A 55131-nucleotide genomic window follows, 5' to 3' on the forward strand; every position below is an offset into this window, starting at 1 on the left:
TCGTCGCCTACGACGCCCACGGCGGCATGTTCGCCGCGCGTCTGTGGTGGCTGCTGCGCTGGGTCGGCCATCCCGCTGTGGCGGTGCTCGACGGCGGCCTGGCCGCGTGGCAGTCGCAGGCGCTGCCGATGACGGCCGACGTGCCGGCGCGGCGGCGCGGCGCCATCACCGAGCGCGCGCCGCTGGTGCAGACCGTGTCGGCCGGCGACGTGCTGGCCAACATCGGCAGCGGCGAGCGCACGGTGATCGACGCGCGCGCGCCGGACCGCTTCCGCGGCGAAAACGAGACGATCGACCCGGTCGGCGGCCACATCCCGGGCGCCAGGAACCGATTTTTCAAGGACAACCTGCAGGCCGACGGCCGCTTCAAGGATGCCGCGCAGCTGAAGGCCGATTTTGCGCCGCTGGTGGCCGATCCGGCCAGGGCCGTGATGCAGTGCGGCTCCGGCGTGACAGCGTGCCACAACCTGCTCGCGCTGGAAGTGGCCGGCATGCCTGGTGCGGCGCTGTATCCCGGCTCGTGGAGCGAGTGGGTCGCCGACCCGTCGCGGCCAGTCTCGGTCGGCGCCTGAACTAGGGGTTGACCAAGGGGTCTGACCCGTTTTCGGGGTCAGACCCCGGTGTCGCAGGCGCCCGATTTAACACCGGGGTCAGACCAACACGGTCAATGGCCGGCGGTGAGGAACAGCACGATGACGACGCCCAGCCCGATCATCAGCACCTGCGGCACCGACTCCTTCACCGTGGCGCGGCGCTGCATCTGCGGCATCAGGTCGCTCACGGCGATGTAGATGAAGCCGGAGGCGGCAAACACCAGCACGTACGGAATCAGCCCGCTGGCGCGGTCGAGCGTGTAGTAGCCGAGCAGGCCGCCGGCGACCGCCATCAGGCTGCACAGCAAATTGAATACGTACGCCCGCTTGCGCGTAAAACCGGCGTTGAGCAGCACGATGAAGTCGCCGATCTCCTGCGGGATTTCGTGCGCGATGATGGCCAGGCCGGTGACGATGCCGAGCTCCGGATTGGCCAGGAAGGCGGCCGCGATCAGGATGCCGTCGGTGAAGTTGTGCATGCCGTCGCCGATCAGGATCATCCAGCCGGAGCGCCCCGCTTCGTGCTTGTCGTGGCCGTGCGCGTGGTGGTGGCCGTCGCCTTCGTGATGGTGCGAGTGGCGCAAAATCGCCAGCTTTTCGAGCATGAAAAAACACAGCAGCCCGGCCAGCAAGGTGGCAAACAGGCTGCGCGGGTCGGCCTTCGACTCGAACGCTTCAGGCAAGGCATGCAGGAACGAGGTCGACAGCATGATGCCGACCGACAGGCTGACCATGCGCTCGACCATCTTCGAGAGCAGCGTGAACGAAAACACCGCCGCGGCGGTGATGCTGAAAACGCCGGCAATCGTGGTGGCCAGCAGGATGGAAATGAGAATCGGGTCGATTTTGATGCCTCTTGATCGGGTCTTGCAATTGCCGCAAGACCGGCATTGTACCGCCCAGCCCGCCGCAGCACACTCTGTGCGCGCAAAAACCGCTCCCCGAATGCAGCGCGGCGATGAAACTATATCGCTATATTTTCATCGCCGCGTCGGTGTCTCGCTACCGTTTCTCGTTACGGCACCAGCGCGAAGTTGACGTTCGACTGGTTGGCCGTGACGATATCGACCGCGGCGATCGACTTGACGGCGTAGCCGGTGGCCGATGCATCGACCTTGTACTTGCCGGTGCCCGGAACGCTGGTCAGGTTCTGCGCAAACACCAGCGGCAAGGCGGCGCTGTAGGCGGCGTACTGCGGCGCGGCGATCGGCAGCTTGGCCAGCGTGTAGGCGCCGGTCGCCAGGTCGGCGCCCTGATACTTGATGGTCACGGTCGGCCCGGCGGCAAACGTCTGCTTGGCCGCAACATACGCCGCCTCGGTGCTGCTGGCCGGGGTCAGCGTGACGGTGCCGCTGATCGAACCGGAGGTGCTGGTGGCCAGCGCGATCGGCGCTGCGGACGTCGACAACGCGGTGGTGCTGGTGGTGCTGGCCACCGGCACGGCGCCAATCACGGAAGCGGCGCGGTCGTCGGCGGTGATGACGACGTCGTAATTGCCGGGAACCAGGCGCGAGAGGAAGAATTCGCCGGTCGCGCTTGGCGCGGTGGAGCTGACGATGACGCCGTTCTGCTGCGCCGACACCATCACGCGGCCAGCCAGCAGCGCCGTGCTGACGAAGCCGGAGATGCCGTTGGCCGCGGCCGGCACGACCTTGACGACGGGCTTGAGCGCGTACTTGCCGTTGCCCTTGGTGAGCACCGATTTGCAGGCGTCGAAGTCGAGCACCAGGTCGACCTTCTGGCCGGCGGCGATGTCGAATTCGTTGACCAGCTTGATGCCGCTTTGCGTGCCGCTTGGCGTCTCCAGCGTCTGTTCGGTGGTGCTGCCGGTCGGGATCACGGAGTTCGCCAGTCCGGTGCCGGTATTGGCGTCGAGCACCAGGCGCAGCTGGGTGTATTTGCCAGGCGCGAGCGAGGTCTGGCCGAGGGACTCGAGCACGCCGTTGGTCAGGTTCAGCAAATTGATTTTTTTGGCGGGGCTCAGCGTGATGTCGGTCCAGCCGGCATCGGTGTCGCCGGCGCTCGAACTCTGGTGCACGCGCACCTTGTTGACGGTAACGTTGACCGCATCGAAGCCGCAGGCCGGCGCATCGGTCATCGATACGGCCAGCGTGCCCATCGTCGAGGTCGGGGTCGGCGCCGGCGAGCCGCCGCCGCCGCCGCCGCAGGCAACGAGAGTGGCCGCGGCGATCGCGGTGGTGGCCAGCAGGCCGGTGCGGATGACGTTTTTGCGCATGAAGTTGCCTCTTTATTAGTTGTACGAATCGAGAACTGCTCTCAGCCGAACTGCACTGTATTGACAGCTTACTATCCATACGGCAACTTTTGCGTGCGTTAGCGCACGTTGAAACCTCCGCTTACACTTTTTACAACGTGGTCTTGTCACCTCAACAAGTTAACGTTGCGCCTATCCAACGACAACATTAATGCGCCTCGTCCCAGTTGTTGCCGACGCCAACTTCCGCCAGCAGCGGCACTTTCAGCTCGGCCACGCTGGCCATCAGTTCAGGCAGCTTGACCTTCACCAGCGCGAGCTCCGCCTGCGGCACTTCCAGCACCAGCTCGTCGTGCACCTGCATGATCATGCGCGTGGCCAGGCCATCGCGCTCGATCCACTCCTGCACGGCGATCATCGCCAGCTTGATCAGGTCGGCCGCGGTGCCCTGCATCGGCGCGTTGATCGCGGCGCGCTCGGCGCCCTGGCGGCGCGGGCCGTTCGGCGAGTTGATCTCGGGCAGCCACAGGCGCCGGCCGAACACGGTCTCGACGTAGCCGCGCGCCTTGGCCTGCAGTCGCGTGTCGTCCATGTACGCCTTGACGCCCGAAAAGCGCGCGAAGTACTTGTCGATGTAGCTTTGCGCGGCGGCGCGCTCGACGCCCAGGTTGGTGGCCAGGCCGAACGCGCTCATGCCGTAGATCAGGCCGAAGTTGATGACCTTGGCGTAGCGGCGCTGCTCGCTGTCGACGTCGGCCGGCGCCAGGCCGAAAATCTCGGCGGCGGTGGCGCTGTGGATGTCGACACCTTCGGCAAACGCGCGCAGCATCGCCTCGTCTTCCGAGATGTGCGCCATGATGCGCAGCTCGATCTGCGAATAGTCGGCCGACACGATGACGTTGCCCGGCGCGGCGATGAACGCTTCGCGGATGCGGCGGCCCTCGGCGGTGCGGATCGGAATGTTCTGCAGGTTCGGGTCGTTCGACGACAGGCGCCCCGTCACCGCCACCGCCTGCGCGTAGTTGGTGTGCACGCGGCCAGTGTCGCGGTTGACCATCTTCGGCAGCTTGTCGGTGTAGGTCGACTTGAGCTTGGAGATGCCGCGGTATTCGAGCAGCACCTTCGGCAGCGGGAAGTCTTCGGCCAGCTTTTGCAGGACCTCTTCGTCGGTCGACGGCGCGCCGCTCGGCGTCTTCTTGATGACCGGCAGCTGCAGCTTGCCGAAAAAGATCTCGCCGATCTGCTTGGGCGAACCGAGGTTGAACGGGCCGCCGGCCAGCTCGTGCGCTTTCGCTTCAAGTTCCATGATGCGCGCGCCCAGTTCGCCCGACTGCACATCGAGCAGCGCGCCGTCGATCAGCACGCCGTTGCGCTCGATCTTCTGCAGCACGACGGAAGTGGGCAGCTCGATGTCGCGGTAGATGAATTCGAGCTTGGGGTCGCTGTCGACGTGGCCCTTCATCGCCTGGTACAGGCGCAAGGTGATGTCGGCGTCTTCGCCGGCGTACTCGGTCGCGCGGGCCAGTTCGACCTGGTCGAAGCAGATCTGGCCGGCGCCCTTGCCGCACACGTCGGCCATCGGGATGGTCGTGTAGCCGAGGTGGCGCAGCGCCATGTTGTCGGTGTCGTGCGCCTTGTGCGACTCGAACACGTACGACTGCAGCAAGGTGTCGTCAACGATGCCGCGCAGGCTGACGCCGTGGTTGGCGAACACGTGGGTGTCGTACTTGAGGTTCTGGCCCACTTTCGGCTTGTCCGGATTTTCCAGCCACGCCTTCAGCTTGCCGATGACCAGCTCGCGCGGCAGCTGCTCGGCCACGCCGGCGTAGCGGTGCGCCAGCGGAATGTAGGCGCCGTTCCCCGCTTCGACGGCCAGCGCAATGCCGACCAGCTGCGCCGTCATCGGCTCGGTCGACGTCGTTTCGGTGTCGATCGACGTCAGTTCGGCGCTGTCGACCAGCGCCAGCCAGCGTTCCAGGGCGTCCTCGGTGGTGATGGTTTCGTATTCGCCGCGGATCAGCGGAACCAGCTGCGGCTCGCCGAACAGGTCGCCTTCGGGCGAATTGAGGGCCGGGCCTTGCGGACGGCCGGCGTTCGGGTTGCCGACGATCTCGCGCAGCAAGGTCTTGAAGCCGTAGCGCTGGAAGAAATCTTTCAGGCCGTCCATGTTCTCCGGCTGGCCAACCAGGGTCTCGGTGATCGACGCCATGTGCTCGGACAGGTCGCAGTCGCACTTGACGGTGATCAGCGCGCGCCCTTGCGGCAGCCATTCGAGCGCGGCGCGCAGGTTGTCGCCGACGGCGCCGGTGATCTTGGCGTTGTTCTCCATCACGCCTTCGAGGCTGTCGTGCGCGGCCAGCCACTTCAGGGCCGTTTTCGGCCCGCACTTCATCACGCCGGGGATGTTGTCGACCGAGTCGCCGATCAGCGCCAGGTAATCGATGATGCGGTTCGGCGCCACGCCGAACTTGGCCAGCACGCCGGCTTCGTCGAGCGTCTCGTTGGTCATCGTGTTGATCAAGGTGACCTTGTCGTTGACCAGCTGCGCCAGGTCCTTGTCGCCGGTCGACACGATTGTCTTCATGCCGAGCGCGGACGCCTGCACCGACAAGGTGCCGATGACGTCGTCGGCCTCGACGCCGTCAACCATCAGGATCGGCCAGCCCATGTGCTTGACGGCTTCGTGGATCGGCTCGATCTGCAGGCGCAGGTCGTCGGGCATCGACGCGCGCGTCGCCTTGTACTCGGGGTACATGTCGTCGCGGAACGTCTTGCCCTTGGCGTCGAACACGCAGGCGATGTAGGCGGCCGGATAGTCGGCGCGCAGGCGGCGCAGCATGTTGACCATGCCGTGCATGGCGCCGGTAGGATGGCCGTCCGGGCTGCGCAGATCCGGCAAGGCGTGGAACGCGCGGTACAGGTAACTGGAACCGTCGACTAACAACAGGGTATTTTGCATGGCGCTAACTGAAAGTGAGGCCGGACCGGGCCGGCGAAGTGTCTAGCATTATCGCAGAATCCGGTATGGAAAAAACGCAACCATGCGCAACGCGGTATGCTCTCCATATGGGGACGAATTCGCCACGTTTCACTGGCAACGGTGTCGATTTGTTACAATGACATATAACGAATCACAAGGTGGACCATCATGTCGCGCACTTCTTTTGTTTGGAAAACCCTGCTGCTTGGCACGCTTGCGCAAGCGGGCATTGCACAGGCGCAGCAGACTGCCAACACGCCGCCGCCGAAGATGGAACGGATCGAAGAAGGCAGCGACACGCCGGTGACGATCACGCCGAAAAGCGGCAACCGCACGAACATCAACGAAAAGCGCGAGGGCGGGCGCATCACCGAAGTGGAAGTGACCTCCGGCAAGAGCACCTACACGATGAAGGGCAGTCTTCCCGGCGCCGTGACGCAGACAGGCGACGCCACCGGCAGCACCTTGCGCCCGCCACAGTGGAAGGTGCTGGAGTTCGACCTGTCGCGCAAGAAACAAAAGGACGCCCAGGAGGCTGAAGCCGCGGCTACCGGCACGGCGGTGGCGCCGCCGCCGCCGCCAAAACCCGGCAAGTAAGCCGCTCCGCAGGCACGGCCCGCCCGGCGGCGCCGTGCCCCGATTTCCCCTTTCATTACCCTTCGCTCGCACATGGCAGTTTTCACCGCGGTCAGTCTGGATGACCTCACCCACTGGATCGAGCAATTTCCCCTAGGCAAAGCAATCGCGCTCAAGGGCATCGCCTCCGGCATTGAGAACAGCAATTTTTTCATCACGACCGAGCGCGGCGAATTCGTCCTGACGATCTTCGAGAACCTGACGTTCGAGCAACTGCCGTTTTACCTGCAACTGATGCGCCACCTTGCCGAGCGCGGCGTGCTGGTGCCGGCGCCGGTGGCCAACGCGCACGGCGAACTGGTGGTGCCGCTGCACGGCAAGCCGGCCGCCATCGTCAGCAAACTCGACGGCACGTCGCAGATGCGACCGCAGCCGGAGCACTGCGCCGCCGTCGGCGCAATGGTGGCGCGGATGCACCTGGCCGCGCGCGACTTCCCGCTGTCGCAGCCGAACCTGCGCGGCCTCGACTGGTGGACCGAGACCACGCCGAAGGTGCTGCCGTTTCTCTCGAGCGACAACGCCGCCCTGCTGCGCGCCGAGATCGCCTTCCAGCAGGCGTTTGCCGGCGGCGACGCCTATGCCCGCCTGGAGCGCGGCCCAGTGCATGCCGACCTGTTCCGCAACAACGTCATGTTCGACGGCGACCGGCTGACCGGGTTCTTTGATTTCTACTTTGCCGGCTGCGACACCTGGCTGTTCGACCTGGCCGTCACCGTCAACGACTGGTGCATCGCGTCCGAGACGGGCGTGCTCGATGCAGCGCGCGTGCGCGCCATGCTCGACGCCTACCATGCGGTGCGCCCATTTACCGCCGATGAAGCGGTCTCCTGGCACGCGATGCTGCGCGCCGCCGCGCTGCGCTTCTGGCTGTCGCGCCTGTATGATTTTTACCTGCCGCGCGAGGCTGAAATGCTGACCCCGCACGACCCGGCGCATTTCGAACGAATCCTGCACGAGCGCATCGCCACCCCGGCACCGGGGTTGTTCGCATGAGCGCGCTTCCGGCAAAGACCGGCTGGGCCTGGCTCAAGCAGGCGATGAGCTTGTTCCGCAAGCAGCCTGCGGCGCTGACGACAGTTATGTTCGGCAACGTCCTGCTCAGCATTTTGCTTGGCAACATCCCGCTGCTGGGGCAGGTCGCCGCGGTCGTGCTGGTCCCGTCGTTCAGCATGGCGCTGATGCAGGCCTGCCTGATGATCGACCACAACGAGCGCGTCACGCCGTCGGTGCTGCTGACCGGCTTTCGCAAGCCGGCCGTCATCAACCTGTGCAAGGTCGGCCTGGCTTACCTGGCCGTCACCGCCGTATTGACGCTGATGGCCTACCTGATGATCGGCGAGTCGTTCTGGAAGCAGGCCGCCACGCCGGCCGCCAACCCGGTGGTCGATCCGTCCGACCTGATGGGCGTGCTGCTGGTTGCCCTGCTGCAGGTAGCGACCGTGATTGCGCTGTGCTTCGCCGCGCCGCTGGTGTTCTGGCAGCAGATGACGCCGGCCAAGGCGATCTTCTTCAGCTTCTTTGCCGTACTGCGCTCACTGCGGGTGTTCGTCGTGATGCTGATGGCCTGGTTTGGCATGTTCATGGCAGCCACCGTCGTGCTGCTGATGGTGCTTGGAAACGGTTCGATGGGCCGGGTCGTGCTGACCTGGGTCGCCTTCCTGTTCATCCTGCTGTTGCAGTGCGCTATGTACGCCGGCTATCGCCAGGTATTCGGCGTGCCGGAGTTGAAGGGCAAGCCGGGTCCGGCGCTATAGGCTGCGTGGGATGTTAAACTGCGCGTCACATACCACGCATCCAGATTGATACCATGAACACCACCACCAAGCCGGCCGCGCCAAAAAAGCGCGCCGAGCCAAGCGCCGAGCGCGCCGCCAATCCTTTCCTCGACGCCGAGTTGTACACGCGCACGCGCGAGTATTCGCCGCGCGAAGCAATCTTTTCCAAAGAGATGAAGGCCATCAACGAGCGCGGCGCGGGCAAGCGCAACCGCGATCCGCTGCAGGCGCCCTCGCTGCAGCCGCTGCTGGGCATGGTCAAGAAGGGGTTGTCGCTGAAGGACATGTTCGGCAAGATCATTGCCGGCACGGACAAGGGGCTGTGGGAGGGCTGGATGTCGACGTTCGGTTTCGAGATTCGCTCGGTCAACTACGCGCCGACCGGCAAGCGCAATGCGGTGCTGGCGCTGGACATCGGCATTGCGTCGAAGGCCAACGCGCTGTTTGCAAAGGAAGGCATCCCGAACTGGCGCAGCCTGGTGGTGGAAGATTGCGCCGAGCTGAAGATTCGCCACGCGACCGAGAAGACGCCATTCGACGCCTGCGCAGTTTTCTACCTGGACAAGTAACTCGACAGCCTGAAGACCGTCGGGTTCGCCAATGGCGAGCATGACGGTTTTGCAGTTACGGGGTAAATGAAGCTGGAAGGATTGCGATGATTTCGAAAAAACCCGACTCCGCCCGCCTCGACAAGGTCGTCGCCGACGCGCGACGCGCCGCCGATACCCGCGAGCTAGGCTACCGGGAGCGCTCGCTCAAGATGTACCCGTGGATCTGCGGCCGCTGCATGCGCGAGTTCACGCACGCCAACGTCTCGCAGCTGACCGTGCATCACCGCGACCACAATCACAACAACAACCCGCCCGACGGCAGCAACTGGGAGCTGTTGTGCCTGTACTGCCACGATAACGAGCACTCGCGCTATCTGGAAGCGGACCGCGGCGCCGGCCTGCACGCGCCCCAGATGCAGGCGGCAACGCACAATCCGTTCGCCGCACTGGCCGGCCTGATGAAGAAGAAAGACTAGCGCGCCAGGCGTTCCAGCTTGGCCACCGACAAGTCGAGCACCTTCATGCCGGCTCGGCCGAAATTGATCTGGGCGCGCGCATTGCCGCCGCCGCCTTCGATATTGACGATCACGCCTTCGCCGAACTTGGCGTGCTCGACCGATTCGCCGATGCGCCAGCCGGGACCCGTCTGCTTCTGCGTGATCTGCTGGGCGATCTTGTTGTCCGAGCCCGAGCTGTTGAACTTGGCATCATCCCACGCGTTCTTCTTGTTGCCGAACCACTGCGCCTGCACCCGCGGCGACATCCACTTCAATGCCGCCTCCGGCAACTCGTCGAAGAAGCGCGACTTCATGTTGTAGCGCGTCTGGCCGTGCAGCATGCGCTGCTGCGTGAAGCTCATGTACAGGCGCTTCTTGGCGCGCGTGATCGCCACGTACATCAGGCGCCGCTCTTCGTCGACGCCGTCGAGCTCGCGCGAACTGCTTTCGTGCGGGAACAAGCCTTCTTCCAGCCCGGTAATGAACACGGCGTCGAATTCGAGGCCCTTGGCCGAGTGCACCGTCATCAGTTGCAGCGCATCCTGGCCGGCCTGCGCCTGGGCGTCGCCCGCTTCCAGCGACGCGTGCGACAGGAATGCCGACAGCGGCGACATCACGGTCGGCAGCGGCGCGTCGGCGTCGAAGATCTCGATGCCGTCCTGGTTCAGGATCGCTTCGCCGGCCTGGGCCTCGGCGCGCGGGCCCATGTGCGCCGGCGCGCCCTGGCCGAAGCCTTCTTCCTGCACGAAATGGGTCGCCGCGCTGACCATCTGCTCAAGGTTCTCGATGCGGTCGGCGCCTTCTTTTTCGTTGCCATAGTGGGTCAGCAGGCCGCTGGCCTCGAGCACCACGCGCACCATTTCAGGCAAGGCGAGCTGCTGCGTCTCGAAGCGCGCGCCTTCGACCAGCCTGACGAACGAGCCGAGCGAGCTGCCCGACTTGCCCGTCACGTAAGGCACCGCGGCGTACAGCGAGATGCCGTACTGCTCGGCGGCCGCCTGCAAGGTTTCGATCGAGCGCATGCCGATGCCGCGCGTCGGGAAATTGACCACGCGCAGGAAGGCCGAATCGTTGTGCGGGTTGTCCATCAGCTGCAGGTAGGCGATCGCGTGCTTGACCTCGGCGCGCTGGAAATAGCGCTGTCCGCCGTACACGGTGTACGGCAAGGCGGCGGCAAACAGCGCGTGCTCGATGACGCGCGACTGCGCGTTGGAGCGGTACAGGATGGCAATCTCGCTGCGCGAGGCGCCATCGGCGATCAGGTTCTTGATCTCTTCAATGAGCCACTGCGCTTCTTCGAGGTCGGACGACGCTTCGTAGATGCGCACCGGCTCGCCGTGGCCGGCGTCGGTGCGAAGGTTCTTGCCGAGGCGCTTGCTGTTGTTGGCGATCAGCTGGTTGGCGCTGTCGAGGATGTGGCCGTGCGAGCGGTAATTCTGCTCCAGCTTGATCAGGTTCTCGACGCGGAACTCGCGCTCGAAGGCGCTCATGTTGCCGACGTTGGCGCCGCGAAAGGCGTAGATGCTCTGGTCGTCGTCGCCGACGGCAAACAAGGCGCCGCCGACTTGCTCACCATGGCCGGCCAGCAGCTTCAGCAGGTTGTATTGCAGGTCGTTGGTGTCCTGGAACTCGTCGACGAGGATGTGCTTGAAGCGCGCCTGGTAGTGTTCGCGCAGCGGCTGGTTACGCTGCAGCAGTTCGAACGAGCGCAGCAGCAGCTCGGCGAAATCGACGACGCCTTCGCGCTGGCATTGCTGGTCGTACAGTTCATAGAGCTCGACCATCCTGCGCTCGATCGGATCGTAAGCGTCGACCTTGTTGGCGCGCAGGCCCTGGTCCTTCGCGTTGTTGATGAAGTACTGCAGGTTTTTGGCCGGGTACTTTGCATCGTCGACGTTGTTCGCCTTGAGCAGGCGCTTGATCATCGACAACTGGTCTTGCGAGTCGAGAATCTGGAACGCCTGCGGCAGCGCGGCGTCGCGGTAGTGCGTGCGCAGGAAGCGGTTGCACAGGCCGTGGAAGGTGCCGATCCACATGCCGCGCGTACTGACGGGCAGCATTGCCGACAGCCGGGTCAGCATTTCCTTCGCCGCCTTGTTGGTAAACGTCACCGCCATGATCCCGGCCGGCGACACCTGTCCGGTCTGGATCAGCCAGGCGATGCGGGTGGTCAGCACGCGCGTCTTGCCGGAGCCGGCTCCGGCGAGAATCAGGGCGCTTTGCTGGGGCAGCGTGACGGCGGCGAGTTGTTCGGGATTGAGGTTGTGGAGGAGATTCTGCATCTCGTCATTATACCCGCAGGGGTACGCGGCCGGCCGTCCGGAAAGGCAGCGACAAGCGGAACTCATTGGCGAATTTCAGCGTCCAACGCGGGGTACCTTCCCGGATCTGAGGAGAACGTAAAATGTTGAATCGAGTCGTTGCAGTGACCGCGCTGGCGGTCGGCGGGATGATGCTGTCCAAGCAGCTCAAGAAAAACCGCAAGTCCCAAGGCACCTCATCGATCGAAGAATCGTGCGAGATCAACGTGCCGGTCAGGACCGCTTACAACCAGTGGACCCAGTTCGAGGAGTTTCCGCAGTTCATGGAAAACGTGCTCGAAGTGCGTCAGCTGGATGATCGGCACCTGCACTGGCGCGCCACGGTGGCCGGGGAAGAGAAGCAATGGGACGCCGAGATTACCGAGCAGGTGCCGGACAAGCGCATCGCCTGGCGCAGTGTGACGGGCGCGCGCAACGGTGGCGTCGTCAGCTTTCACAAGCTGTCCGACAACGCTTGCAGGATCATGCTACAGATCGAGTATGAGCCTGAAGGCACGATGGAAAAACTCGGTGATGCGATGGGCGCGGTGCGGATGCAGGCACGCACCAGCCTGCAGCGCTTCAAGGAATTGCTCGACCAGCGAGGCAGCGAAACTGGCGCCTGGCGCGGGCAGATTGGCCAGCACTGAGGCCGAACGAGGCCACGCCAGGGGAGCTGCCGCCTGGTGTGCGGCGGCGTTACTCTGGCGCCCTTGCGCACTTCGTCATCACCATGGCGGGTTCGCACCCCAGTTTCTGGCTTCCACCAATCTTGCCGATACGGCCGGGGTCGATCCGACAACCGTCAGCCGAAACGTTCAGAATCTCGAGCGCCGAGATTTGGTTCAGGCTGAAGGCGGACGTGGCCGCGGTGGAAAGCGGCTGACTCTAACGACATCCGGGCGTCGAGTCATGGTCGATGCGTTTCCGGTTTGGAATTGGGCCAAGGCGGAACTCGCCCGTCGCATGGGCGATGAAAACCTGGGTTCGGCGACGCAGGCAATGGCAGAGCTGGCGAGGGCCGCAGGATCCCCATGTGCATGATGACGTTGGTGGGCCGACGATCGGGATCATGTGAGGAATACTCAAAAAATGACGACCGAACGGATCGACTCGCCGCTCTTCATCAGGTCGAAGCCCTCGTTGATGCGCTCCAGCGGCAGGCGATGCGTGATCAGGTCGTCGATGTTGATCTTGCCGTCCATGTACCAGTCGACGATTTTAGGCACGTCGGTGCGACCGCGCGCCCCGCCGAACGCCGAACCCTTCCACACGCGTCCGGTCACCAGCTGGAACGGCCGCGTCGAAATCTCCGCCCCGCCCGGCGCCACGCCGATGATGATCGACTGACCCCAGCCTTTGTGGCAGCATTCGAGCGACTGGCGCATCGTGGTGGTGTTGCCGATGCACTCGAAGCTGTAGTCAGCGCCGCCATCGGTGAGGCCGATGATGTCGTCGACGACGTTTTCCGACGTGGTCGGATTGACGAAATGGGTCATGCCGAACTTGCGCGCCATCTCTTCGCGCGCCGGATTGATGTCGACGCCGATGATCTTGTCGGCGCCGACCATGCGTGCTGCCTGGATGACGTTCAGGCCGATGCCGCCGAGGCCGAATACGACGACGTTGGCGCCGGCTTCCACGTTGGCCGTAAACAGTACCGCGCCGACGCCGGTGGTGACGCCGCAGCCGATGTAGCAGATCTTGTCGAACGGCGCGTCCGAGCGCACCTTGGCCAGCGCAATTTCCGGCACCACGATGTAGTTCGAGAAAGTCGACGTGCCCATGTAGTGATGGATCGGCTTGCCGCCGATCGAGAAGCGGCTGGTGCCGTCTGGCATCAGGCCGCGGCCCTGGGTCGAGCGGATCGCCTGGCACAGGTTGGTCTTGCGCGACAGGCAGAATTTGCACTGGCGGCATTCCGGCGTGTAGAGGGGAATGACATGGTCGTCGCGGCGCAGGCTGGTCACGCCAGGGCCGACATCGACGACGACGCCGGCGCCCTCATGGCCGAGGATGGCCGGGAAGATGCCTTCCGGATCGGCGCCGGACAAGGTGAAATAGTCGGTGTGGCAAATGCCGGTCGCCTTGATCTCGACTAGCACCTCGCCCGCCTTCGGACCTTCCAGTTCGACTTCTTCGATCGTCAGCGGCTGGCCCGCTTTCCATGCAATCGCTGCCCTGGTTTTCATGCTGCTCCCGTGTCTGTGTAAAGTGCCTTCATGATAACAGCCACGGGCGCGATCCGTGTCAGGCCGGCTGCGGGCGGCGCTCCCAGAATTCATGAACCTGTCCGGCCAGGCGCAGCGGTACCAGCGGCTTCGGAATCACGCCGATAGCGCCGACGTCGAGGTAGCGTTCGATGTCGTCCGGTGCAGTCAGGCTGGTGACGAACAGCGCCGGCGTGTCGGCCAGGTGCGGCATGCCGCGCAGCAAGCTCAGCGTAGCGAGGCCGTCAAGGTCGGGCATCATGACGTCGAGCAGGATCAGGTCGGGGTAAAAGTTTTCAGCGGCGACCAGTGCTTCGCGGCCAGAACAACACTCGCGCACAACGAATTTGCCGATCACTTCAAGCACCAGCTTGGCGGTGGTGCGCACGTGCAGGTCGTCCTCGACGTACAGGATGGTTCTCAGGTCGGTGTCGATCATCTCAAGCTCCTGCGCAAGTTGGGGTGGCGATGCCAAGCAGCGTCGCGATCGCGGTCCACAGTTGGCGCGGTGGCCCATGGCTTGGCCAGGTACACGCCGGATCGCTCGCGCCAGGCCGGCTGGCGCGCCGAATACACGAGCAGCGGAACGGCGCCAAGCGCCGGCAGCAAATCGGCCGCGTTGCCGTCGGGCAGGTCGGGGTCGATGACGACCGCCGAAAAGATATGCTGGTTCAGCTGGCGCGCACCGGCGAGCGTCTGCACGTGGGTCACGCGCGCTTCCGGCGTCAGCAGCGCGGCCACGTGCTGCGCGGAGCCACTGTCGCGGTCGATATGCAAGATGTGCGGCACCGCTAAGCCGGCGCGCTCGATTGGCGCGGCAACGGCCGCTGCGCCGGCGACAGGCATGTAAGTGTCGCCCAGCGGCGCTGCCGCGATGTCGCGCCCGGGATAGCGGTTTAAAAATATTCCAGTCGCTTTCATGCCGACCTCCTTCAGGGTACCAATACGATTGACATCCGGAGGCGAACGCGTGCGCGTGGTGCGACGAATAAGACAGTCCGGAAATGGGATCGGCGGAGCGGGGCCGGCAAATTAAGTCGGCCGCAGGGGGGAGGCGGCGCTGGAAAGCGTGTAACGAGCAGCGATGTCCGGCAGGGTTACATGTCGGGGAAATTCAAGGAATTCCCTAGCGGCAAGTATAACCCAGAATGCGTCGCACGATTGCGGTGCACCATTTATATTTGATGGCCAGGACGGCAATATCGCTGCCCGGGCGAGCGCCCTACTTCGGCGCCTTGACGCGGCTGGCAAAGCCGGCGTTCAGGCTGTTGAGCACTTCTTCGGCCGCCAGCAACTGGTCGGCTACCTCGTTGATCTTGCGCCGGCTCGAGCGCGCATGGTCGCGCAGCACCTCGAAGGCGGTGTTGCGGTCGGTGTGGAAGCGGCCCATCAGCAGGCCGACCGCCAGGCTCGTTTCGCGCCCCGCCGCCAGCGCCGCGTTCAGGTTCACTTCGGTGCGGCGCAGCTGGCGGATCTCGTCGGCGCGCGCCAGGCTTGCTTCGAACGCCGGCATCAGGCGCGCGGCGTCGACCGGCTTGACGACGAAGCCGACCGCGCCGTAGGTGGCGGCCTGGCGGGCGACGTCGCCATCGACATTGGCCGACAGGAACATGAACGGCACCGACGTGTTCTCTTGCAAGTGGCGCGCCAGTTCCATGCCGGACATGCCAGGCATGGTGATGTCGAGCATCGCCATGTCGGGTTCGCGCGCTTCGATACGGCGGATGGCTTCGGCGGCGGAATTGGCGCACACCGTTTCATAGCCGGCATGGCCAAGGATGGTGGCAAGGAACTCGAGCAGCAGGGTGTCGTCATCGACGAGCAGGATCAAGCGTTTGGCGTGGGTGGCTGTGGTCATTTTTTAGGATACAGTCAAAGTCCGGACGGAAAAATAATTATACGGTGTGCGCGGCGGACCGGGCATTTATCCGTTGCCGGGCAGTTCGTCGCTCACGGCATGCCGTTGGCGCAGAACCTGGCGAAGCCGGCACGCGCGCTCAGGCGCTGGTAGTACGCGGCCAGCGCCGCGTATGCCGGACGCTCCAGCGGCGTCATCAGCCAGCGATTGATCGACACGCCCAGCACGATGTCGGCCACGGTAAAATTATCGCCGGCCACGAAGGCGCCGGTTGCGCCGACGCGCTGGTCGAGTATGCCGAGCAGCCGGTTCCAGCTGGCGCAGCTGGCCGCCACCTGGCGCTCATCGGCGTGGGCGGCGCTGCGCCGCACCAACGCCATGAAGGCGTAGCGCCAGGCAGTGTTGAGTTCGGTTGCCTGCCAGTCCATCCATTGCTCGACCAGTGCGCGCCGGCGTGGCGCCGCCGGCAGCAATAGGCCGTCACCATACTCTGCGCACAGATAGCGGCAAATCGTGTTCGATTCCCACAGCACGGTGGCGTCATCGACGAGCACCGGCACCATCGCATTCGGGTTGAGCGCAATAAACTGGGGCGCATCGGTGGCAAGCTGGCCGTCGCCCCACGCTTCCAACTGGTACGGCAAGTTCAGTTCGGCGCAAGTCCACAGCACCTTGCGGACGTTGATCGAGGTCGGTTTTCCAAGAATTTTTAGCATGCAATATTGTGCCGCAAAATTTTGCCGGGGTCACCCAGCAAAAAGAGCCGGGGCCGGCGGCGCAACGTCAGCCCCTGTCATCTATAATGTTTGTTTTCTCCAAATGCCCAGCCCACACCATGGAATTAGCCAAGTCTTTCGAGCCAGCCGATATTGAACAGTTCTGGCGCAACGAGTGGGAACAGCGCGGCTACTTCGCCGCCACCACCGACGCCGACAAACCGTCGTTCAGCATTCAGCTGCCGCCACCGAACGTGACCGGCACCCTGCACATGGGGCACGCTTTTAACCAGACCATCATGGATGGCCTGACCCGCTACTACCGCATGCGCGGCCACAACACAGCGTGGATTCCAGGTACCGACCACGCCGGCATCGCCACCCAGATCGTTGTCGAACGCCAGCTCGATGCGCAGAACATTTCGCGCCACGACCTCGGCCGCGAGAAGTTCGTCGAGAAGGTGTGGGAGTGGAAAGAGAAGTCGGGCAACATCATCACCGGCCAGATGCGCCGCATGGGCACGTCGCCCGACTGGGCGCGCGAATACTTCACGATGGACGAGCCGCGCTCGAAAGTGGTCACCGAAGTGTTTGTCCGTTTGTTCGAGCAAGGCTTGATCTACCGCGGCAAGCGCCTGGTCAACTGGGATCCGGTGCTCGGCACGGCCGTGTCCGACCTCGAAGTGGCGCAGGAAGAAGAAGATGGCTTCATGTGGTACATCCGCTATCCGTTCGCGGACGACAGCGGCCACGTCACCGTCGCCACCACCCGTCCAGAAACGCTGCTCGGCGACGTCGCCGTCGCGGTCGATCCGACCGATGAGCGCTACACCGCGCACGTCGGCAAGATGTTGAATTTACCGCTGACCGGCCGCCAGATTCCGCTTATCGCCGACGAGTATGCCGACAAGGAATTCGGCACCGGTTGCGTGAAAATCACGCCGGCGCACGACTTCAACGACTATGCCGTCGGCCAGCGCAACAAGTTGCCGATGATTTGCGTGCTCACACTCGACGCCAAGATCAGCGATGAGGCGCCGGAAGCCTACCGCGGCATGGACCGCTTCGCCGCGCGCAAGCAGATCGTCGCCGACCTCGACGCGCTCGGCCTGCTGCAGGAAGTCAAGCCGCACAAGCTGCAAGTGCCGCGCGGCGACCGTACCGGCGTCGTCATCGAGCCGATGCTGACCGACCAGTGGTTCGTGGCAATGAGCAAACCTGCGCCGGAAGGCACCCTCTTCCCCGGCAAGTCGATCGCCGAAGTGGCGCTCGAGAAAGTGGCCAACGGCGAAATCAAGTTCGTGCCGGAAAACTGGAGCACCACCTACAACCAGTGGCTCGGTAACATCCAGGATTGGTGCGTGTCGCGCCAGTTATGGTGGGGCCACCGCATCCCGGCGTGGTATGACGACGCCGGCAACATCATCGTTGCCCGCAGCGAGGAAGAAGCCCAGCAAAAAGCCAAGGCGGCCGGTGTCACCGGCGCCCTGCGCCGCGACAACGACGTGCTCGATACCTGGTTCTCGTCGGCGCTCGTGCCGTTCTCGACCATGGGCTGGCCGGAAGAAACGCCGGACATGAAGATGTTTTTGCCGTCGTCGGTGCTGGTGACCGGCTTCGACATCATCTTCTTCTGGGTCGCGCGGATGGTGATGATGACCACCCACTTCACCGGCAAGGTGCCGTTCGAGACCGTGTACGTGCACGGCCTGGTGCGCGATTCGTCCGGCCAGAAGATGTCCAAGTCGAAAGGCAACACGCTCGACCCGATCGACCTGATCGACGGCATCGGCATCGAGGAACTCGTTGCCAAGCGCACCACCGGCCTGATGAACCCGAAAGACGCCGCCAAGATCGAAAAGGCAACGCGCAAGGAATTCCCGGAAGGCATCGCTGCCTACGGCACCGACGCCGTGCGCTTCACGATGGCCAGCTACGCTTCGCTGGGACGCAACATCAACTTCGACCTGGGCCGCGCCGAAGGCTACCGCAACTTCTGCAACAAGATGTGGAACGCGACCCGTTTCGTGCTGATGAATACGGAAGACAAGGATTGCAGCGCCAGCGACGCCGACCTGTCGCAGGCCGACCGCTGGATCCTTTCCATGCTGCAGCGCGCCGAGCAGGACGTCGCCAAGGGCTTCGACGACTACCGCTTCGACAACATCGCCGCGACGATCTACAAGTTCGTCTGGGACGAGTATTGCGACTGGTACCTCGAAGTGGCGAAAGTCCAGGTCCAGCACGGCACCGAAGGCCAGCAGCGCGCCACCCGCAATACCTTGCTGCGCGTACTCGAAGTGATCCTGCGCCTGGCCCATCCGATCATTCCGTTCGTCACCGAAGCGTTGTGGCAGACCGTCGCGCCGCTGGCCGGCAAGAAGGTCGATCCTGCCGGCGACTCCGTCATGCGCCAGCCGTATCCGCAGGCGAACCTGGCGCTCATCGACGAATCGGCCGAGGCGTGGATGGTGCAACTCAAGGCGCTGACCGACGCCACCCGCAACTTGCGCGGCGAAATGCAGATCTCGCCGTCGGTGCGGGTGCCGCTGATCGTCGAAGCGGCCGATGCCGCCGGCAAGGCGCAGCTGCACAGCTTCGCGCGGTATGTGCAGGCGCTCGGCAAGCTATCGGAAGTGCAGATCGTCGATGCGCTGCCGGAGTCGCCGGCCGCGGTATCGATCGTCGGCACCACCAAGCTCATGCTCAAGGTCGAGATCGACGTTGCCGCCGAGCGCGAGCGGCTGTCGAAAGAAATCGTCCGCATCGAAGGCGAAATCGCCAAGGTCAACGGCAAGCTGGGCAACGACAGTTTCGTCGCCCGCGCGCCGGCCGCCGTGGTGGCGCAGGAAAATGAGCGTTTGCTCAATTTTTCTGCAACTATCGACAAGTTACGTGAACAGTTTGCTAAACTTCCTGCTGCCTAATCAACAACAACGGAGACAAAAAATGATGCGCAAACTGATACAAGCTGGCCTGATCGCCGCGGTGCTCGCGGTTCCATCGGCGTGGGCGCAAGACGCCTCGCCGGTGGGAATGTGGAAAAGCATCGACGACGAAACCGGCAAGCCGAAGGCGATGATCCGCATCACCGATAACCAGGGACAGCTGGAAGGCCGCATTGAAAAACTGTTCCGCCCGGCCGACCAGGAGCAAAATCCGAAGTGCGACAAGTGCGACGGCGCGCGCAAGGATCAGCCGATGGTCGGCATGATGATCTTGTCGGGCTTGAAGAAAGACGGCGACGCGTACAGCGGCGGCGAGATCCTCGACCCGGCCAACGGCAAGGTGTACCGCAGCAAGGCGACGCTGAAAGATGGCGGCAAGAAGCTGGAAGTGCGCGGCTATGTCGGCGCGCCAATGTTTGGCCGTTCGCAGACCTGGGTGCGCGAGCCGTAACAGCAGGCCCGATACACTGTCCTGTCTCGAAGCGGGGACCTACGCTGAGCAAGCTCGGCATAGGTCCCCGCTGTCGCGAGGATGACGGTTTTTTAATACGAGCCAGGTTGCGTTGCTATCGGCCGGTGAGCGCCTTGGCCAGGTGCCGGTCCAGCCGATTCGCAAAGTTTTGCCGCTCCGCGTTCGCATAAGGCGCCGGCCCACCGGTATCGACCCCGCCGCTGCGCAACTGTTCCATGAACGCCCGCATCGACAAATGCTGGCAAATGTTGTCTACCGTGTAGAACTCACCGCGCGGATTGAGCGCGTATCCGCCCTTTTCCAGCACCAGGCTGGCCAGCGGAATGTCGGCCGTCACCACCAGGTCGCCGGGTGCCAGCAGGCGCACGATTTCGAGGTCGGCCACATCGGCGCCGGCGCTCACCTGCAGCGCGCGGATCCAGCGCGAGCCCGGCACCCGCATCAGCTGGTTCGCTACCAGCGTCACAGTCAGTTGCCGGCGCTCCGCCACGCGGAATAAAATCTCTTTGCACACCAGCGGGCATGCATCGGCATCGACCCAGATTTGCATCGCGTTGCCGCCATCAGATCGATACGCATTTGGCATGATAGTGTTGTCAAAATGTCGTAACGGCAATTGCCTTTCGGAAAATGTCCGGCTGTGTTATCGTTAGAAAATTCCGCTGGCATTTGCGCAACTATTTGTTATCTAAAGCAAGGTCAAACCTTGGAGCCGTCATGATATTACTTCGATGTGTGTCGTTCCTGATCGGGACAGTCATCCTGATGGGTGCGCCGTTCATCCTGCTGCCGGACGCCCCGCAGCGCGGCAGCGACGTCCTCAACGTCATTGGTGGATGCATCATCATCGCCGTGCTCTCTTCGGGTTTCTTCCTGGTCGGCGTCGCCGGCAACCGCATGAAACGGTCGCGCCGAGCCCGCATGCTCGCCGCCGTATTGCTCGGCTTTCCGATCCTCGGCAGCATCGGCGTGCTGATGCTCGACAAGACGCCGGTGGAAGTGTGGATGATCGGTCCGTTACTGTTCTGCTCTATCTTGCTGTTTATCGGCTTCGTCTATCCCGGCCGGCGCGGTCCGCAGCACCGGCGCCTGCGCCCGCGTGATCCGTCCGCCACCATCGTCGAAGCGTAACGGCGCGTCTTACCGGTCCGGCAAGGCGTCCCACAAGTCGCCCGTCGGGCTGGTGCGCGGCGCCGCCACCCCGAAGTGCCGGTACGCCAGCGGTGTGGCGATCCTGCCGCGCGGCGTCCTCTGCAAATATCCCTGCTGGATCAGAAATGGCTCGAGCACATCTTCAATGGTGTCGCTTTCCTCGCCGATCGCCGCGGCCAGGTTGCCGATGCCGACCGGCCCGCCGCCGAACTTGAACAGCACCGCTTCGAGCAACTTGCGGTCCATCACATCGAAGCCGACCGAATCGACGTCCAGCATTACCAGCGCGGCGTCCGCCATCGCCTTGGTGATTTCGCCGTTGCCCTTCACTTCTGCGTAGTCGCGCACCCGGCGCAGCAGCCGGTTGGCGATGCGCGGCGTCCCGCGCGCGCGCAAGGCAATTTCGCGCGCGCCATCGTCGACGATCGGCGCACAGAGCAGCGAGGCGCTGCGGGTGACGATGCGCGCCAGCTCCTGGGCATTGTAGAACTCGAGCCGGGCGACAATGCCGAAGCGGTCGCGCAGCGGATTGGTCAGCATGCCGGCGCGCGTCGTGGCGCCGACCAGGGTGAACGGCTGCAGGTCGAGCTTGACCGAGCGCGCGGCCGGGCCTTCGCCGATCATGATATCGATCTGGTAGTCTTCCAGCGCCGGGTACAGGATTTCCTCGACGATGGGCGACAGACGGTGGATTTCGTCGATGAAAAGGACGTCGTTCGCTTCCAGGTTGGTCAGGATTGCCGCCAGGTCGCCGGGGCGCTCGAGCACCGGACCGGACGTCTGGCGCAGGCTGACGCCCATCTCGCGCGCGATGATGTGCGCCAGCGTGGTCTTGCCCAGGCCGGGCGGGCCGAACAGCAAGGTGTGGTCGAGCGCTTCCTTGCGCTTGCGCGCGGCCGAAATGAAGATCTCAAGCTGGCCGCGGATTTTTTCCTGGCCGACGTATTCGTCGAGATGCTTGGGGCGCAGCGCGCGCTCGATCGCCTCTTCGTTGGGCGAAGCGGGCGTGGCGGCAATGATGCGCTGCGCGGTGAAGTCGTCGGTCTGAATACTCATTGCTACCCTTTACTTAACGCCTTCAGCGCGAACTTGATGCCGTCGGAGACGGTACTGCTCGCCGGCATATTCTTGATGGCGGCCAGCGCCTCCTTGTCAGAATACCCCAAAGCCAGCAGCGCGTTGAGAATGTCCGATTCGGCGTCGTTGTGGACCACGCCGCCGCCGGCGCCGAGGTCCGCGCCGAGCTTGCCCTTCAGCTCCAGCAGCAGCCGCTCGGCGGTTTTTTTGCCGATTCCGGGAACCTTGACCAGCCGGCCCGCTTCCTGCAGCGTCACCGCCTGCGCCAGGTCGGCGATCGTCATGCCCGACAGGATCGACAGTGCGGTGCGTGCGCCGACGCCAGTGATCTTGATCAGCTGGCGGAACACGCTGCGTTCAGCCGCGTTGCCGAAGCCGAACAGCAGGTGCGCATCCTCACGGATCGCCTGGTGGGTGAACAGCGTTACTTTCTCGCCGAGGCCCGGCAAGTTGTAATAAGTGCTCATCGGCACATCGACTTCATAGCCGACGCCATTGCAATCGACCAGCAGTTGCGGCGGATTTTTTTCGAGCAGGATTCCGGAGATGCGACCGATCATCGATAGCCTTCTATATGTAGTTGGTTAGACCAGGCGGCCGCGCTTCATGCGCAGGCCGCCGAGGGCTGGCGCCAGCGCGCCGATCAGCGCCAGCGCATCATGGCTGTTGGCGTGGCAAATGGCAACGCCGAGCGCGTCGGCGGCATCGGTTCCTGGCAGGCCCGGCAGCACCAGCAGGCGCGCGACCATGTCCTGCACCTGGGCTTTTTCCGCCTTGCCGGTGCCGGTGACGGCCTGCTTGACTTGCAGCGCGGTGTATTCGGCCACGTCGAGGTCGCCGCCGACGAGCGCCGTGATGGCGGCGCCGCGCGCCTGGCCGAGCAGCAAGGTTGACTGCGGATTGACGTTAGCGAACACCTTCTCGATCGCGGCACAGTCGGGATTGTAGGTGCGGATAAGCTGGGCGATCCCGGCGAAGATGACCTTCAGGCGCGGCGGCAACGCGCTCTCGCTGCCGGTCTTGATGGTGCCGGAAGCGATATAGCGCAGCTTGCTGCCATGCTTTTCGATCACCCCGAATCCGGTGGTGCGCAGCCCGGGGTCAATGCCAAGAATTATCATGGACGAATGTTATACCGGTCGGCAACGTTCGTGTGAAAATACTGTGCAAAAACACAGGCTTTTCAGCAGTCAAGTTCCGGTGTCAGGTCTGACATTCGGACATTTGGCTCTTCAAATGTTCGAATGTCAGCGCAATAATCGGCGGCGGGCGCCGAAGATCGCCCCGAAGCAAACACCTTTATTACTGCTGGTTCAAGGAAGCTCCACTCTTATGGTGTTTGCTTAAGAGACCTGACACCAGCGTTTAGCCGGTGAAATGTCCGATTGTCAGACCTGACACCAGTTTTTAGGATCAGTGGCGGAAATGGCGGGCGCCGGTGTAGAGCATCACCACGCCGCGCTCGTCGGCAGCGTCGATCACTTCCTGGTCGCGCATCGAGCCGCCCGGATGGATCACGCAGGTCGCGCCGGCATCGACCACGACGTCGAGGCCGTCACGAAACGGGAAGAAGGCATCGGATGCCACTGCCGAGCCCGCCAGCGTCAGGCCGGCATTCTGCGCCTTGATCGAGGCAATCCGGGCCGAATCGATCCGGCTCATCTGGCCAGCGCCAACGCCCAAGGTCATGCCGTTGGCGCAGAAGACGATCGCGTTCGACTTGACGAACTTGGCAACGCGCCAGGCAAACATCATGTCCTGCAGTTGCTGCTGGGACGGTTGCGCCTTGGTGACCACGCGCAGTTCGCCCAGGCCAACGTTCCTGGCATCCGGCGTCTGCACCAGCAGGCCGCCGCCGACTCGCTTGACGTCGAACGGGTTGTTGCCGTCGCCGAGCGGGATCTGCAACAGGCGCACGTTCTGCTTGGCCGCCATCAATTGCAGCGCTTCGGCACTGAACGACGGCGCGATCAACACTTCCACGAACAGCTTGGCGATCTCGGCCGCGGTGCGCGCGTCGACTTCGACATTGAAAGCAATGATGCCGCCAAACGCCGAGGTCGGATCGGTCTGCAGCGCGCGGCCGTAGGCGTCCGCCGCATCGGTGCCGATTGCGACGCCGCATGGATTGGCGTGCTTGACGATGACACAGCCGGCCGGCTGGCCGAGCCCGCCCAGCGACTTGACGCATTCCCACGCGGCATCGGCATCGGCGATATTGTTGTACGACAGCGCCTTGCCCTGCAGCTGCTTGTAGTTGGCCAGCGCGCCGGTGGCCGGCTGCAGGTCGCGGTAAAAGGCGGCCGACTGGTGCGGGTTCTCGCCGTAGCGCATGTCCTGCACCTTGTCGAACGTCATGTTCAGCACTTGCGGATAGGCAGCGCGCGTTGCGTGCGCCTTGTCTTCGCCCAGGCTTGTCAGGTAGTTGGTGATGGCGCCGTCGTACTGCGCGGTATGGGCGAACACTTTCTTGGCGAGCATGAACTTGGTGTCATAGCTGACCGTGCCGGCCGCCGCCGAGGTGCCCTTCATTTCGGCCAGCACCAGGCCGTAGTCGGCCGGGTCGCACACCACCACGACGTCCTTGTGGTTCTTGGCAGCCGAGCGCAGCATCGTCGGTCCGCCGATGTCGATGTTCTCGATCGCATCTTCCAGGGTGCAGCTGTCCTTGGCGACAGCTTGCTGGAATGGATACAGGTTGACCACCACCATATCAATCGCCGGAATGTTGTGCTCGGCGAGCTTGGCGACGTGATCGGGAAAGTCGCGCCGCGCCAGGATGCCGCCATGCACCTTCGGGTGCAGCGTCTTGACGCGGCCATCGAGCATTTCCGGAAAGCCGGTGTAGTCGGCCACTTCGGTGACGGCAACGCCGTTTTCGGCCAGCAATTTAGCGGTGCCGCCAGTCGACAAAATGTTGACGCCCATGGCGGAAAGCGCGCGTGCAAAGTCCAGCACGCCGGTCTTGTCGGAAACGGAAATCAAAGCTTGTGTGATCATGGGAGTGGCCCGGTTGATGAGGATTCGGTGTTCAGCCGCGATGGGCGCGAACGACCGCGCCCCACCGTCGGCGCCGGCGCTTTACAGCAGCCCGTGTTCTTGCAGTTTCTTGCGCAAGGTGTTGCGGTTGATGCCCAGCATTTGCGCCGCGTGCGACTGGTTGCCCTCCGCGCGCAGCATCACCACCTCGAGGATCGGCTTCTCGACAGTGAGGACGACCATGTCGTAAATGTTCGATGCTTGCTGTTCGCCCAGGTCGTTGAAATACTCTTCAAGACTTTTCTGGATAACTTCCTGGATACTTTCTTTGCTCATTTTTTCTACTTCATCCGGCTGATTAATGTTGTCGCCGCTGCTCTTGAGGCAGCGTTCGTCCCATAATTCTTGTTTTGTGCTTGCCCTTTTCCTACGCGGCAAGGGCCTCGTCAACCACGCTGGCGGGCCGGTATTGTAACCGCTCGCCGAGTCTGTGTTGCGATTCGAAGAACTGGTCGAGCGCGGCCAGCTGGTCGGCGGTCGATTCCAGCAGGTTCATCTGGCGACGGAACGTCTCGCCGCCCTCCAGTTCGCGCACGTACCAGCCGATGTGCTTGCGCGCGGTGCGCACGCCGAGGAACTCGCCGTAGAACGCGTAGTGCGCTTCCAGGTGCTCGTGCATCAGGCCGCGCACTTCCGCCACCATCGGCGCCGGCAAGTAGGTGCCGGTGCGCAAAAAATGATCGATCTCGCGGCAGATCCACGGCCGCCCCTGCGCGGCCCGGCCGATCATCACCGCATCGGCGCCGGTATAGGCCAGCACGTCGCGCGCTTTTTCGGGGGTGGTGATGTCGCCGTTGGCCACCACTGGAATCTCCACGGCGGCCTTGACCGCGGCAATGGTGTCGTACTCGGCGTCGCCGGAGTAGCCGTCGGCGCGGGTGCGACCATGCAAGGTCAGCATCTGGATGCCGGCCTGCTCGGCAATGCGGGCAATGCGCAACGCGTTCTTGTTTTCACGGTTCCAGCCGGTACGAAACTTCAACGTCACCGGCACGTCGACGGCGCCGACGACCGCATCGAGGATGCGTTCGACCAGGCTTTCGTTTTGCAGCAGGGCCGAACCGCACCAGCTGTTGCAGACCTTTTTGACCGGGCACCCCATGTTGATGTCGATGATCTGGGCGCCGCGCTCGACGTTGAATTTGGCGCAGTCGGCCAGGTCCTGCGGATCGGCGCCGGCGATCTGCACCGCTTTCGGCTCCATCTCGCCGGCGTGGTCGGTACGGCGCGAACTTTTCTCGGTCGCCCACAGGCGTGGATTGGACGCGGCCATCTCCGACACGGCATAGCCGGCGCCGAGCTGCTTGCACAGCTGGCGGAACGGGCGGTCCGTGACGCCCGCCATCGGAGCGACGAATACATTATTGCGCAGCAAGTACGGGCCGATTTGCACTGGAGATAAAAAAAGAGAGGACGGAACCCGTTATCTTAACCGATCTACTGCTCAAATAATAAGCACTATTTTGTTACGATAACTCGTCGAGCGGGCGTGGCCTCAGGTGTGCCACTTCGCCCCAGCTCGCCAGCGCCAGCATGCCGCCCTGCACCGTGAAGCGGTTGATGCTGGCATTCAGGACCGGAAAATTGCGCGGCGTCTCCAGCGACAGGTCGAGCGCGGCCCGGTAGGCGCACTCGAGCACGCCGCCGTGGGCGACGACGACGATGTTGCCGCCCGGATGGGCATTCGCTGCGGCGACGATGCCGGCTACCGATCGGGCGTAGAACTGACGGAAGCTTTCGGCCAAGCGGGCGCCGGCCGGCATCAAGGCGTCGCCATCCCGTGCCTGCCATGCGGCAAATTCAGCCGGGAAGCGCTGCTCGATCTCGGCATACAGCAAGCCTTCGAAGCCGCCGTAGCAGCGCTCGCGCAGCGCCGCATCCTGGCTGACGGTGATGCCGCGCGCGGCGGCGACCGCCTGCGCCGTCTGAAGCGCGCGCTGCAGGTCGCTGGCAAAGACGGCGTCGACATGCTCGCCGGCCAGCGCGCCAGCGACCGCGGCGGCCTGGCGCAGTCCTTCGGCGTTGAGGGCGATGTCGATATGACCTTGCAGGCGGCGTTCGGCGTTCCAGGCAGTTTCGCCGTGGCGGATGAGGATGATGTTGGTGTTCGGCATGGGCGCCATGATACCAGCCTGACCGCCCTGCTTGACCTGGGTGCGCTTACTTTGCCACCGATTCGGCCACTTCCGGATTGAGCGAATACACCCCGAACACCTGGGCCTCGTCGAGGATATGGCCGCGGATCGCCAGCCGCGCCTCCGGCCCGGTAAAGTTGCCTTCGAGCGGAAACGGCACATCCAGCGCGTACAGGCAGAACAGGTATGCATGCGGGCGCAGGTCATTCCACGGCGGGAATGGCCCGTCATAGCCGAAATACTCGCCCGCCATGTCGGGATCGCCAGCAAACAGGGCCGTGTAATCGTTCAGCCCCTGGCGCAACTGATGCTCGGTGCCATTCTTAATAGTGAACGGCAACAGCGGACCAGGCTTGCCGTGCGGCGTGACCATCTCGGACAACTTGCCTTCGCCCAGAGACTTGATTGCCACCGGGATATCGACCAGCGTCCAGTGGTAGAAATCGACCCGCGGCAGATCCTCGGCCAGCAACTTGCCTTCCTGGTTCATGCCTTGCTTGACGGCAGGCGCATCGACATCGCGGCAAAACAGCGCCAGCGACTGGGCGCCGGACGGAACTTCGTCCCACCCCAGGTGCGGATTGCGATTGGCGGCGTAGCGCACGTGGGTGGCCGGCTCGATCTGCGCAAACGCGCATTCCGGCGGAATGACGCCGCCCTCGGTGAATGTATCGCTCCACAGTCTCATTGCAGTCTCCTGCCCTATGGTCTATTGACCGCGATGCAGGCCGGAAGTTTCAACCAAGGCGCGCCGCCGGTGCGATTTGCAGCCAGAACGTGACAGGCCCATCGTTGATCAACGACACTTTCATGTCTGCGCCGAACTGGCCCGTTGCTACCGTAGCATGGGCAGCGCGCGCCCGGCGCACCATATGTTCGAACAACTTCAGGCCGTCCTGCGGGCTGGCGGCCGGCGAAAAGGACGGCCGCGTGCCGGAATTGGTGTCCGCCGCCAGCGTAAATTGCGGCACCAGCAACAGGGCGCCGCCGATGTCGGCGACGCTGCGGTTCATCTTGCCTGCGTCATCGCTGAACACCCGATAGGCCAGCAATTTAGTCAGCAATACGTCGGCTTCCTTCTCGGTATCGCCCTTTTCGGCGCACACCAGCACCAGCAGGCCGGCGCCGATGGCGCCAATCTCGGCGCCATCGACGACCACGCTGGCCTGGCTGACCCGTTGCAGCAGGCCGATCATGCCGACAGCGTCACACGGGCAAACTTGCGTTTGCCCACCTGCAGCACGAACGTGCCGGCGTCGAGCTTGAGGGCCTTGTCGGCGATCACCACGCCGTCGATGCGCACGCCGCCCTGGTCGACCATGCGCATCGCTTCCGAGGTCGACGCACACAGCCCGGCCTGCTTGAGCAGCTGCGGCAAGCCGACCGGGGCACCGGACAGCGCCAGTTCGGCCACGTCGTCCGGGATGCCGCCCTTCGAACGGTTGACGAAATCGGCCAGCGCGTCGGTAGCCGCCTGGGCCGAATGGAAACGCTCGACGATTTCCTGCGCCAGCGCCACTTTGGCATCGCGCGGGTTCATCCCTTCGGCGACAGCCTTTTTCAATGCCGCGATGTCGGCCAGCGAGCGGAACGACAGCAATTCGAAGTAGCGCCACATCATGACGTCGGAAATACTCATCAGCTTGGCAAACATGGTGTTGCCCGGCTCGGTGATGCCGATGTAATTGTTTTTCGACTTCGACATCTTCTCGATGCCATCGAGTCCTTCGAGCAAGGGCATGGTCAGGATGCATTGCTGTTCCTGGCCATAATCCTTCTGCAGTTCCCTTCCCACCAGCAAATTAAATTTCTGGTCTGTTCCACCTAGCTCAAGGTCTGCTTTCAACGCGACGGAATCATAGCCTTGCATCAAAGGATAAAGGAACTCATGGACGCTGATGGGAGTCCCACTCTTGAATCGCTTGGTAAAATCGTCGCGCTCCATCATTCTTGCCACGGTGTAGCGCGATGACAATTCGATCATGCCGCGCGCCCCGAGCGGATCGGACCACTCGGAGTTGTAGCGAATTTCCGTGCGTGACGCATCAAGTACCAGCGATGCCTGCTTGAAGTAAGTCATCGCGTTAAGTTCAATTTGTTCCCGTGTCAGCGGCGGGCGCGTGATGTTCCGGCCGGAAGGGTCGCCGATCATCGACGTGAAGTCGCCAATCAGGAAGATCACCTGGTGCCCCAGGTTTTGCAACTGGCGCATCTTGTTCAATACCACCGTGTGGCCGAGGTGCAGGTCGGGCGCGGTGGGGTCCAGGCCAAGTTTGATGCGCAGCGGCTTGCCGCTCCGTTCAGACCGTGCAAGCTTTTGGGCGAATTCGGCCTCGATGAGCAGCTCGTCGACGCCGCGTTTGATCATGGCAAGCGCTTCCCGCACGTTGTCTGTCAGCGGCAGCGCAGGTGAAGCCGGCGCGGCGGCAGCGCTCTTGGAGGGTGAGGAAGTGGTCATATGGTCTTATCAACTGATCTTCAAAAAAGTGGGGCAGGCGCGAGAGTTTGCTATAATGCCCGATCCTATTAACGTTGCCCAATGAAAACTAATCAAACCAATAACAAGAAAAAGTAGTGATCCATTGGATGTTCAAGCGGCAAATTTTAACTGATTGCATGAACCCTACACACAAAATCACAGGTAAGCGCTGGACCGGCCTGCTGGGAACGACGCGAAAGGTGCGCATCATCAGCGCCAGCGCTATCTTCCTTGCAGTTTGCGCATTCGGAGCCGCTGGCGTCGCGCCATTGGCACCGGATGCGTCCGATGTCCCAGTCAAATCCATCGCCCAAGACCTGGAACTGCCGAACCTGGCCGACCAGATTTCCGCGCTCCAGCAAGAGCCACAGCAATTCATCCACGAAGAAAAAGTGCGCCCAGGCGATTCGCTCGCCTCGCTGCTGTATCGCCTCGGTGTCGATGACCAGGGCGCGATCGCCTTCATCAAGAGCGACAAGGTCGCCAAGGGTGTCATGCAGCTCAAAACCGGCAAGCGCGTGCAGGCCAAGACCGACGAAGACGGCGAGCTGCAGTGGCTGCGCGCGACCGTGGTCGACGCCAACGACAACCCGGTCAAGAATATTTCGATCACCCGCAAGGATGACAAGTTCGTCGCCCTCGAATCGGCGCCCCAGCTCGAGCGGCGCATCGAAATGCGTGCGCGCCAGATTACCAATTCGCTGTATTCGGCGACCGATTCGAGCACCGACGGCGGCAAGCTGCCCGACTCGATCGTCGCCCAGATCATCGAGATGTTCTCGACCAGCATCGACTTCCGTACCGACCTGAAACGCGGCGACCGCTTCAATGTGGTCTATGAAACGTTCTGGCAAGACGGCGAGATGGTGCGTACCGGCCGCATCCTCGCCGGCGAATTCGTCAACCGCGGCGTCAGCTATCAGTCGGTCTGGTTCGAAGACCCGACCAGCAAGCAACGCGGCGGCTACTACACGTTCGACGGCAAGGCGCTGAAGAAGGCGTTCCTCAAGTCGCCACTCGAGTTCTCGCGCATTTCATCGGGCTTTTCGAACCGCATCCATCCAATTTCCGGCGCCTGGAAAGCCCACAAGGGTATCGACTACGCCGCCGCACTGGGCACGCCGATCCGCGCCTCCGCCGATGGCGTGATCGACTTCGCCGGCGTCTCCGGCGGCTACGGCAACATGGTCGTCGTCAAGCACTGGGCCAGCTACACCACCGCCTACGCCCACATGAGCCGGTTTGCACCAGGCATGCGCAAGGGCACGAAAATCAGCCAGGGCGACATCATCGGTTATGTCGGTTCGACCGGCTGGTCGACCGGCGCCCACCTGCACTACGAATTCCGTGTCAACAACGAAGCGCGCGATCCGTCGTCGATCAACATGATCTCCCAGGCGCCGCTGACGCCGGCCGAACTGGCACGCTTCAAGGGTTCGGCAGCCGACATGACCCACCGCTTCGCGCTGCTGCGCCCGGGCGGCAACTCGATGGCAGCCCGCTAGTTCATCGTTCGCGCGCGCACCCATCATGGGCGGAAAAGCACAGCTTTCCCGCCCATTTTTTTGAGCCAACCATTGACCACTCTCTCTTCCCTGTATATCGGCCTGATGTCCGGCACCAGCCTGGACGGTGTTGACGGCGTGCTGGCCGACTTCGCCGACGACGGCGCCATCCGCACCTTGGGCGCCGCCTTCGTCCCGTTCAGCGCGCAATTGCGTGCCGGCCTGATGGCGCTGCAAGCGGCGGGCGTCAATGAAATCGAGCGCGAGGCGATTGCCGGCAACCAGATCGCCGCCGCCTACGCCGCCTGCGTGGCGCAGTTGTTGCCGGCAGCAAGCGGGCCGGTGCGCGCCATCGCCGCGCATGGCCAGACCGTTCGCCACCGGCCGGAGCTCGGTTTCACGCGCCAGACCATCAATGCGGCACTGCTGGCCGAACTGACCGGCATCGACGTGGTTGCCGACTTCCGCAGCCGCGACGTTGCCGCCGGCGGCCAGGGCGCACCGCTGGTGCCCGCTTACCACCACGTCCAGTTCGGCAAGCCCGGCCAGACCCGGGTGGTGGTCAATATCGGCGGCATCGGCAACATCAGCGTGCTGCATGCCGATGGCGCCGTCACCGGTTTCGACACCGGGCCGGGCAACGTGCTGATGGACGGCTGGATCGCCCGCCACCAGGGCAAGGATTACGACGAGGACGGCGCCTGGGCGGCCACTGGGCGAGCCAATGCGGCGCTGATGGCAGTGCTGCTGGCAGAACCCTACTTTGCCATTACCGGGCCAAAGAGCACCGGCCGCGACCTGTTTCACATGGAGTGGCTCGACACGATGCTGGCGCGCAGCCCGGCCCTGCCGGCCGCCGACGTGCAGGCCACATTGACGCAGCTGACGGCGGTGTCGATCGCGCGCGCGATCCATGGCGAAGCCGGCGACATCGATGCTGTGTATGTGTGCGGGGGCGGCGCCTACAACGGCACACTGATGCGGGAACTGGCGGCGGCGCTGGGCAGCAACGTCACGATGGAGTCGACCGCGGTGCTCGGCGTGGCGCCGAACCGCGTCGAGGCGCTGGCGTTCGCCTGGCTGGCGTATCGCTTCTGCCAACGCAAAGCGGGCAATCTGCCCGCTGTGACCGGGGCAAAGGGCGGCCGGATTCTCGGCGCGCTTTACCCCGCGTAATGAAGACTGCTGCCCTGCTCAGGGCAGCGTGGAACTTAAGCCGAGAACGACGAACCGCAGCCGCAGGTCGAGGTGGCGGTTGGGTTCTTGATGACGAACTGGGCGCCTTCGAGGTCGTCCTTGTAGTCGATTTCGGCGCCCACCAGGTACTGGTAGCTCATCGAATCGATCAGCAGCTGGACGCCGTTCTTGACCATCGTCGTGTCGTCTTCGTTGACGATTTCGTCGAAGGTGAACCCGTACTGGAAGCCCGAGCATCCGCCTCCCTGCACGAACACACGCAGTTTCAGGTCCGGATTGCCCTCTTCCTCGATCAGCTGCGCGACCTTTTGCGCGGCACTGTCGGTGAAGATAATCGGCGACGGGATGACGTCTTGCATTTCGGCTACTGCATTCATGGGTGACTCCTACTTGGGTACAATTGGAGCCATTATAGACTGTTGACGGCTCTCACGCTTCGCTTGCTTCAGCAACGGCCAGGTGGAACACCGGCTCCCCCGTCAACTGATGGGTAAGCTTGCCGGTGACGGTCGCGCCGCCGTGCATTTCCAACAGTTTGTAATGGACATCACCTATGATGCGGCCTTTCGGCTGAAGTTCAAGCAGTTCGGACGCAAAAACCGAACCGGCGATGTATCCGTTGACCACCAGGTTGGCGCAGCGCACCTCGCCTTCGATTCGGGCATGCTCGGACACGATCAGCACATTGTCGGGGCCGTCGGCGGCGACGACGTTGCCGTGCACTTCGCCGTCAATGCGCAAGCCGCCGGTAAAGCACAGGTCGCCCTCGATACGGGCGGAGATGCCGATAAGGCTGTCAATTTCACTTTTGGCGTTACGACCGAACATATTGGCTGTCCTCGCAGTGACTAATCGCAAGAGGCGATCGATGCTGATTGCAAATTCAATCAGACGTTGATCAATTTACCGTTCCCAACGTCCGCCGCTTTGATCTAGATCGTCGCCACCGGCGTATTTCTTCGCGCCAGCGCCGATCAGCCGTTTAGTCCAGCGTTAAGGCAACAGCGCGATATGCTTCAATCCGGTCGATTCCGGCAGGCCGAACATCAGGTTCATACACTGCACTGCCTGGCCGGCGGCGCCTTTGACCAGGTTATCCTGCACCACCAGGATAACCACCATGTCCGAGCCATCCGGGCGATGCAGCGCCAGGCGCAGCATGTTCGAGCCGCGCGTCGAGCGCGTTTCCGGATGCGAGCCGAACGGCATCACGTCGACAAACGGCTCGTCCTGGTATTGCTTTTCGAACAACGCCTGCAGTGCGTCATTGCTGATTTCCTTGGTCAGGCGCGCGTACAGCGTCGCATGCATGCCGCGGATCATCGGTACCAGGTGCGGCGTAAACACCAGGCCGACCTTGTCGTCGGTGTAGCGCTGCAGCTGGGCCGACGTTTCTGGCGTGTGGCGATGGCCGGCCACGCCATAGGCCTTGAAATTGTCGCTCGACTCCGAGAACAGCGTGCCGATCTCGGCCTTGCGACCGGCGCCGGAGACGCCCGACTTGGCATCGGCGATCAGGCTGGACGCATCGACGAGGCCGGCCTTGAGCAGCGGATAGAATCCGAGCTGCATCGTGGTCGGATAGCAACCCGGGTTAGCGATCAGCTTGGCCGCCTTAATCGCCTCGCGATTGAGTTCCGGCAAGCCATATACCGCCTGCTCCAGCAGTTCCGGCGCCGTGTGCGGGATCTTGTACCACTTCTCGAAGACGGCCTGGTCTTTCAGGCGGAAGTCGGCGGCCAGGTCGATGACCTTGACGCCGGCGGCCAGCAGTGCCGGCGCTTGCGCCATGGCAACGCCGTGCGGGGTCGCGAAGAACACCACGTCGCACTTGGCCAGGTCGACCTTGTCGGGCGCCGAGAATGCCAGGTCGACATGACCGCGCAGTGACGGGAACATGTCGGCGACCGGCAGGCCGTCCTCCTTGCGCGACGTGATGGCGATCAGTTGCGCATCTGGATGGGCCGACAGCAATCGCAGCAATTCCACGCCTGTGTACCCGGTTCCGCCTACGATGCCAACTTTGATCATGTCTGTTCCTTCAAATATAAGAATAAGGTGCTGCCTGAAGCAAGAATGCAATTTTAACAGCCCGCAAAAATTCGCGCGCCGCGTTACACACAACACACCGGGGTCAGACCTAGGTCTGACCCCGATGTTATAAATAGGCGAAAAAAAGCCGCCGGGCTTCGCAGCCGGCGGCTTTTTCGCGCAGCGCCGCAAGGCGCCGCAGCAGGCGAATTAACGCTTCGAGAATTGCTTTGCGCGACGTGCTTTGCGCAGACCAACTTTTTTACGCTCGACTTCACGGGCATCGCGAGTAACGAAACCGGCACGTGCCAGGTCGCCCTTCAGCGTAGCGTCGTAGTCGATCAGGGCGCGGGTGATGCCGTGGCGAACTGCACCAGCTTGGCCGGACTCACCACCACCGTGAACGTTGATCTTGATGTCAAAACGCTCGACATTGCCGGTCAGTTCCAGCGGCTGGCGAATGACCATCATCGCCGTTTCGCGCGAGAAGTAATCAGTCGCCGGCTTGCCATTGACGATGATTTGGCCAGTGCCAACTTTGATGAAGACGCGAGCGACTGCACTCTTGCGACGGCCGGTGCCGTAATTGTAGTTACCGATCATGTCAGCTCCTTAGAGAACGAGTGCTTTAGGTTGCTGCGCAGCGTGCGGATGGGAACCTTCCGCGTACACTTTGAGCTTCTTGATCATCGCGTAGCCGAGCGGGCCCTTAGGCAGCATGCCCTTGACCGCTTTTTCGAGCGCGCGACCCGGAAAACGCTGTTGCATTTTCAGGAAATTGGTTTCGTAGATACCACCTGGGTAACCGGAGTGACGATAATACGTCTTCTCAGTGGCCTTGGTACCGGTCACGCGCAGTTTGCCTGCATTGATTACGACGATGAAATCGCCGGTGTCGACGTGCGGAGTGAATTCAGGTTTGTGCTTGCCGCGCAGTCGGAGTGCCACTTCGCTGGCAACACGTCCGAGGATCAGATCCGTCGCGTCAATCACTAACCAATCGCGCTGGACTTCATGTCCTTTAGCGGAAAAAGTTTTCATGTTGACTTCCTAATATGTAAATCGCTCAAATGGTGGTTCCGCTCTTGCTGCCCGCGGACTCTGCCTTATTGTCTTTCCTGAGCAAACGGAAAGCCGGCAATCATAGCGCACTTCGGCCCGACACGTCAACCGCCAAGGCCGCCGCTGTTGCATCGAGCGATACGCCCCGCCTGGATTAAGTTGCCGCATTCCATTTACCGTAAACTGCAAGATCGATTGACCGATGAAACAGTGCCACTCTAATATTGCTTGGCATTCACCTTGGGGGTTCATGTGACATTTCGACGTTGCCTCGGTGCGCCGCTGCTTGGCCTGCTATTGCTGTCAACCACTGCCGCCCACGCCGCCGCCGGCCCGCAGGGCCGCTCCTGCCACCTGCCAGGCGTCGAGGAAGCGCTGCGCTGCGTCAGCGTTCCGGTCGCGCTCGACTACGCCCGTCCCGCCGGCGCCAGGCTCAACCTGCACGTCACGGTGGCGCCCGCATATCGCGAATCGGCGCGCCCCGACCCGCTGTTCATCCTCGCCGGCGGCCCCGGCGAAGCCGGCTCGGACGTGCTGCCGCTGCTCAACAATACCTTCCGCCGCATCCGCGCCACCCGCGACATCGTCTTCATCGACCAGCGCGGAACCGGCCGCTCCGGCAAGCTCAGCTGCGACGACGGCAAGGCCACCGAAGCGGCCATGACCGAGCAGCAGCTCGACGCCGAAGTGCTCGCCTGCATCGGCGCGATGAAGGTCGATTTTGCCGCCTACGGTACCGCCAACGCCGCGCGCGACATCGACCAGGTGCGCCGCGCGCTTGGCTACGACAAGATCAACCTGTTCGGCGGCTCCTACGGCACCCGCCTCGGCCAGGCCTACGCGCGCGCCTTCCCGGCGCAGTTGCGCGCGATGGTGCTCGACGGCGTTGCCGCGCCCGAACAGGTCATTCCCGCCGGCGGGCGCGACGGCCAGGCCGCGCTCGACGCGCTGTTTCGCCAGTGCGCCGCCGAGTCCGGCTGCCAGCGCGCCTTCCCGCAATTGCGCCATGAGTTCGACGCCCTCAGCGCCAAGGTGGCCTCCGGCAAGATCAAGGTCGACGTCGCCGATCCTCGCACCGCCGAGCCGCTGACCCTGGCGATGAACAGCGGCCGCTTTCTCAATACCATCCACAGCATCCTGTATTCGCCGGCCGACAGCCGCCGCCTGCCGTTCCTGATCCACAGCGCCGCCAACGGCCGCTGGGAGCCGTTCATGGCGCGCCGCAACGTGGCCGCCGATTTTTCGGCAAACGGCTCGATCGCGCTGGTGCTGCACCTGGCCGTCATCTGCGCCGAAGATTTCCCGCGCCTGACGCCGGCCTTGCGCGCCGACGACGCCTCCGCGCTGACCGCGCCCGTTCTGTCGCGCCTGCCGGCGATGTGCAAGGCGATCAACGTCGCGCCAGTCGCCTTCGTGCCGCCGACCAGGATCGAGGCGCCGGTGCTGATGCTCTCAGGCGTGCTCGACCCGGTGACGCCGCCGCGCCGCGCCGACGCCGCCGGCAAGCACATGGCGCGCGCCCAGCACCTGGTGGTGACCAACGCCGGCCATGGCATCGCCCAGCTCGGCTGCACGCCGCGGCTGCTGCGCGAGTTCCTCGACAACCCGGCCGCGCCGGTACAGGCAGCGTGCCTGAAAGACATTCCAGTGCCGGGCTTTCAGCTCGGCAGCTCCGGACCGCAACCGTAACCGCCGGGACAGACCATGATCGAAACGCAGGATGTACGCAAACAATTTGGCGCCGTGCAGGCGCTTGGCGGGGTCAGCTTCAAGGCGCAGGACGGCCAGATCACCGCGCTGCTGGGCCCTAACGGCGCCGGCAAGACCACCTTGCTGCGGCTGCTGGTCGGCCTGCTCAAGCGCGACCATGGCAGCATCAGCATCGACGGCGTCGACCCGGAAAAAGATCCCATGGCGGTGCGCCGCAACATCGGCTTTCTGACCGACCAGTTTGGCCTGTACGATCGCCTCAGCACGCGCGAATACCTCGTCTATTTTGGCGAGCTGAACGGCATGGCCGGACCGAGCCTGCAGCAGCGCATCGATGAAGTGTCGAATCTGCTCGGCATGAACGACATCCTCGAGCGGCGCGCCAAAGGGTTCTCGCAGGGCCAGCGCATCAAGGTAGCGCTGGCGCGCACCCTGCTGCACCGCCCGCGCCACCTGCTGCTCGACGAACCGAGCCGCGGCCTCGACGTGATGAGCACGCGCGCATTGCGCGCCGCCCTGACCGAGCTGCGCCGTGACGGCTGCTGCGTCATCATGGCCACTCACGTGATGCAGGAAGTCACGCATTTGTGCGACGACGTCATCGTCATCGCCAAAGGCCACACCGTGGCGCAAGGCTCGCCGCAGCAACTGTGCGAACGCACCGGCATCGCCAGCCTGGAAGACGCCTTTGTCAGCCTGGTCGGCACCGAAGAAGGGATCGTCGCATGAAGGCAAAATGGCTGATCGTGTTCCTCAAGGAATTTCGCGAAACGCTGCGCGACCGCCGCTCGCTGAGCCTGCTGGCGCTGTTTACATTCATGTACCCGGTGATGCTCGGTCTGGTGCTGCACCAGCAGATCAAGAAGGCCACCAGGCCCGAGCGCGAAGGCATCGAGCTGGCCGTCATCAACGCCGCGATGGCGCCGAACATGATGACCCAGTTCAAGCACAAGAACATCAATGTGCGGCCGATGGGGCCGATGGACGAAGAGCAGATAGCGAACCTGCTGCGCGACAAGAAGACGGTGGCGGTGCTGCGCATCAGCGACAAGTTTGCCGACAATTACCAGGCGATGCGCCCGGCCGAGGTCGAACTGTGGTTCGATTCGGCGTCCGACAACCGCGGCCGCCAGCGCGACATCGAAGACGTGCTGCAAAGCTACGGCTCCGGCGTGGCCAGCGCCCGCCTGCTGGCGCACGGGGTGTCGCCGGCCACCGTCGCACCGGTCAAATTGCAGCGCTACGACACCGGCACCACGGCGGCGCGCTCGGCCGGCCTGATCGGCGGCATCCTCGGCTTCCTGTTCTTCCCCGCCGTCATCTGCGGCTTGTCGGCCGCGGTCGACAGCACCGCCGGCGAACGCGAACGGCGCTCGCTCGAAGTGCTGATGTCGCAGCCGGCGCACAGCTGGGAACTGGTAGTCGGCAAGTGGCTCGCCGCCGCCAGCCTGGCCATCATCGGCATCACGCTCGAACTGTTCCTCGCGCACGCCATCATGAGCTGGCTGCCGCTGGAGGAAATCGGCATGGCCTGGCGCGTTACCACGCTCGACCTGTTACTGGTGAGCCTGGCGTCGATCCCGCTGTCGCTGTTCGCCTCGTCGCTGCAGATCGCGGTGGCGATGAACGCCAAGTCGTTCAAGGAAGCGCAGAGCATGCTCACGTTCGTGCTGTTCATGCCGATGGTGCCGGGGCTGGCGGTGACGATGATGGACCTGAAGACGGCGACGTGGATGTACAGCGTGCCGATGCTGTCGAACCAGACCTTGCTGCGCGAAATCGCCAAGGGCGACCAGATCGGCGTGTTGCCCTACCTGCTGACGTTTGCCAGCTCGATGGTGTGGGCGCTGGTGGCGGTGGCGTTTGCCAGCTGGCGCATGAAGAGCGAGCGCTACGTGCTGGCGGTGTAGGCGGTAGAATTAGGCGCACGTCACTACTACCTGAGGATCGCAATGGAAGTTAAAATCAGCTGGAACGGCCCGTCGGGCATGAGTTTTCGCGCCGAAACCGGTTCTGGCCACATGGTCAGCATGGATGGCGCCCCGGAGGGCGGTGGCCACAACCTGGCGCCGCGGCCGATGGAAATGGTGTTGCTCGGCACCGGCGGCTGCACCGCCTACGATGTGGTGCTGATCCTCAAGCGCGGGCGTGAAGACGTGCGCGGCTGCGACGTCACGCTCAAGGCCGAGCGCGCCGATACCGATCCGAAAGTGCTCACCAAGATCCACTTCCACTTCACCGTCACCGGCAGCAAGCTCAAGCCGGGAAGTGTCGAACGCGCGGTCAGCCTGTCGCACGACAAGTACTGCTCGGCGTCGATCATGCTGGCCAAGACCGCCGAGATCACCCACTCGTTCGACATCGTCGACGTCAATTCATCGACGTCGGCTGGGTCCGGGGTCTGACCCCACCGGATCAGACCCCGGTTGAGCTGCGAACTATTTAGATGTAGTACGCGGTGGTAGTCATGACTTTCGCCATTACCGTCATCGCCGCGCGCGCCGGCGCCGGCACCTCGATCGCGCCGAGCGCCTGGGCTGCGGCGCCATGCGCGGCCTCGTCAACGCGCATCTGCTCGACGATGGCGCGCGACTTGCTGTCTTGCGCCGGCAGCGACACCAGGTGGCTGTCGAGGTGCGCTTCGACCTGGCGCTCCGTTTCCACCACGAAGCCCAAGCTGCGGGCGTCGCCCAAGAGGGCCGCCACGGTCCCCATCGCGTAGGCGCCGGCATACCACAATGGATTGAGCATGCTCGGCTGCGAGCCCAGTTCGGCGAGCCGCTGCGCCGTCCACGCCAGGTGATCTTCCTCTTCGCGGCCGGCCTGCTCGAATTGCGCGCGCATGGCCTCGGTCTTGGCAAAGCGTCCCTGTGCATCGTACAGCGCCTGCGCGCAGACCTCGCCGACGTGGTTCACCCGCATCAGGCCGGCGCTGCGGCGCTGGTCGGCCGCTTCGAGGTTGGCGTCGGGCGCGTGGGCGCCAGGATTGGGCCGCGTCGCTGTGGCCACGCCCGCAATGACGCGCAGCGCCTTGTCGAAGCCGACGATCAGGTTGTCGAGGGGATTGCGGGAAGAATTGGCGGCCATGGTATGTGTGCGAAAAGCAAGTAAATAGGTATTATAGAGTGCCGGACGCGGCCGGGTCGCCGCGCTGGACGGCCGGGTTCTCCGCTGGCTTTGCCGACGCCTTCTGGCGCTCGATCCAGTCCAGCACCGGGCCGCCGATGTCGAGCTTGGAAATGTCCTTCGCCACGCCAAGGTTGAGAGACAGCAAAAAGCCGATGGTGTCGACCGGAACTTCCGGGCAATGCTCGGCGAACACGCCGACGAAGCGCGGCGAATCGACTACCGCGACCACTTTCTCGCCGCTCATGAACTGCAGCGCGCTGGCAATGCTGTGGCCGCCGCCGAGCGACTGGTAGATGAAACGGTTGTAGTCGCGGTCGACCTGCTTGAAATCGATGGTGTCGGACGTCATCAGGCCGGCCAGGTAATACAGCCCCAGCGCAACACGGAACCACGCCACCGACTCCTCCCGGTTGCGCGCGGCGCGTGCCACCGCCAGCACCTTCTCTTGAATCACAGTGTCCATGCGGACATTATCCACATTTCCGGCGCCGCCGGCGACGATTCTGCGCGCCGGATTAAACCAGCACGCCGTTTTCGCTGTCCAAGCCAGAGCATCGACTTCACGCGAGGACGCCATGGACCAGACACTTCCCCCCAATCCGCGCCGCCATTTCCTCGGCGTCGTCACCAGCGCCGTGGGCACCGTCGGCCTGGTCGCCGTTGCCATCCCGTTTGTCACGACGATGACGCCGAGCGAGCGCGCGCGCGCCGCCGGCGGCCCGGTCGACGTTCCGCTCGCCAGCGTGCCGCCGGGCACCATCGCCACCGTCGAATGGCGCGGGCGCCCGGTCTGGATTCTGCACCGCACCCCGGCCATGCTTGCCGCCCTTGGCGGCCACGACGCCGAGCTGGTCGATCCCGCCTCGCAGCAAGACCAGCAGCCGTTTTATGCGCGCAATGCCACGCGCGCGACGCGGCCGGAGTTTTTCATCGCCACCGCCGTGTGCACCCACCTCGGCTGCATTCCCGCGTTCCGCCCGGAAGTGGCGCCGCCCGACCTCGGCCCGCGATGGCCCGGCGGCTTCTTCTGCCCTTGCCACGGCTCGACCTTCGACCTGGCCGGGCGCGTGTTCCGCAACGTGCCGGCGCCGCGCAACCTCGAAATTCCGCCGTACAGCTTCGCCGGCGACAGCGTCGTCGTCGGCGTTGAACCACTCGAAGCGAACACCTGACGTCAATACGTGAGCACGCCGCGTCACGCCAACCGGGCGCAAACGGCGCCACTGGCGTAGCATCGCGGGCGCGGCACGACTGCGCCCCGCTTCGCCAAATATGCAATCTGGGCCAGCCAAAGCGCCGACTGTCGCATGAGCCGCCCGGTACGGCATAAATTTTATACAATGCAATTATCGCGAAGGTGCGCCTGTCGGCTCACCTGGTACGCTCGCGCTCGCATCAAGATCAGGATCAGGAGTCAGTATGGAGTTACGCATCCGCAATTTGTCCAAGACCTACGCCAATGGCGTCGTGGCGCTGGACAAGGTCACCCTCACCATCCCGGCGGGGATGTTCGGCCTGCTCGGCCCGAACGGTGCCGGCAAGTCGACCTTGATGCGGACCCTGGCCACCTTGCAGGAGTGCGATTCCGGCTCGGTGTTCTTCGGCGACCTCGACGTGCTCGACGAAAAGGACGACATCCGCCGCCTGCTCGGCTACCTGCCGCAAGACTTCGGCGTCTATCCGAAAGTGACCGCTTACGAACTGCTCGACCATTTCGCCGTCCTCAAGGGCCTGGTGCACAAGGCGCGCCGGCGCGAGGTCGTCGACGGCCTGTTGCAACAAACCAACCTGTTCGAAGTGCGCCACCAGCGCCTCGGCGGCTTTTCCGGCGGCATGCGCCAGCGGTTTGGGATCGCTCAGGCGTTATTGGGCGATCCCAGGCTGATCATCGTCGACGAGCCGACCGCCGGCCTCGACCCGCAGGAGCGGGTCCGGTTTCACAATTTGCTGTCCGACATCGGCGACGACAAGACGGTGCTGCTGTCGACCCACATCGTGTCAGATGTCGCCGACTTGTGCGCCAACATGGCGATCATCAACAAGGGCCACGTGCTGCTGTGCGGCGAGCCGCAAAAGCTGATCGACGACATCGACGGCAAGATCTGGGCGCGCTTCGTCGCCAAGCATGAACTGGCCGCGTTCCAGCAACGCCACGCGGTGATCTCGACGCGCCTGCTGACCGGCCGCACGCTGATCCACGTCTACGCCGAGCGCGACCCGGGCGACGGCTTCGAGCCGGCCGTCGGCGACCTCGAGGATGTCTACTTCGCCACCATTGCCGGGCGCCATTTGGCCGCCAGCAACTGCTAGGGCCGCCCATGCTGGCAATTGCACTATTCGAAGCGCGCCAGCGGCTCAAGCTGCTGTCGACCTGGATCTACTTCGCCATGTTCCTGGCGCTGGCGATGCTGTGGATGGCGGCCGCCGGCGGCGCCTTCAAGGACGCTAACGTCTCGTTCGGCAGCAAGGTGTTCATCAATGCGCCGCGCTCGATCGAGCTGACCGTCGCCTTCCTCGGCTGCCTCGGCGTCATCGTCGTGGCCGCCATGATGGGCCGCTCGGTGCAGCAGGACTTCGAATACGACATGCACCATTTCTTCTTCAGTGCGCCGATCCGCAAGTACCAGTATGTGTTCGGCCGCTTCCTCGGCGCCTACCTGACGTTGGCGGTGGTGTTTTCCAGCATCGTGCTGGGCGCCTGGCTCGGCATCTACATTCCCGGCGTCGAGCCCGACCGGCTGGGCCCGACCGTGGCGTCGATGTACCTGCGCCCTTACCTGTTCACGCTGCTGCCGAACCTGTTCATCTTCGGCGCCTTGTTCTTCGTGCTCGCCGCGCTGACCCGGCGCATGCTGCCGGTCTACGTCGCCAGCGTGGTGATGATGATCGGCTACATCGTCGCGCCCCAGCTCGCGCGCGACCTCGACTACAAGACGCTGGCCGCGCTGATGGACCCGTTCGGCACCACCGCGCTGATCCGCATGACCGAATACTGGACCACGGCCGAGCGCAACACCCGCGCCATCGAATTCGACAGCGTCTACCTGATCAACCGCCTGGTCTGGTCCGGCTTCGCGCTGGCGGTGCTGCTGCTGGGCTACTGGCGCTTCCACTTTGTCGGCACGCTCGACAGCCGCGCCGCCAACCGTCCTGAAGGCGAGACCGCGCAGGTCTTGTCGAGCACGGCGGTCAGCACCCGCGAGCCGCCCGATTTCGCCGGCCGCAGCATGGCCTTGCTGCTGCTGCGCTCGATATGGCTGAACCTGCGCGAGTCGCTCAAGAACATCTACTTCGTCGTCATCGCGCTGGCCGGCGTGCTGGCGCTGTTTGCCGGTTCGCTCAGCCTCGGCTCGCTGTACGGCACCAATACCTACCCGGTCACCTACCAGGTGCTCGAACTGATCGGCGAGACGTATCCGCTGTTCATGCTGATCGTGACAACCTTCTACGCGGGCGAACTGATCTGGCGAGAGCGCGAGGCGCGCGTTGCCCAGATGCTCGACGCGATGCCGGTGCCGGGCTGGCTACCGCTGGTGGCCAAGACGCTCAGCCTGATTGCGCTGCAGGCGGTGATGCTGCTGCTGGCGATGGTGTGCGGCATGCTGATCCAGATGTTCAAGGGCTATTTCGCGCTGGAACCGGGCCTGTACCTGCAGACGCTGTTTTTGATCAAGCTGCCGCAGTACGCGCTGGTGGCGGTACTGGCAATCGCGCTGCAGGTGCTGATCAACCAGAAATTTCTCGCCTACTTCGCGATGGGGCTGTACTTCATTGCAACCGTGATGGCCGGCACGCTTGGCTTCGACCATCCGATGATCGTCTACGGCGAGTCGCCGTCGTTCCTGTATTCGGCCATGAATGGCTGGGGCCACTACCTGCCGCGCGAACGCTGGTTCATGCTGTATTGGTCGGGCGCCGCGCTGATGCTGATGGCGCTGGCGCATTTGTTCTGGCCGCGCGGCTACAACGCCGAACTCGGCAGCCGCCTGCAACTGGCGCGCCACAACCTGAGCGTGCCGGCGCTGGCGACCTTCGTGCTCGGCCTGGCCATCTTCGGCGGCGCCGGCGGCGTGCTGTATTACAACCTGCACGTTGCCAACGACTACCAGACTTTGTCGCAGAAGGACAAGGCGCGCGCCGAATACGAGAAGCGCTACAAGCGCTTCGCCGCGCTGGCGCAGCCGCGCGTGACCGACGTCAGCTTGCAGGTCGACATCGTGCCGGAACGGCGCAGCTTGCGCGTGAAAGGCGTGTACCAGCTGGAAAACCGCAGCGCCGTGCCGATCGTCGAAATTTTCCTGCACCAGCGCCCCGAGAGCACCGTCAAGCTGAACATGGGCAGCGACGCCCGCCTGCTGCTGGCCGACAAGACGCGCGGCTTCTACGCCTACCGCCTGCAAAGCGCGCTGCAGCCAGGCCAGCGCATGGCACTCGCGTTCGACGTCGCCCAGGAACCGAACGGCATTCTGGGCATCGGCATGGACACGCCGGTGCTCGCCAACGGCACGTTCTTTAACAACGACGCCTTGCCGCGCATCGGCTACCAGGCCAGCATCGAACTGCGCGACCCGCGCGACCGCAAGCGCCAAGGCCTGAAGCCGCGCAAGAACTTGCCGGCCGCGGCAGACCCGGCGGGCGCGGCCAACAATTACGTTGCGAGCGATGCCGACTGGATCAATTTCGACGCCGTCGTCAGCACCAGCCCCGACCAGATCGCGATCGCCCCAGGCACCCTGGAGAAGGAATGGATCGACAAGGGCCGCCGCTATTTCCACTACAAGATGGACCAGCCGATCCTCAATTTCTATGCGTTCCAGTCGGCCCGCTACGAAGTGCGTCACGAGCGCTGGCAGGACGTGACGATCGACGTGTATTACCATCCGGGCCACGACTTCAACCTCGACCGCATCGTCGGCGGCGTGCGCGCCGCGCTCGATTACGGCGCGTCCAACTTCAGCCCGTACCAGCACAAGGTGCTGCGCATCGTCGAGTTCCCGCGCTACGGCCAGTTCGCGCAATCGTTCCCGAACACCATCCCGTTTTCGGAAAGCGTCGGCTTCATCGCCCGCGTTGACGACAACAACCCGAAGGACATCGACTACCCGTTTTACGTCACCGCGCACGAAGTGGCGCACCAGTGGTGGGGCCACCAGTTGGTAGGCGCCAACACCCGCGGCAGCACCGTGCTGAGCGAGACGCTGGCCGAGTACACCGCCCTGATGGTGATGAAGAAGGCGGTCGGCCCGGCCAAGATGCGGCGCTTCCTGCGCTACAACCTCGACCAGTACCTGCGCGGGCGCGCGATGGACAACCAGCGCGAGCAGTCGCTGGTGATGAACGAGGACCAGCGCTACATCCATTACCGCAAGGGCAGCCTGGCGATGTACCTGCTGCAGGACCTGGTCGGCGCCGACAAGATCAACGGCGTGCTGCACGAGCTGCTGGTGCGCAACGCCTTCCACGGCGCGCCGTATCCGAACGTGACGATGCTGACCACGGCGTTGCGCGCCGTCACCCCGCCCGAGCTTGCTTACCTGATCGACGACCTGTTCGAATCGGTGGTGCTGTACGAGAACCGCGCCACCCTGGCGACGGCGAAGAAGCGCGCCGACGGCCGCTACGACGTGACCTTGACCGCCACCGCCGGCAAGGTCCGGGTCGGCGCCGCCGGCGACGAGAAAGATGCCGCGCTGAAGGACATGGTCGAATTCGGCGTCGACGACAAGGACGGCAATCCCTTGCTGCGCGAGCGCCGCCTGGTCGAGGGCAAGCACTTGACGGTGACGATGGTGGTCGCTGGACGGCCTGCCAGGGCCGGCATCGACCCCGATAATAAATTAATTGATCGGAAGCCCACAGACAACCTGATTGACGTGGAAATGCGTTAGACTTAGGAAAGAAGTAAAAAACAAAAAATACTCAGGGAGTTAGCCATGTCCACAGTTGTTGCCGAAATTGCCGGCAAAATTCAGCTTTTGAGCAGTGCGGAGAAGAACGACCTGCTGCGCTTACTGCTGCTTGACATCGAGGGTGCGGACGATGCGGACGCCGACGAAGCCTGGCGCAACGAGATCGTGCACCGGGTCAAGGCCATTCGCAACGGCGAAGCCGCGATCCGCGCGCTGCAGGAAGAATGGCAAGAGTAAGAGCTTAACGGCGCCACCATTGCGCCGGTAACATAAAAAAACCGCGTCCTGCAAAGGCACGCGGTTTTTTTTATTGCGATAAGCACAAGCAACCTTGTTCGACGAAATGCAATCCCCGCTTGCGCGCGGATGACATGCCGAAGGGTCGCTGGTCGGCGGTTACTTCTTGGCGGCGACGGCGCGCTTGGCCGGCGCCTTCTTCGCTGCAGGTTTCTTCGCCGCAGCTTTCGCGGCGGGCGCCTTCTTGGCCGCCGCTTTCTTCGCCGCCGGCTTGACCACGCCAGTCTGTTCCGCGTCTTCCGCCGCGTCCGGCACAGCCGCGGCTTTGCCTTTCGCAGGCGCCTTGGCTTTGCGCGGCTCAAATTCGAAGCTGATCTTGCCGTCCTTGCCCTTCACCAGGAAGGCCTTGAACGGACGGCGCGTACGCTGCGACACGAAGCCAGGCAGCAAGTCGGTCTTGCCCTCGTTGAGCAACTTGGCCATCTGCTCCGGCAAGATTTCCTGCTGCAAGATGATGCGGCCACTGCGGAAGTCGCACGTCTTCGGCTTGGCAACGCTGTGCTCGCACACGTACGCCAGGCCCATTTCGAACACGCCGGCATTGCACTTCGGGCACGGACCTAACGCCGTCTGGCCGGTGAAATCGACGCCCTCGCCGTTTTCGCCTTCTTCGTCGTTCTGGCCGAAATCGAACTCGAGCTTGAAGTTGTCGATGTCCTCGTCGCGCACGATGCGCAAGATGGCCGCGAACGGCCGCCCCATCTTCGAGCGGAAGCCCTGCATCGGACCGATCGTGCGGTTCTTCAGCAACTCTTCAACTTCGGCAATTTCGAACTGGCGGCTGCCCGGCGTCTTGCTCATGTTAAATTCGCACTTGGTGCAGGCGAAACGGCGGTAGTTTTCCTTGACCACGCCGCCGCAATTCGGGCAAGGCGTCGTCAACGTCGTGTAGTCGCCTGGGATCGTGTCGTTGTTGTATTCCTTGGCGCGCTTGACGATGATCTGCGTCATCTGGGCAATTTCGCGCATGAATTCTTCGCGTGAGATTTTGCCCTTCTCCATTTGCGACAGCTTGTATTCCCACTCGCCGGTCAGTTCCGGCGCGGTCAGTTCATTGACGCCGAGCCCGCGCAGCAGGGTCATCAGTTGCGCCGCCTTGGCCGTCGGCATCAGTTCGCGCCCTTCGCGCAGCAGGTAGCGCTCGCCGAGCAGGCCCTCGATGATCGCGGCGCGCGTTGCCGGCGTGCCCAGGCCCTTGCCGGCCATCGCATCGCGCAGCTCGTCGTCGTCGATCAGCTTGCCGGCGCCTTCCATTGCCGACAGCAGCGTTGCCTCCGTGTAGCGCGCCGGCGGCTTGGTGACCAGGCCGTTGGCGGTAACTTTTTCGGTCAGCACTTTCTCGCCCTTGGCGACCGGCACCAGGTTGCCGCCGGTGCTGTCGTCCTTGTCGGCGTCGGTCGACGCTTCCTTGCCGTAGATCGCCAGCCAGCCCGGATTGGTCATGACCTTGCCTTCAGTCTTGAACTGATGGCCCGACACTTCGGTGTAGCGGGTGGTGACCTGGAACTCGGCCGGCGGGAAAAACACCGCCATGAAGCGGCGCGTCACCAGGTCGTACAGCTTCTGTTCCGGCTCCGACAGGTTCTTCGGCGCCACGTTGGTCGGAATGATCGCGAAGTGGTCCGAGATCTTGGTGTTGTCGAAAATGCGCTTGTTCGGCTTGACCCAGCCCTTGTCGCTGATCTGCTTGGCGAACTGGTGGTAGTTGTTGTTCTCCGCCAGCACGCCCATCGTTTCCTTGACGGTGGCGATGTAGTCTTCCGGCAGGTGGCGCGAATCGGTACGAGGGTACGTCAGCACCTTGTGCTTTTCGTACAGCGCCTGGGCCAGGCCGAGCGTGTTCTTGGCCGAAAAGCCAAAGCGGCCGTTCGCCTCGCGCTGCAGGCTGGTCAGGTCGAACAGCGCCGGCGCCATCGAGGTCGTCGGCTTGCTTTCTTCGGTGACATTGCCCTGGCGGCCCTTGCAAGCCATCGCGATGGTGTCGGCGGCGACCTTGCTCCACAGGCGCTCCGGGCGCTTCTCCGGGTCGTTCTCGTCCTTTTTAAACGACTGGTCGAGCCAGCGGCCTTCGTAGATGCCGGCCGCGCAGACGAACTCGGCGCGCACTTCCCAGTAATCGCGCGAGATGAATTTCTTGATCTTTTCTTCGCGCTCGGCAACGATCGACAAGGTCGGCGTCTGCACGCGGCCGACCGTGGTCAGGTAGAAGCCACCCTCTTTCGAGTTGAACGCCGTCATCGCGCGGGTGCCGTTGATGCCGATCAGCCAGTCCGCTTCCGAGCGGCAACGCGCGGCATCGGCCAGCGGCAGCATCTCTTCGTCGCTGCGCAGCTTGGTGAAGCCTTCGCGAATCGCATTCGCCGTCATCGACTGCAGCCACAGCCGCTTGACCGGCTGCTTGGCCTTGGCGTTTTGCTGGATCAGGCGAAAGATCAGCTCACCCTCGCGCCCGGCATCGCAGGCGTTGATCAGGGCGGAGACGTCCTTGCGCTTGATCAGTCTGTTCAGCACCTTCAGGCGCGCCTCGGTCTTGGCGATCGGATTGAGTGCGAAGTAAGGCGGAATCATCGGCAGGTGGGCGAAGCTCCATTTGCCGCGCTTGACGTCGTGCTCTTCCGGCACGGCGATTTCGAGCAGGTGGCCGACCGCCGACGACAGCACGTACTGGTCGGATTCGAAGTACTCATCGTGCTTGGTGAAGCCGCCCAGCGTCTTGGCGATATCGTTCGCGACAGAGGGCTTCTCGGCGATGATGAGGGTTTTTGTCATTTGGTTTTGGCGTACTTATAAAGTGGTTCGGCAGGCGCATGATACATGGCTTGGCCGAAGGGGATGCAATTGCAATCCTGATATCTATCCGGAAACAATGAAAATGTGCGGCCAATGATAAGCGTGTTGCGATGAAATTCGCAAGGGGCCTCTGCTTGATTCCCCCACCGACCTAATATCCGTCGTTCCCGCGAAGGCGGAATCCATGCTAAGTATGCGGAATAGTTGCTGGTACGGGGAATGCGGTCTCCGCAGGGGTTCCCGCCTACGCGGGAAGTCGTTTCTGCCAGTGGCAGGAACGACGTTGATGGTGACGAGTGCTTCGGGGGGCGCCGTGGCGCGGCAATATTAGTGCAGCAGGCGCGGCGTCTGCTCGTCGTCGGAGCCGAACAGGTCGTCGAACATCAGCGCGTCCGGCTCCTTGCCCTGGCTCCACAGCAGCATCAGCACGATGATCTTCAGCTTGCCCAGGCTGACGGGCGACTCGCCCAGCGCCAGCGCGCGCTCGATGACGATTTCACGCTGCAGCGCGCTGAGCACCTTGGCGCTCTCGAGAAAGGAGATGAAGCCGACCGCACCACTGCCGAGGACGTCGAGTTCCTGCGCGACATAAAAACGCGTGCCGGTCGAGGCCACCACGTCGCCATGCTCGGCGCCGGCCATTTCGGTCAGGTCGGTCAGCCACACCAGTGCCTCGGAAATTTCGACATCGTCAAAACCGACCGCCGACAGCTTGCGTGCCAACGCTTCCGGCTCGGGACAGGCGTCCGGACGGTAGTAGGTTTCGTAGAGGTAGACAAGGATATCGAACATGGCTCTACTCTATCAGTTAAGTCCGCTGGGGCCAAGTACCGCACATACCGGGTCAACGTTTGATGCGGTGAAACAATCCACCCGGCGAACGCTCGACCTCGCCGGCCAGCTTCAGCTCGATCAAGACAAGGCTGAGTTGCCCGGGCGCGGTGGTGCAGGTAGACCTGGATCAACAAATCATGACCGGCCGCAAGGTGAAATATTGACCAAACGATAATGTAAGTTGGTCTTTTGACACTTGAAAGGTCTGACCGTGAAAACGTCCCGTTCCACATTAATCATGGCCGCGCTGTGCGCCAGCCTCTGCACACCGGCCCGCGCCGCTCCTCCCACCAAAAGCGTCACGTTGACAGCGCCCCCAGCGCCGGTCGCCATCAACAGTAAGCCGGCGCCCATAGTGACAACTCCCGCCAAGAAAAGTATGCCTGCGGCGGCGAGGGTGCTGCGTCTGCCAAGCCAGGCGGGCAAGGTCAGCCAGGTGATTCCAACCAGCCTAGTTGCCAAATCCCCAAGCTGGATCGCCAAGGGGGATAAATACTACAGCCTGTGCTCCCCTAGCCGCCACATGGTCGCCTGCGCGCCGATCGCACCTGTCGCCTTGATGAAGGACATCGAGGTCGGCGCGCGTCGAGGCCAAAGGGCGAGCCTTTCCTTACCTTCAAGATCACGCCGGGCGTGAAGGTAGAGCCCAAGCGCATCCGCTACCTTGTCGCCCACTTCCTCGCGCGCACGCGAAAGCAGGTGAAACACTTCAACCGAATGGAGGTGTCGTATGCGCCGCGGCCAGGTCAAACCTCGGTGCGCGTTGGCGCCACCGCCAATCTGGTTGACGCCGGCAGCGGCGGTGGCGGCGGCATCGCTTGCAGCTACGACGACGAAGGCAGCTACGATTGCGTCGGCGGCAGCTACGAGAGCGGCGGAGGTGACGGTGGCGGTGGGACCGACGATCCGATCCCGGCCACCCCTGCGACCAACGATTGCCAGTTCAACTGCGAATACCCGCCCGGGAACGACAATGGCGATGGTGACCCGTGCCTCAACTCCGCCGGCCAAAACATCTGTCAGGTGGTCGTCATCACAGGCCAGCGTCCAGAGCAGCAGGAAGAAACCGAAACAGTCGGCTGCCGGCCGATCAACGCGCGGACAATTGAATGTAGCGGCCGAGGCGGCCTGCCGGTGATCGGTGGCGAACCGCAGCAGCTACCAGGCCGCACGCCATGGTTCCCGCAAGCGATGTGCAATATTGCCTCGATCTTCTGTTCGGCGGGGCAAATCCCACAAGAAGACTGGGACAGGGGCAATGACTTCTCCTTGTCGGGAAAAACGCTTGAACAGATCGCAGAACTGTGCAACAAGCAATACGAGAATGACTTCGACACGTGCAAGGCAATGCGCGGCTCATTCAATGATTCGCGCAGCTACGACAATTGCTTCCGGAAAGCAGCTGCCCGCAACACTGCCTGCCTCAAAACAGCGCGGGAAGTGACGGACAATGGAGCACATGTCGCACCGTAGCACATCCACGAAACACGCCAGCGGCCTCGCTGGCGCCACAGACTAGCACGGAGAGCAACCATGAAAGAACCGAAACTTCATCTCGGATTAAACGTCAACGACGGACGCGTTTCACTGACCATGAATCGCAACGACGGCGGCGGCAGGCCCACTTGGGTCAACTGGGACTTGCGCGACGTCGAGTCAGGCGGCTACCTTGCGTTTTGCCAGCGGATCGGCGACATCGCGCTGCGCATGCTCGCCACTGCCCACCCGGCCGAATTCGCCCAACACCCGCTGCTTGTGCCGCCAGAGAACGCGGCGGACGACCCCTACAGCGTCGTCACGTCGCTGATCCACCGCTCGCTCAGGCAGAAGACCACCGCCTACGTCGCTGCGATCGACGCTATTTTTATCGGTGACGCTGACGAACTGGACAAAACTGACCTGATCGACCACTGGCGCGAGGTGCGCGCCGAACTGATCGCCAGCTACGGACCAAAGCAACTGTAGCACCTACGCCGACGCACCCTTGGCCTGTGGGTAGTGCATCTACACAGGCCGACGCAAATTTTTGCGGCGCTATAAAGACAAGTCGACAGTAGTCCTGAGGTATCGGCGTATTGGGGTATTGGCGTATTGGGGTATTGGCGTATTGGGGTATGGGGTGCCCGGGCCTGAGGAACGGAACTTGGGGCGGTCAAACCGGGCTGGAGGAAATCACCCATCTGGTGTAGATCCTTGTCCGACGATCCGTCAACGAGCAGACCAGCGACTAAGTGCCGGTCCTGGACGCCATCTGCCGGGCATCGTCATTTCACCACATGGAGCAGACATGATACTCGCGCCCAAAATCACCATTTCCCTCGCCGACAGCGAAGACGGCGACCGACATTCCCTGCTAGTGCGACGTGACGACGCCAAAGTTCAACGCAGCCTGCACCACGATCTCGGTCACGTCGAACGCCAAGGCTTCCATGCGTTGTGCCAAGCAGTCGGCTACAGCGCGATTATACGCTTGCGCGCGCCCACCCCGATGTGTTCAACAAATACCCGCTGCTGCTGCCACCGCCACTGCCGCATAAGGGGCCGCATGAAGTGGCGGATTTGCTGCTATACCGCGCAGGCAAAGAAGAAACCGGCGACTACACGCACGCGCTCGACGCCCTGTTTCGGCGCTATCCCGAAGAACTGGCCGGGCTGGCTGACTCTTGGGCGATGCTGCGCTCAACATTGCCTCCTGCCACGGAGTAGTCGCGCCGGCGAGGGTGCTGCGTCTGCCAAGCCAGGCGGGCAAGGTCAGCCAGGATATCGAACATGACTCTACCCGGGCTCAACGTTCGATGCGCTGGAACAATCCTCCCGGCAATCGCTCGACGTGGCCGGCCAGCTCCAGCTCCAGCAACACCAGGCTGAGCTGTCCGGGCGCGGTGGCGCAGTGCACCGCCAGCGCGTCCGGTTCGGCCGGCTCGTAGCCCATGGCGTCGAGCACCGCCTGGCCGGCGCGCGACGTGGCAGCCGCCGGCGCGGCGATCGCCATCGTCGCCAGCGGCGACATGCGCAGCTCTTCGAGCACGTCGGCGGCCGACTCGACCAGCTTGGCGCCCTCCTTGATCAGCTTGTGGCAGCCCTTCGACAGCGACGAATGGATCGAGCCGGGAATGGCGAACACGTCGCGGCCCTGGGCGGCGGCGACCTGCGCCGTGATCAGCGAGCCGGACCTGGCGGCCGCCTCGACCACCAGCACGCCGGCCGCCAGGCCGCTGATGATGCGGTTGCGGCGCGGGAAGTTGGCCGACAGCGGCGGCGTGCCGAGCGCGTATTCGCTGACGATGCAGCCTTCCTCGGCGATGCGGTGCGCCAGCGCGTGGTTGCGCGCCGGATAGACGGTATCGACGCCGGTGCCGATCACCGCCACCGTCGAACTCGGGCCGGCCAGCGCGCCCAGGTGGGCGCAGGCGTCGATCCCCAGCGCCAGCCCCGAGACGATGGTCAGGCCCGCGCAGCTGAGCGCCTGGGCGAATACTTCGGCATTGGTGCGGCCCTGCAAGCTGGCGTTGCGGCTGCCGACAATGGCCAGCATCGGCGCGGCCAGCAGCTCCGGCCAGCCCTTTAAATACAGCAGCGCCGGCGGATCGGGAATGTTGGCCAGCGCCGGCGGATAGGCGGCGTCGTGCACCGTCAGCAAGTGGTTGCCCGACTGCGCCAGCCAGTTCATCGTCAGGTCGACCTGGCGCAAGATGGCGGGCGCGGCCGGCTCGCTGAGCGCGCGCGCCAACGGCGCCGGCACGTGGTCGCAGAGCGCGCGGTAGCCGGCGTCGAAGATGCGCTGCGGGGAAGCGAACTCGGCAAGAAGCTTGCGGACCGTCGCGCCCCCGACGCCCGGCGTTTGTTCCAGGCGGATCCAGTCGGCCAGTAGCGCGGCCGGGGCGGGTGGGCGAAGGTCCGTGTCTCGCACGGCGATATTACTCCGGTGATTTGGCGACGTCGCCGACTTCCACCGGCTTCGTCACTTGCATGATCAGGCCATACGACACCTGCTTGAACACGCGGAAAATGAACAGGGTCCCGATCTGTTCGTCGGGCAGCTTGATCATCGTTTTTCCCAGGCCCAGAATACCCTTGTTGCCGCCCGGGTCAGCGACAGTCTGTCCAAAATGATAAAGCTGCAGCACGGCGCCGACATCGAGTCCGTCAACTGAACCGCGATTGATGCTGACCACCTGGTTCTGCCCGGCGTACGTCACGCCCGAGTAGATCGACAGCACGCGCGCGCTGGTCTGGCGCTCCGGCTGGTGCGGCACGTAGTTGCGGATCGGCGTCGGCGGCGCCGGTATCAAGCGGTCGCCCACCCCCATCTCCTGCTTGGCGGCCGACACCGTAAACGTATGCACGTCCTCGCCCGCCTTGGCTTCCTGCTGCAGCTTGACCGTGCCCAGGTAGACCGCCTCGTAGGCCAGCAGGCGCCCCGTGTCCGGATCCTTCAGCTCGTTGCCCGGCCTGAACACCTGGAACGAACTGCCGCCGTTGAGGCGGCCGCGCACGTACAGCTTGTCGTCCTTGCCGAGGTAGACGTGGCCCTCTTCCAGCGCGGCGATGCGCGGCGCGTCTTTGAGCTCGTCTTTTTCGACGATCAGCGGCATCGACAGGAAAGGGTCGATCACGCTGGCCGAAATCGAGCGCACCGCGTCCACGCCGAGTCCCTCGGTGCGAATCTGCGGCGACAGCCGGGTGGTGCCGTTGATGCCGTCGGCGTTGTCGATTGCGCCCGGGCGCGTCAGGCTCAGGCGCCGGTTGGCGCGGTCGAAGTAGACGATCTGGCCCGGATAGATCCAGTGCGGATTGCGGATCTCGTCGCGGTTCATGCCCCACACCTGCGGCCAGCACCATGGGTGCTCGAGGAACTTGCCGGAGATGTCCCACAGGGTGTCGCCGCGCACCACCAGGTGCTGGTCGGGCGCGTTCGGCCGGAACTCGCAAGTGGCGGCCTGGACAGGACCGGCCAGGGCGCACGCAAAAAGCGCCCCGACTGCAATGCGCGTGCCGACTGTGCTAAAATTTTTCATAAGTGTCCGTAAAGTG

Annotated in this window: 56 protein-coding genes and 1 pseudogene (1 of these 57 cut by a window edge); 25 read left to right on the top strand and 32 right to left on the bottom strand. The window is 63.4% G+C overall.

Features of this window, described 5'->3' with window-relative positions; translation table 11 throughout:
• Positions 1-572, top strand: the 3' portion of a protein-coding gene (locus ACP7DD_RS04335) for a sulfurtransferase (protein WP_426173478.1). The gene continues 280 nt to the left of window position 1, outside the view; the window shows 572 of its 852 coding nt (coding positions 281-852); its start codon lies beyond the left edge, outside the window; its stop codon occupies positions 570-572.
• A 92-nt stretch (positions 573-664) separates the two neighbouring features.
• Here ACP7DD_RS04335 and ACP7DD_RS04340 read toward each other — a convergent pair whose 3' ends face one another.
• Entirely contained in the window at positions 665-1414 is a 750-nt protein-coding gene (locus ACP7DD_RS04340) for a ZIP family metal transporter (protein WP_426173588.1), read from the bottom strand.
• Here ACP7DD_RS04340 and ACP7DD_RS04345 point away from each other — a divergent pair.
• The gene (locus ACP7DD_RS04345; protein ID WP_426173479.1) at positions 1353-1631 is read left to right on the top strand and encodes a hypothetical protein; all 279 of its coding nucleotides are present in this window, start codon (positions 1353-1355) and stop codon (positions 1629-1631) included. The genes ACP7DD_RS04340 and ACP7DD_RS04345 overlap by 62 nt on opposite strands.
• Here the strand turns inward: ACP7DD_RS04345 and ACP7DD_RS04350 are convergent.
• Positions 1609-2829 (bottom strand): DUF4382 domain-containing protein, encoded by a 1221-nt coding sequence (locus tag ACP7DD_RS04350; protein ID WP_426173480.1) that lies wholly within the window; start codon positions 2827-2829, stop codon positions 1609-1611. The two genes, ACP7DD_RS04345 and ACP7DD_RS04350, sit on opposite strands and share 23 nt — an antisense overlap.
• 187 nt (positions 2830-3016) lie before the next feature.
• Complete coding sequence (gene polA / locus ACP7DD_RS04355; protein WP_426173481.1) at positions 3017-5767, bottom strand: DNA polymerase I; 2751 nt, start codon at positions 5765-5767, stop codon at positions 3017-3019.
• Between the two features lie 189 nt (positions 5768-5956).
• Here polA and ACP7DD_RS04360 point away from each other — a divergent pair, with 189 nt between their 5' ends.
• The 5 genes from ACP7DD_RS04360 (at position 5957) to ACP7DD_RS04380 (ending at position 9226) form a co-directional block, all read left to right on the top strand.
• On the top strand, positions 5957-6385 hold the full coding sequence (locus tag ACP7DD_RS04360; RefSeq protein WP_426173482.1) for a hypothetical protein: 429 nt from the start codon (positions 5957-5959) through the stop codon (positions 6383-6385).
• Between the two features lie 72 nt (positions 6386-6457).
• Positions 6458-7417, top strand: coding sequence for a homoserine kinase (locus tag ACP7DD_RS04365; protein WP_426173483.1), 960 nt, complete (start codon positions 6458-6460; stop codon positions 7415-7417).
• Positions 7414-8178, top strand: coding sequence for a BPSS1780 family membrane protein (locus ACP7DD_RS04370; RefSeq protein WP_426173484.1), 765 nt, complete (start codon positions 7414-7416; stop codon positions 8176-8178). Before ACP7DD_RS04365 ends, ACP7DD_RS04370 begins: the two co-directional genes overlap by 4 nt.
• A gap of 53 nt (positions 8179-8231) precedes the next feature.
• On the top strand, positions 8232-8768 hold the full coding sequence (locus ACP7DD_RS04375; protein WP_426173485.1) for a hypothetical protein: 537 nt from the start codon (positions 8232-8234) through the stop codon (positions 8766-8768).
• Positions 8769-8854: 86 nt separating this feature from the next.
• The gene (locus ACP7DD_RS04380; RefSeq protein WP_426173486.1) at positions 8855-9226 is read left to right on the top strand and encodes a YajD family HNH nuclease; all 372 of its coding nucleotides are present in this window, start codon (positions 8855-8857) and stop codon (positions 9224-9226) included.
• On the opposite strand, the gene ACP7DD_RS04385 is transcribed toward ACP7DD_RS04380, so the two are convergent.
• Positions 9223-11529: a UvrD-helicase domain-containing protein gene (locus ACP7DD_RS04385; protein WP_426173487.1), complete on the bottom strand. Its 2307-nt coding sequence runs from the start codon at positions 11527-11529 to the stop codon at positions 9223-9225. The two genes, ACP7DD_RS04380 and ACP7DD_RS04385, sit on opposite strands and share 4 nt — an antisense overlap.
• A gap of 122 nt (positions 11530-11651) precedes the next feature.
• Between ACP7DD_RS04385 and ACP7DD_RS04390 the strand changes: the two genes are divergently transcribed.
• The gene (locus tag ACP7DD_RS04390; protein ID WP_426173488.1) at positions 11652-12197 is read left to right on the top strand and encodes an SRPBCC family protein; all 546 of its coding nucleotides are present in this window, start codon (positions 11652-11654) and stop codon (positions 12195-12197) included.
• Positions 12198-12632: 435 nt separating this feature from the next.
• Here the strand turns inward: ACP7DD_RS04390 and ACP7DD_RS04395 are convergent, their stop codons facing one another.
• The 5 genes from ACP7DD_RS04395 to ACP7DD_RS04415 all read right to left on the bottom strand — a co-directional run bounded on the left by ACP7DD_RS04395 (position 12633) and on the right by ACP7DD_RS04415 (position 16331).
• Entirely contained in the window at positions 12633-13739 is a 1107-nt protein-coding gene (locus ACP7DD_RS04395) for an S-(hydroxymethyl)glutathione dehydrogenase/class III alcohol dehydrogenase (protein ID WP_426173489.1), read from the bottom strand.
• A gap of 58 nt (positions 13740-13797) precedes the next feature.
• On the bottom strand, positions 13798-14196 hold the full coding sequence (locus ACP7DD_RS04400; RefSeq protein ID WP_426173490.1) for a response regulator: 399 nt from the start codon (positions 14194-14196) through the stop codon (positions 13798-13800).
• On the bottom strand, positions 14193-14678 hold the full coding sequence (locus ACP7DD_RS04405) for a response regulator (protein WP_426173491.1): 486 nt from the start codon (positions 14676-14678) through the stop codon (positions 14193-14195). The genes ACP7DD_RS04400 and ACP7DD_RS04405 overlap by 4 nt, the downstream gene beginning before the upstream one ends.
• Positions 14679-14979: 301 nt before the next feature.
• A complete protein-coding gene (locus ACP7DD_RS04410) occupies positions 14980-15615 on the bottom strand; it encodes an ANTAR domain-containing response regulator (protein WP_426173492.1) in 636 nt (211 codons plus the stop codon).
• A 92-nt stretch (positions 15616-15707) separates the two neighbouring features.
• The gene (locus tag ACP7DD_RS04415; RefSeq protein ID WP_426173493.1) at positions 15708-16331 is read right to left on the bottom strand and encodes a glutathione S-transferase family protein; all 624 of its coding nucleotides are present in this window, start codon (positions 16329-16331) and stop codon (positions 15708-15710) included.
• 119 nt (positions 16332-16450) lie between these two features.
• Here ACP7DD_RS04415 and ACP7DD_RS04420 point away from each other — a divergent pair, with 119 nt between their 5' ends.
• On the top strand, positions 16451-19258 hold the full coding sequence (locus ACP7DD_RS04420; protein ID WP_426173494.1) for a valine--tRNA ligase: 2808 nt from the start codon (positions 16451-16453) through the stop codon (positions 19256-19258).
• Between the two features lie 25 nt (positions 19259-19283).
• Positions 19284-19730: a DUF2147 domain-containing protein gene (locus ACP7DD_RS04425; RefSeq protein ID WP_426173589.1), complete on the top strand. Its 447-nt coding sequence runs from the start codon at positions 19284-19286 to the stop codon at positions 19728-19730.
• Positions 19731-19845: 115 nt separating this feature from the next.
• Here ACP7DD_RS04425 and ACP7DD_RS04430 read toward each other — a convergent pair whose 3' ends face one another.
• Positions 19846-20301 (bottom strand): YaiI/YqxD family protein, encoded by a 456-nt coding sequence (locus ACP7DD_RS04430; RefSeq protein ID WP_426173495.1) that lies wholly within the window; start codon positions 20299-20301, stop codon positions 19846-19848.
• A gap of 167 nt (positions 20302-20468) precedes the next feature.
• Here ACP7DD_RS04430 and ACP7DD_RS04435 point away from each other — a divergent pair, with 167 nt between their 5' ends.
• On the top strand, positions 20469-20882 hold the full coding sequence (locus ACP7DD_RS04435) for a hypothetical protein (protein WP_426173496.1): 414 nt from the start codon (positions 20469-20471) through the stop codon (positions 20880-20882).
• A gap of 9 nt (positions 20883-20891) precedes the next feature.
• On the opposite strand, the gene ruvB is transcribed toward ACP7DD_RS04435, so the two are convergent.
• From ruvB to tyrS, 10 genes are all read right to left on the bottom strand, one after another.
• On the bottom strand, positions 20892-21959 hold the full coding sequence (ruvB, locus tag ACP7DD_RS04440; protein ID WP_426173497.1) for a Holliday junction branch migration DNA helicase RuvB: 1068 nt from the start codon (positions 21957-21959) through the stop codon (positions 20892-20894).
• Positions 21960-21961: 2 nt separating this feature from the next.
• Complete coding sequence (gene ruvA / locus ACP7DD_RS04445; protein WP_426173498.1) at positions 21962-22540, bottom strand: Holliday junction branch migration protein RuvA; 579 nt, start codon at positions 22538-22540, stop codon at positions 21962-21964.
• Between the two features lie 24 nt (positions 22541-22564).
• Positions 22565-23101 carry a crossover junction endodeoxyribonuclease RuvC gene (gene ruvC, locus ACP7DD_RS04450; protein ID WP_426173499.1) on the bottom strand — a complete coding sequence of 179 codons (537 nt, stop codon included), beginning with the start codon at positions 23099-23101 and terminating at the stop codon, positions 22565-22567.
• A gap of 292 nt (positions 23102-23393) precedes the next feature.
• A complete protein-coding gene (gene purH, locus ACP7DD_RS04455; protein WP_426173500.1) occupies positions 23394-24980 on the bottom strand; it encodes a bifunctional phosphoribosylaminoimidazolecarboxamide formyltransferase/IMP cyclohydrolase in 1587 nt (528 codons plus the stop codon).
• An 81-nt stretch (positions 24981-25061) separates the two neighbouring features.
• The gene (locus ACP7DD_RS04460) at positions 25062-25295 is read right to left on the bottom strand and encodes a helix-turn-helix domain-containing protein (RefSeq protein WP_099788229.1); all 234 of its coding nucleotides are present in this window, start codon (positions 25293-25295) and stop codon (positions 25062-25064) included.
• Between the two features lie 91 nt (positions 25296-25386).
• Complete coding sequence (gene dusB / locus ACP7DD_RS04465) at positions 25387-26412, bottom strand: tRNA dihydrouridine synthase DusB (protein WP_426173501.1); 1026 nt, start codon at positions 26410-26412, stop codon at positions 25387-25389.
• Between the two features lie 73 nt (positions 26413-26485).
• Positions 26486-27133, bottom strand: coding sequence for a histidine phosphatase family protein (locus ACP7DD_RS04470; RefSeq protein ID WP_426173502.1), 648 nt, complete (start codon positions 27131-27133; stop codon positions 26486-26488).
• 46 nt (positions 27134-27179) lie between these two features.
• A complete protein-coding gene (locus tag ACP7DD_RS04475) occupies positions 27180-27842 on the bottom strand; it encodes a YbhB/YbcL family Raf kinase inhibitor-like protein (protein ID WP_426173503.1) in 663 nt (220 codons plus the stop codon).
• 49 nt (positions 27843-27891) lie between these two features.
• On the bottom strand, positions 27892-28350 hold the full coding sequence (dtd, locus tag ACP7DD_RS04480) for a D-aminoacyl-tRNA deacylase (RefSeq protein WP_426173504.1): 459 nt from the start codon (positions 28348-28350) through the stop codon (positions 27892-27894).
• Positions 28347-29612: a tyrosine--tRNA ligase gene (tyrS, locus tag ACP7DD_RS04485; protein ID WP_426173505.1), complete on the bottom strand. Its 1266-nt coding sequence runs from the start codon at positions 29610-29612 to the stop codon at positions 28347-28349. Before tyrS ends, dtd begins: the two co-directional genes overlap by 4 nt.
• Before the next feature lie 158 nt (positions 29613-29770).
• Between tyrS and ACP7DD_RS04490 the strand changes: the two genes are divergently transcribed.
• Positions 29771-31138 carry a peptidoglycan DD-metalloendopeptidase family protein gene (locus tag ACP7DD_RS04490; RefSeq protein WP_426173506.1) on the top strand — a complete coding sequence of 456 codons (1368 nt, stop codon included), beginning with the start codon at positions 29771-29773 and terminating at the stop codon, positions 31136-31138.
• Positions 31139-31210: 72 nt separating this feature from the next.
• Positions 31211-32314 (top strand): anhydro-N-acetylmuramic acid kinase, encoded by a 1104-nt coding sequence (locus ACP7DD_RS04495; RefSeq protein ID WP_426173507.1) that lies wholly within the window; start codon positions 31211-31213, stop codon positions 32312-32314.
• A 35-nt stretch (positions 32315-32349) separates the two neighbouring features.
• Here the strand turns inward: ACP7DD_RS04495 and erpA are convergent, their stop codons facing one another.
• From erpA to rplM, 5 genes are all read right to left on the bottom strand, one after another.
• Positions 32350-32712, bottom strand: a complete 363-nt coding sequence (gene erpA, locus ACP7DD_RS04500; RefSeq protein ID WP_099788236.1) for an iron-sulfur cluster insertion protein ErpA — start codon at positions 32710-32712, stop codon at positions 32350-32352.
• Between the two features lie 52 nt (positions 32713-32764).
• A complete protein-coding gene (locus tag ACP7DD_RS04505) occupies positions 32765-33163 on the bottom strand; it encodes a bactofilin family protein (protein WP_426173508.1) in 399 nt (132 codons plus the stop codon).
• Positions 33164-33328: 165 nt separating this feature from the next.
• Positions 33329-34366, bottom strand: a complete 1038-nt coding sequence (gene argC / locus ACP7DD_RS04510; protein ID WP_426173509.1) for an N-acetyl-gamma-glutamyl-phosphate reductase — start codon at positions 34364-34366, stop codon at positions 33329-33331.
• A 210-nt stretch (positions 34367-34576) separates the two neighbouring features.
• Complete coding sequence (rpsI, locus tag ACP7DD_RS04515; RefSeq protein WP_426173510.1) at positions 34577-34969, bottom strand: 30S ribosomal protein S9; 393 nt, start codon at positions 34967-34969, stop codon at positions 34577-34579.
• A gap of 9 nt (positions 34970-34978) precedes the next feature.
• Positions 34979-35407, bottom strand: a complete 429-nt coding sequence (rplM, locus tag ACP7DD_RS04520; protein WP_099788240.1) for a 50S ribosomal protein L13 — start codon at positions 35405-35407, stop codon at positions 34979-34981.
• Positions 35408-35680: 273 nt separating this feature from the next.
• Here rplM and ACP7DD_RS04525 point away from each other — a divergent pair, with 273 nt between their 5' ends.
• The 4 genes from ACP7DD_RS04525 to ACP7DD_RS04540 are packed head-to-tail and all read left to right on the top strand — an operon-like array spanning position 35681 to position 39543.
• Entirely contained in the window at positions 35681-37117 is a 1437-nt protein-coding gene (locus ACP7DD_RS04525) for an alpha/beta fold hydrolase (RefSeq protein WP_426173511.1), read from the top strand.
• A 15-nt stretch (positions 37118-37132) separates the two neighbouring features.
• Positions 37133-37867, top strand: a complete 735-nt coding sequence (locus tag ACP7DD_RS04530; protein WP_099788242.1) for an ATP-binding cassette domain-containing protein — start codon at positions 37133-37135, stop codon at positions 37865-37867.
• Positions 37864-39048: an ABC transporter permease gene (locus tag ACP7DD_RS04535; RefSeq protein ID WP_426173512.1), complete on the top strand. Its 1185-nt coding sequence runs from the start codon at positions 37864-37866 to the stop codon at positions 39046-39048. Before ACP7DD_RS04530 ends, ACP7DD_RS04535 begins: the two co-directional genes overlap by 4 nt.
• A 42-nt stretch (positions 39049-39090) precedes the next feature.
• Positions 39091-39543 (top strand): OsmC family protein, encoded by a 453-nt coding sequence (locus ACP7DD_RS04540; RefSeq protein WP_426173513.1) that lies wholly within the window; start codon positions 39091-39093, stop codon positions 39541-39543.
• Positions 39544-39580: 37 nt separating this feature from the next.
• On the opposite strand, the gene coq7 is transcribed toward ACP7DD_RS04540, so the two are convergent.
• Both coq7 and ACP7DD_RS04550 read right to left on the bottom strand, forming a co-directional pair.
• Positions 39581-40225, bottom strand: a complete 645-nt coding sequence (gene coq7 / locus ACP7DD_RS04545) for a 2-polyprenyl-3-methyl-6-methoxy-1,4-benzoquinone monooxygenase (RefSeq protein ID WP_426173514.1) — start codon at positions 40223-40225, stop codon at positions 39581-39583.
• A 31-nt stretch (positions 40226-40256) separates the two neighbouring features.
• Entirely contained in the window at positions 40257-40730 is a 474-nt protein-coding gene (locus tag ACP7DD_RS04550) for a hypothetical protein (protein WP_426173515.1), read from the bottom strand.
• Positions 40731-40842: 112 nt separating this feature from the next.
• On the opposite strand from ACP7DD_RS04550, the gene petA reads away from it, so the two are divergent.
• The 4 genes from petA to ACP7DD_RS04570 all read left to right on the top strand — a co-directional run bounded on the left by petA (position 40843) and on the right by ACP7DD_RS04570 (position 46413).
• Positions 40843-41439, top strand: a complete 597-nt coding sequence (gene petA / locus ACP7DD_RS04555; protein ID WP_426173516.1) for a ubiquinol-cytochrome c reductase iron-sulfur subunit — start codon at positions 40843-40845, stop codon at positions 41437-41439.
• A gap of 247 nt (positions 41440-41686) precedes the next feature.
• A complete protein-coding gene (locus tag ACP7DD_RS04560) occupies positions 41687-42577 on the top strand; it encodes an ABC transporter ATP-binding protein (protein ID WP_426173517.1) in 891 nt (296 codons plus the stop codon).
• A gap of 8 nt (positions 42578-42585) precedes the next feature.
• Positions 42586-46155, top strand: coding sequence for a M1 family aminopeptidase (locus tag ACP7DD_RS04565; RefSeq protein ID WP_426173518.1), 3570 nt, complete (start codon positions 42586-42588; stop codon positions 46153-46155).
• Between the two features lie 45 nt (positions 46156-46200).
• The gene (locus ACP7DD_RS04570) at positions 46201-46413 is read left to right on the top strand and encodes an addiction module protein (protein ID WP_426173519.1); all 213 of its coding nucleotides are present in this window, start codon (positions 46201-46203) and stop codon (positions 46411-46413) included.
• A gap of 159 nt (positions 46414-46572) precedes the next feature.
• On the opposite strand, the gene ACP7DD_RS04575 is transcribed toward ACP7DD_RS04570, so the two are convergent.
• The 3 genes and pseudogenes from ACP7DD_RS04575 to ACP7DD_RS04585 all read right to left on the bottom strand — a co-directional run.
• The gene (locus ACP7DD_RS04575; RefSeq protein WP_426173520.1) at positions 46573-49242 is read right to left on the bottom strand and encodes a DNA topoisomerase III; all 2670 of its coding nucleotides are present in this window, start codon (positions 49240-49242) and stop codon (positions 46573-46575) included.
• A gap of 348 nt (positions 49243-49590) precedes the next feature.
• Positions 49591-50055, bottom strand: coding sequence for a DUF494 family protein (locus ACP7DD_RS04580; RefSeq protein WP_099788251.1), 465 nt, complete (start codon positions 50053-50055; stop codon positions 49591-49593).
• A 52-nt stretch (positions 50056-50107) separates the two neighbouring features.
• Positions 50108-50200, bottom strand: a pseudogene (locus tag ACP7DD_RS04585) (hypothetical protein); the annotation flags it as partial.
• A 108-nt stretch (positions 50201-50308) separates the two neighbouring features.
• Here ACP7DD_RS04585 and ACP7DD_RS04590 point away from each other — a divergent pair.
• From ACP7DD_RS04590 to ACP7DD_RS04605, 4 genes are all read left to right on the top strand, one after another.
• On the top strand, positions 50309-50734 hold the full coding sequence (locus tag ACP7DD_RS04590; protein ID WP_426173522.1) for a hypothetical protein: 426 nt from the start codon (positions 50309-50311) through the stop codon (positions 50732-50734).
• Positions 50731-51570 carry a hypothetical protein gene (locus ACP7DD_RS04595; RefSeq protein ID WP_426173523.1) on the top strand — a complete coding sequence of 280 codons (840 nt, stop codon included), beginning with the start codon at positions 50731-50733 and terminating at the stop codon, positions 51568-51570. Before ACP7DD_RS04590 ends, ACP7DD_RS04595 begins: the two co-directional genes overlap by 4 nt.
• 60 nt (positions 51571-51630) lie before the next feature.
• A complete protein-coding gene (locus ACP7DD_RS04600) occupies positions 51631-52062 on the top strand; it encodes a hypothetical protein (protein WP_426173524.1) in 432 nt (143 codons plus the stop codon).
• A gap of 525 nt (positions 52063-52587) precedes the next feature.
• The gene (locus tag ACP7DD_RS04605; protein ID WP_426173525.1) at positions 52588-52803 is read left to right on the top strand and encodes a hypothetical protein; all 216 of its coding nucleotides are present in this window, start codon (positions 52588-52590) and stop codon (positions 52801-52803) included.
• Between the two features lie 79 nt (positions 52804-52882).
• On the opposite strand, the gene dprA is transcribed toward ACP7DD_RS04605, so the two are convergent.
• Both dprA and ACP7DD_RS04615 read right to left on the bottom strand, forming a co-directional pair.
• Positions 52883-54007, bottom strand: a complete 1125-nt coding sequence (gene dprA / locus ACP7DD_RS04610; RefSeq protein ID WP_426173526.1) for a DNA-processing protein DprA — start codon at positions 54005-54007, stop codon at positions 52883-52885.
• A 7-nt stretch (positions 54008-54014) separates the two neighbouring features.
• Positions 54015-55115 (bottom strand): LysM peptidoglycan-binding domain-containing protein, encoded by a 1101-nt coding sequence (locus ACP7DD_RS04615; protein ID WP_426173527.1) that lies wholly within the window; start codon positions 55113-55115, stop codon positions 54015-54017.
• Between the last annotated feature and the right edge of the window lie 16 nt (positions 55116-55131).

Origin of the sequence: Massilia sp. TWR1-2-2 (assembly GCF_049897565.1) — a bacterium.
GTDB lineage: Bacteria > Pseudomonadota > Gammaproteobacteria > Burkholderiales > Burkholderiaceae_D > JAFCUW01.

Excerpts from the sequence above, each read along its gene's own strand:
- ACP7DD_RS04350 (WP_426173480.1), bottom strand. The coding sequence starts at position 2,829 with ATGCGCAAAAACGTCATCCGCACCGGCCTGCTGGCCACCACCGCGATC.
- polA (WP_426173481.1), bottom strand. The coding sequence starts at position 5,767 with ATGCAAAATACCCTGTTGTTAGTCGACGGTTCCAGTTACCTGTACCGC.
- ACP7DD_RS04360 (WP_426173482.1), top strand. The coding sequence starts at position 5,957 with ATGTCGCGCACTTCTTTTGTTTGGAAAACCCTGCTGCTTGGCACGCTT.
- ACP7DD_RS04365 (WP_426173483.1), top strand. The coding sequence starts at position 6,458 with ATGGCAGTTTTCACCGCGGTCAGTCTGGATGACCTCACCCACTGGATC.
- ACP7DD_RS04370 (WP_426173484.1), top strand. The coding sequence starts at position 7,414 with ATGAGCGCGCTTCCGGCAAAGACCGGCTGGGCCTGGCTCAAGCAGGCG.
- ACP7DD_RS04375 (WP_426173485.1), top strand. The coding sequence starts at position 8,232 with ATGAACACCACCACCAAGCCGGCCGCGCCAAAAAAGCGCGCCGAGCCA.
- ACP7DD_RS04380 (WP_426173486.1), top strand. The coding sequence starts at position 8,855 with ATGATTTCGAAAAAACCCGACTCCGCCCGCCTCGACAAGGTCGTCGCC.
- ACP7DD_RS04385 (WP_426173487.1), bottom strand. The coding sequence starts at position 11,529 with ATGCAGAATCTCCTCCACAACCTCAATCCCGAACAACTCGCCGCCGTC.
- ACP7DD_RS04390 (WP_426173488.1), top strand. The coding sequence starts at position 11,652 with ATGTTGAATCGAGTCGTTGCAGTGACCGCGCTGGCGGTCGGCGGGATG.
- ACP7DD_RS04395 (WP_426173489.1), bottom strand. The coding sequence starts at position 13,739 with ATGAAAACCAGGGCAGCGATTGCATGGAAAGCGGGCCAGCCGCTGACG.
- ACP7DD_RS04400 (WP_426173490.1), bottom strand. The coding sequence starts at position 14,196 with ATGATCGACACCGACCTGAGAACCATCCTGTACGTCGAGGACGACCTG.
- ACP7DD_RS04405 (WP_426173491.1), bottom strand. The coding sequence starts at position 14,678 with ATGAAAGCGACTGGAATATTTTTAAACCGCTATCCCGGGCGCGACATC.
- ACP7DD_RS04410 (WP_426173492.1), bottom strand. The coding sequence starts at position 15,615 with ATGACCACAGCCACCCACGCCAAACGCTTGATCCTGCTCGTCGATGAC.
- ACP7DD_RS04415 (WP_426173493.1), bottom strand. The coding sequence starts at position 16,331 with ATGCTAAAAATTCTTGGAAAACCGACCTCGATCAACGTCCGCAAGGTG.
- ACP7DD_RS04420 (WP_426173494.1), top strand. The coding sequence starts at position 16,451 with ATGGAATTAGCCAAGTCTTTCGAGCCAGCCGATATTGAACAGTTCTGG.
- ACP7DD_RS04425 (WP_426173589.1), top strand. The coding sequence starts at position 19,284 with ATGCGCAAACTGATACAAGCTGGCCTGATCGCCGCGGTGCTCGCGGTT.
- ACP7DD_RS04430 (WP_426173495.1), bottom strand. The coding sequence starts at position 20,301 with ATGCAAATCTGGGTCGATGCCGATGCATGCCCGCTGGTGTGCAAAGAG.
- ACP7DD_RS04435 (WP_426173496.1), top strand. The coding sequence starts at position 20,469 with ATGATATTACTTCGATGTGTGTCGTTCCTGATCGGGACAGTCATCCTG.
- ruvB (WP_426173497.1), bottom strand. The coding sequence starts at position 21,959 with ATGAGTATTCAGACCGACGACTTCACCGCGCAGCGCATCATTGCCGCC.
- ruvA (WP_426173498.1), bottom strand. The coding sequence starts at position 22,540 with ATGATCGGTCGCATCTCCGGAATCCTGCTCGAAAAAAATCCGCCGCAA.
- ruvC (WP_426173499.1), bottom strand. The coding sequence starts at position 23,101 with ATGATAATTCTTGGCATTGACCCCGGGCTGCGCACCACCGGATTCGGG.
- purH (WP_426173500.1), bottom strand. The coding sequence starts at position 24,980 with ATGATCACACAAGCTTTGATTTCCGTTTCCGACAAGACCGGCGTGCTG.
- ACP7DD_RS04460 (WP_099788229.1), bottom strand. The coding sequence starts at position 25,295 with ATGAGCAAAGAAAGTATCCAGGAAGTTATCCAGAAAAGTCTTGAAGAG.
- ACP7DD_RS04470 (WP_426173502.1), bottom strand. The coding sequence starts at position 27,133 with ATGCCGAACACCAACATCATCCTCATCCGCCACGGCGAAACTGCCTGG.
- ACP7DD_RS04475 (WP_426173503.1), bottom strand. The coding sequence starts at position 27,842 with ATGAGACTGTGGAGCGATACATTCACCGAGGGCGGCGTCATTCCGCCG.
- dtd (WP_426173504.1), bottom strand. The coding sequence starts at position 28,350 with ATGATCGGCCTGCTGCAACGGGTCAGCCAGGCCAGCGTGGTCGTCGAT.
- tyrS (WP_426173505.1), bottom strand. The coding sequence starts at position 29,612 with ATGACCACTTCCTCACCCTCCAAGAGCGCTGCCGCCGCGCCGGCTTCA.
- ACP7DD_RS04490 (WP_426173506.1), top strand. The coding sequence starts at position 29,771 with ATGAACCCTACACACAAAATCACAGGTAAGCGCTGGACCGGCCTGCTG.
- erpA (WP_099788236.1), bottom strand. The coding sequence starts at position 32,712 with ATGAATGCAGTAGCCGAAATGCAAGACGTCATCCCGTCGCCGATTATC.
- ACP7DD_RS04505 (WP_426173508.1), bottom strand. The coding sequence starts at position 33,163 with ATGTTCGGTCGTAACGCCAAAAGTGAAATTGACAGCCTTATCGGCATC.
- argC (WP_426173509.1), bottom strand. The coding sequence starts at position 34,366 with ATGATCAAAGTTGGCATCGTAGGCGGAACCGGGTACACAGGCGTGGAA.
- rpsI (WP_426173510.1), bottom strand. The coding sequence starts at position 34,969 with ATGATCGGTAACTACAATTACGGCACCGGCCGTCGCAAGAGTGCAGTC.
- rplM (WP_099788240.1), bottom strand. The coding sequence starts at position 35,407 with ATGAAAACTTTTTCCGCTAAAGGACATGAAGTCCAGCGCGATTGGTTA.
- ACP7DD_RS04530 (WP_099788242.1), top strand. The coding sequence starts at position 37,133 with ATGATCGAAACGCAGGATGTACGCAAACAATTTGGCGCCGTGCAGGCG.
- ACP7DD_RS04535 (WP_426173512.1), top strand. The coding sequence starts at position 37,864 with ATGAAGGCAAAATGGCTGATCGTGTTCCTCAAGGAATTTCGCGAAACG.
- ACP7DD_RS04540 (WP_426173513.1), top strand. The coding sequence starts at position 39,091 with ATGGAAGTTAAAATCAGCTGGAACGGCCCGTCGGGCATGAGTTTTCGC.
- coq7 (WP_426173514.1), bottom strand. The coding sequence starts at position 40,225 with ATGGCCGCCAATTCTTCCCGCAATCCCCTCGACAACCTGATCGTCGGC.
- ACP7DD_RS04550 (WP_426173515.1), bottom strand. The coding sequence starts at position 40,730 with ATGGACACTGTGATTCAAGAGAAGGTGCTGGCGGTGGCACGCGCCGCG.
- petA (WP_426173516.1), top strand. The coding sequence starts at position 40,843 with ATGGACCAGACACTTCCCCCCAATCCGCGCCGCCATTTCCTCGGCGTC.
- ACP7DD_RS04560 (WP_426173517.1), top strand. The coding sequence starts at position 41,687 with ATGGAGTTACGCATCCGCAATTTGTCCAAGACCTACGCCAATGGCGTC.
- ACP7DD_RS04565 (WP_426173518.1), top strand. The coding sequence starts at position 42,586 with ATGCTGGCAATTGCACTATTCGAAGCGCGCCAGCGGCTCAAGCTGCTG.
- ACP7DD_RS04570 (WP_426173519.1), top strand. The coding sequence starts at position 46,201 with ATGTCCACAGTTGTTGCCGAAATTGCCGGCAAAATTCAGCTTTTGAGC.
- ACP7DD_RS04575 (WP_426173520.1), bottom strand. The coding sequence starts at position 49,242 with ATGACAAAAACCCTCATCATCGCCGAGAAGCCCTCTGTCGCGAACGAT.
- ACP7DD_RS04580 (WP_099788251.1), bottom strand. The coding sequence starts at position 50,055 with ATGTTCGATATCCTTGTCTACCTCTACGAAACCTACTACCGTCCGGAC.
- ACP7DD_RS04600 (WP_426173524.1), top strand. The coding sequence starts at position 51,631 with ATGAAAGAACCGAAACTTCATCTCGGATTAAACGTCAACGACGGACGC.
- ACP7DD_RS04615 (WP_426173527.1), bottom strand. The coding sequence starts at position 55,115 with ATGAAAAATTTTAGCACAGTCGGCACGCGCATTGCAGTCGGGGCGCTT.